The sequence below is a fragment of the Comamonas sp. MYb21 genome (assembly GCF_037479395.1).
In the GTDB taxonomy this organism is placed as follows: domain Bacteria; phylum Pseudomonadota; class Gammaproteobacteria; order Burkholderiales; family Burkholderiaceae_C; genus Comamonas.
Window position 1 is genome coordinate 56,146 of sequence record NZ_JBBGZC010000003.1, and the last position, 57,198, is coordinate 113,343.

At 63.9% G+C, this 57,198-nt stretch carries 50 protein-coding genes and 2 pseudogenes (2 of these 52 cut by a window edge); 18 read left to right on the forward strand and 34 right to left on the reverse strand.

From position 1 onward, the window contains the following. Together WH367_RS05280 and WH367_RS05285 are read left to right on the forward strand one after the other, a co-directional pair. Nucleotides 1–490, forward strand: the end of a protein-coding gene (locus WH367_RS05280) for a class I SAM-dependent methyltransferase (RefSeq protein WP_339534686.1). The gene continues 776 nt to the left of window position 1, outside the view; only the last 490 of its 1,266 coding nucleotides appear in the window; the start codon falls outside the window, past its left edge; it ends in the stop codon at nt 488–490. A gap of 10 nt (nt 491–500) precedes the next feature. Further along, nucleotides 501–836, forward strand: a complete 336-nt coding sequence (locus WH367_RS05285; protein ID WP_116926167.1) for a DUF1840 domain-containing protein — start codon at nt 501–503, stop codon at nt 834–836. Between the two features lie 75 nt (nt 837–911). Here the strand turns inward: WH367_RS05285 and WH367_RS05290 are convergent, their stop codons facing one another. From WH367_RS05290 to WH367_RS05300, 3 genes are all read right to left on the reverse strand, one after another. Continuing rightward, nucleotides 912–1,898: a tripartite tricarboxylate transporter substrate-binding protein gene (locus tag WH367_RS05290; protein ID WP_021028656.1), complete on the reverse strand. Its 987-nt coding sequence runs from the start codon at nt 1,896–1,898 to the stop codon at nt 912–914. Between the two features lie 336 nt (nt 1,899–2,234). Continuing rightward, a complete protein-coding gene (locus WH367_RS05295; RefSeq protein WP_312987378.1) occupies nt 2,235–3,119 on the reverse strand; it encodes a response regulator in 885 nt (294 codons plus the stop codon). A 2-nt stretch (nt 3,120–3,121) separates the two neighbouring features. Continuing rightward, nucleotides 3,122–6,523, reverse strand: a complete 3,402-nt coding sequence (locus WH367_RS05300; RefSeq protein ID WP_339534689.1) for a hybrid sensor histidine kinase/response regulator — start codon at nt 6,521–6,523, stop codon at nt 3,122–3,124. 259 nt (nt 6,524–6,782) lie between these two features. Here WH367_RS05300 and urtA point away from each other — a divergent pair, with 259 nt between their 5' ends. From urtA to WH367_RS05335, 7 genes are all read left to right on the forward strand, one after another. Continuing rightward, nucleotides 6,783–8,030 (forward strand): urea ABC transporter substrate-binding protein, encoded by a 1,248-nt coding sequence (urtA, locus tag WH367_RS05305; protein ID WP_021028658.1) that lies wholly within the window; start codon nt 6,783–6,785, stop codon nt 8,028–8,030. 80 nt (nt 8,031–8,110) lie between these two features. Beyond that, nucleotides 8,111–9,025, forward strand: coding sequence for an urea ABC transporter permease subunit UrtB (gene urtB, locus WH367_RS05310; RefSeq protein WP_182344788.1), 915 nt, complete (start codon nt 8,111–8,113; stop codon nt 9,023–9,025). A gap of 32 nt (nt 9,026–9,057) precedes the next feature. Continuing rightward, complete coding sequence (urtC, locus tag WH367_RS05315) at nt 9,058–10,242, forward strand: urea ABC transporter permease subunit UrtC (RefSeq protein ID WP_445228081.1); 1,185 nt, start codon at nt 9,058–9,060, stop codon at nt 10,240–10,242. A gap of 14 nt (nt 10,243–10,256) precedes the next feature. Beyond that, nucleotides 10,257–11,000 carry an urea ABC transporter ATP-binding protein UrtD gene (gene urtD / locus WH367_RS05320; protein WP_021028661.1) on the forward strand — a complete coding sequence of 248 codons (744 nt, stop codon included), beginning with the start codon at nt 10,257–10,259 and terminating at the stop codon, nt 10,998–11,000. Nucleotides 11,001–11,010: 10 nt separating this feature from the next. Next, complete coding sequence (gene urtE, locus WH367_RS05325; RefSeq protein ID WP_116926172.1) at nt 11,011–11,700, forward strand: urea ABC transporter ATP-binding subunit UrtE; 690 nt, start codon at nt 11,011–11,013, stop codon at nt 11,698–11,700. Nucleotides 11,701–11,762: 62 nt separating this feature from the next. After that, nucleotides 11,763–12,986, forward strand: a complete 1,224-nt coding sequence (gene fmdA, locus WH367_RS05330) for a formamidase (protein WP_312987371.1) — start codon at nt 11,763–11,765, stop codon at nt 12,984–12,986. 62 nt (nt 12,987–13,048) lie between these two features. Further along, nucleotides 13,049–13,417, forward strand: a complete 369-nt coding sequence (locus WH367_RS05335; RefSeq protein WP_339534691.1) for a zinc ribbon domain-containing protein — start codon at nt 13,049–13,051, stop codon at nt 13,415–13,417. Nucleotides 13,418–13,625: 208 nt separating this feature from the next. Here WH367_RS05335 and WH367_RS05340 read toward each other — a convergent pair whose 3' ends face one another. The 9 genes from WH367_RS05340 to WH367_RS05380 form a co-directional block, all read right to left on the reverse strand. Then, a complete protein-coding gene (locus tag WH367_RS05340; protein ID WP_339534693.1) occupies nt 13,626–14,906 on the reverse strand; it encodes a choice-of-anchor D domain-containing protein in 1,281 nt (426 codons plus the stop codon). A 1,202-nt stretch (nt 14,907–16,108) separates the two neighbouring features. Further along, nucleotides 16,109–17,368, reverse strand: coding sequence for a phenylacetate--CoA ligase family protein (locus tag WH367_RS05345; RefSeq protein WP_339534695.1), 1,260 nt, complete (start codon nt 17,366–17,368; stop codon nt 16,109–16,111). 104 nt (nt 17,369–17,472) lie between these two features. Then, complete coding sequence (locus tag WH367_RS05350) at nt 17,473–18,312, reverse strand: ABC transporter ATP-binding protein (RefSeq protein WP_021028666.1); 840 nt, start codon at nt 18,310–18,312, stop codon at nt 17,473–17,475. Between the two features lie 131 nt (nt 18,313–18,443). Then, nucleotides 18,444–19,757, reverse strand: a complete 1,314-nt coding sequence (locus tag WH367_RS05355) for an ABC transporter substrate-binding protein (protein WP_021028667.1) — start codon at nt 19,755–19,757, stop codon at nt 18,444–18,446. A 77-nt stretch (nt 19,758–19,834) separates the two neighbouring features. Next, complete coding sequence (locus WH367_RS05360) at nt 19,835–20,899, reverse strand: branched-chain amino acid ABC transporter permease (protein ID WP_021028668.1); 1,065 nt, start codon at nt 20,897–20,899, stop codon at nt 19,835–19,837. A 14-nt stretch (nt 20,900–20,913) separates the two neighbouring features. Further along, nucleotides 20,914–21,045, reverse strand: coding sequence for a hypothetical protein (locus tag WH367_RS05365; protein WP_021028669.1), 132 nt, complete (start codon nt 21,043–21,045; stop codon nt 20,914–20,916). After that, nucleotides 21,042–21,971, reverse strand: a complete 930-nt coding sequence (locus WH367_RS05370) for a branched-chain amino acid ABC transporter permease (protein ID WP_021028670.1) — start codon at nt 21,969–21,971, stop codon at nt 21,042–21,044. The genes WH367_RS05365 and WH367_RS05370 overlap by 4 nt, the downstream gene beginning before the upstream one ends. Before the next feature lie 22 nt (nt 21,972–21,993). Then, the gene (locus tag WH367_RS05375) at nt 21,994–22,776 is read right to left on the reverse strand and encodes an ABC transporter ATP-binding protein (RefSeq protein ID WP_021028671.1); all 783 of its coding nucleotides are present in this window, start codon (nt 22,774–22,776) and stop codon (nt 21,994–21,996) included. Between the two features lie 25 nt (nt 22,777–22,801). Further along, on the reverse strand, nt 22,802–24,748 hold the full coding sequence (locus WH367_RS05380; protein ID WP_339534698.1) for an AMP-dependent synthetase/ligase: 1,947 nt from the start codon (nt 24,746–24,748) through the stop codon (nt 22,802–22,804). A gap of 186 nt (nt 24,749–24,934) precedes the next feature. Between WH367_RS05380 and WH367_RS05385 the strand changes: the two genes are divergently transcribed. Further along, nucleotides 24,935–25,903, forward strand: a complete 969-nt coding sequence (locus tag WH367_RS05385; protein WP_339534700.1) for an alpha/beta hydrolase family protein — start codon at nt 24,935–24,937, stop codon at nt 25,901–25,903. A gap of 11 nt (nt 25,904–25,914) precedes the next feature. Here the strand turns inward: WH367_RS05385 and WH367_RS05390 are convergent, their stop codons facing one another. Further along, entirely contained in the window at nt 25,915–26,169 is a 255-nt protein-coding gene (locus WH367_RS05390) for an acyl-CoA-binding protein (RefSeq protein WP_021028674.1), read from the reverse strand. A gap of 200 nt (nt 26,170–26,369) precedes the next feature. Here WH367_RS05390 and WH367_RS05395 point away from each other — a divergent pair, with 200 nt between their 5' ends. Continuing rightward, nucleotides 26,370–27,110, forward strand: coding sequence for a Crp/Fnr family transcriptional regulator (locus tag WH367_RS05395; RefSeq protein ID WP_021028675.1), 741 nt, complete (start codon nt 26,370–26,372; stop codon nt 27,108–27,110). Nucleotides 27,111–27,124: 14 nt separating this feature from the next. On the opposite strand, the gene WH367_RS05400 is transcribed toward WH367_RS05395, so the two are convergent. Then, nucleotides 27,125–27,352 (reverse strand): hypothetical protein, encoded by a 228-nt coding sequence (locus WH367_RS05400; RefSeq protein WP_339516274.1) that lies wholly within the window; start codon nt 27,350–27,352, stop codon nt 27,125–27,127. A gap of 321 nt (nt 27,353–27,673) precedes the next feature. Here WH367_RS05400 and WH367_RS05405 point away from each other — a divergent pair, with 321 nt between their 5' ends. Further along, a complete protein-coding gene (locus WH367_RS05405) occupies nt 27,674–29,380 on the forward strand; it encodes a pseudouridine synthase (RefSeq protein WP_339534702.1) in 1,707 nt (568 codons plus the stop codon). 73 nt (nt 29,381–29,453) lie between these two features. Here the strand turns inward: WH367_RS05405 and WH367_RS05410 are convergent, their stop codons facing one another. The 8 genes from WH367_RS05410 to WH367_RS05445 all read right to left on the reverse strand — a co-directional run bounded on the left by WH367_RS05410 (nt 29,454) and on the right by WH367_RS05445 (nt 36,807). After that, nucleotides 29,454–29,912, reverse strand: a complete 459-nt coding sequence (locus tag WH367_RS05410; RefSeq protein WP_339534704.1) for a hypothetical protein — start codon at nt 29,910–29,912, stop codon at nt 29,454–29,456. A 9-nt stretch (nt 29,913–29,921) separates the two neighbouring features. Continuing rightward, nucleotides 29,922–31,226, reverse strand: a complete 1,305-nt coding sequence (locus tag WH367_RS05415) for an amidase (RefSeq protein ID WP_339534706.1) — start codon at nt 31,224–31,226, stop codon at nt 29,922–29,924. Nucleotides 31,227–31,312: 86 nt separating this feature from the next. Then, the gene (locus WH367_RS05420) at nt 31,313–31,978 is read right to left on the reverse strand and encodes a hypothetical protein (protein ID WP_339534708.1); all 666 of its coding nucleotides are present in this window, start codon (nt 31,976–31,978) and stop codon (nt 31,313–31,315) included. Then, on the reverse strand, nt 31,975–32,790 hold the full coding sequence (locus WH367_RS05425) for a hypothetical protein (protein ID WP_339534710.1): 816 nt from the start codon (nt 32,788–32,790) through the stop codon (nt 31,975–31,977). Before WH367_RS05425 ends, WH367_RS05420 begins: the two co-directional genes overlap by 4 nt. Then, entirely contained in the window at nt 32,787–33,275 is a 489-nt protein-coding gene (locus tag WH367_RS05430; RefSeq protein WP_339534712.1) for a hypothetical protein, read from the reverse strand. Before WH367_RS05430 ends, WH367_RS05425 begins: the two co-directional genes overlap by 4 nt. 12 nt (nt 33,276–33,287) lie before the next feature. Next, entirely contained in the window at nt 33,288–33,956 is a 669-nt protein-coding gene (locus WH367_RS05435; RefSeq protein ID WP_021024656.1) for a hypothetical protein, read from the reverse strand. After that, nucleotides 33,956–34,573, reverse strand: coding sequence for a hypothetical protein (locus WH367_RS05440; RefSeq protein ID WP_021024657.1), 618 nt, complete (start codon nt 34,571–34,573; stop codon nt 33,956–33,958). Before WH367_RS05440 ends, WH367_RS05435 begins: the two co-directional genes overlap by 1 nt. A gap of 95 nt (nt 34,574–34,668) precedes the next feature. Continuing rightward, a complete protein-coding gene (locus WH367_RS05445; RefSeq protein WP_339534714.1) occupies nt 34,669–36,807 on the reverse strand; it encodes a hypothetical protein in 2,139 nt (712 codons plus the stop codon). A 411-nt stretch (nt 36,808–37,218) separates the two neighbouring features. Here WH367_RS05445 and WH367_RS05450 point away from each other — a divergent pair. Then, a pseudogene (locus WH367_RS05450) lies at nt 37,219–37,707 on the forward strand (ATP-binding protein); the annotation flags it as partial. Nucleotide 37,708: 1 nt separating this feature from the next. On the opposite strand, the pseudogene WH367_RS05455 reads toward WH367_RS05450, so the two are convergent. From WH367_RS05455 to WH367_RS05485, 7 genes and pseudogenes are all read right to left on the reverse strand, one after another. Then, a pseudogene (locus WH367_RS05455) lies at nt 37,709–38,041 on the reverse strand (amidase family protein); the annotation flags it as partial. A gap of 38 nt (nt 38,042–38,079) precedes the next feature. Next, on the reverse strand, nt 38,080–38,745 hold the full coding sequence (locus WH367_RS05460; RefSeq protein ID WP_021024661.1) for a hypothetical protein: 666 nt from the start codon (nt 38,743–38,745) through the stop codon (nt 38,080–38,082). Continuing rightward, nucleotides 38,742–39,557, reverse strand: a complete 816-nt coding sequence (locus WH367_RS05465) for a hypothetical protein (protein WP_339534716.1) — start codon at nt 39,555–39,557, stop codon at nt 38,742–38,744. The genes WH367_RS05460 and WH367_RS05465 overlap by 4 nt, the downstream gene beginning before the upstream one ends. After that, entirely contained in the window at nt 39,554–40,045 is a 492-nt protein-coding gene (locus tag WH367_RS05470; RefSeq protein ID WP_339534718.1) for a hypothetical protein, read from the reverse strand. Before WH367_RS05470 ends, WH367_RS05465 begins: the two co-directional genes overlap by 4 nt. 12 nt (nt 40,046–40,057) lie before the next feature. Beyond that, the gene (locus WH367_RS05475) at nt 40,058–40,729 is read right to left on the reverse strand and encodes a hypothetical protein (protein ID WP_339534720.1); all 672 of its coding nucleotides are present in this window, start codon (nt 40,727–40,729) and stop codon (nt 40,058–40,060) included. Then, nucleotides 40,729–41,349, reverse strand: a complete 621-nt coding sequence (locus tag WH367_RS05480; protein ID WP_232539510.1) for a hypothetical protein — start codon at nt 41,347–41,349, stop codon at nt 40,729–40,731. The genes WH367_RS05475 and WH367_RS05480 overlap by 1 nt, the downstream gene beginning before the upstream one ends. A 97-nt stretch (nt 41,350–41,446) precedes the next feature. Beyond that, nucleotides 41,447–43,594, reverse strand: a complete 2,148-nt coding sequence (locus tag WH367_RS05485; protein WP_339534722.1) for a hypothetical protein — start codon at nt 43,592–43,594, stop codon at nt 41,447–41,449. 410 nt (nt 43,595–44,004) lie between these two features. Between WH367_RS05485 and htpG the strand changes: the two genes are divergently transcribed. The 4 genes from htpG (at nt 44,005) to WH367_RS05505 (ending at nt 52,688) form a co-directional block, all read left to right on the forward strand. Beyond that, the gene (htpG, locus tag WH367_RS05490; protein ID WP_339534724.1) at nt 44,005–45,954 is read left to right on the forward strand and encodes a molecular chaperone HtpG; all 1,950 of its coding nucleotides are present in this window, start codon (nt 44,005–44,007) and stop codon (nt 45,952–45,954) included. A 989-nt stretch (nt 45,955–46,943) separates the two neighbouring features. Beyond that, nucleotides 46,944–51,131 (forward strand): hypothetical protein, encoded by a 4,188-nt coding sequence (locus WH367_RS05495; protein ID WP_339534726.1) that lies wholly within the window; start codon nt 46,944–46,946, stop codon nt 51,129–51,131. A 180-nt stretch (nt 51,132–51,311) separates the two neighbouring features. Continuing rightward, a complete protein-coding gene (gene xrtH, locus WH367_RS05500; protein WP_339534728.1) occupies nt 51,312–51,863 on the forward strand; it encodes an exosortase H in 552 nt (183 codons plus the stop codon). Nucleotides 51,864–51,959: 96 nt separating this feature from the next. Next, nucleotides 51,960–52,688 (forward strand): exosortase H-associated membrane protein, encoded by a 729-nt coding sequence (locus tag WH367_RS05505; RefSeq protein ID WP_021024941.1) that lies wholly within the window; start codon nt 51,960–51,962, stop codon nt 52,686–52,688. Between the two features lie 2 nt (nt 52,689–52,690). Here WH367_RS05505 and WH367_RS05510 read toward each other — a convergent pair whose 3' ends face one another. Then, entirely contained in the window at nt 52,691–53,902 is a 1,212-nt protein-coding gene (locus WH367_RS05510; RefSeq protein WP_339534730.1) for an MFS transporter, read from the reverse strand. Nucleotides 53,903–54,107: 205 nt separating this feature from the next. Between WH367_RS05510 and WH367_RS05515 the strand changes: the two genes are divergently transcribed. After that, a complete protein-coding gene (locus tag WH367_RS05515; RefSeq protein ID WP_445228073.1) occupies nt 54,108–54,602 on the forward strand; it encodes a hypothetical protein in 495 nt (164 codons plus the stop codon). A gap of 167 nt (nt 54,603–54,769) precedes the next feature. Here the strand turns inward: WH367_RS05515 and WH367_RS05520 are convergent, their stop codons facing one another. From WH367_RS05520 to WH367_RS05535, 4 genes are all read right to left on the reverse strand, one after another. Further along, nucleotides 54,770–55,822 (reverse strand): serine/threonine protein kinase, encoded by a 1,053-nt coding sequence (locus tag WH367_RS05520; RefSeq protein ID WP_339534732.1) that lies wholly within the window; start codon nt 55,820–55,822, stop codon nt 54,770–54,772. A 117-nt stretch (nt 55,823–55,939) separates the two neighbouring features. Continuing rightward, nucleotides 55,940–56,359, reverse strand: coding sequence for an organic hydroperoxide resistance protein (locus WH367_RS05525; protein WP_027010425.1), 420 nt, complete (start codon nt 56,357–56,359; stop codon nt 55,940–55,942). A 42-nt stretch (nt 56,360–56,401) separates the two neighbouring features. Further along, a complete protein-coding gene (locus tag WH367_RS05530; RefSeq protein ID WP_021024946.1) occupies nt 56,402–56,872 on the reverse strand; it encodes a MarR family winged helix-turn-helix transcriptional regulator in 471 nt (156 codons plus the stop codon). A gap of 157 nt (nt 56,873–57,029) precedes the next feature. Further along, nucleotides 57,030–57,198, reverse strand: the final stretch of a protein-coding gene (locus WH367_RS05535; protein ID WP_021024947.1) for an HpcH/HpaI aldolase family protein. The gene runs 635 nt beyond the window's last position; 169 of the gene's 804 nt are visible here — the last part of the coding sequence; its start codon lies off the right edge, out of view; it ends in the stop codon at nt 57,030–57,032.

A 57,198-nucleotide genomic window follows, 5' to 3' on the forward strand; every position in this document is an offset into this window, starting at 1 on the left:
CAGCGTGCTCAAGCGCCTGATCAAGCCCGGCGGCTTGCTGATGAACCACGGCATCACCGCTGGCGGCACCGACAACGAACAGCTGGGCGCGGGCATGGGCGATTTCATCGAGAAATACATCTTCCCTGGCGGCGAGCTGATCCATGTCAGCGCCGTGCTCGAAGAGATGGCCCATGCCGGCTGGGAGATGGTGGACACCGACAACCTGCGCCCCCATTACGCCAAGACCTTGTGGGCCTGGTCCGATGCGCTGGAGGCGCAGCTGGGTGAGGCGCTGGCCATCCTCTCGCACAAGGGCAACCCCGCGCAGGCGGCCAAAACGCTGCGCGCCTACCGCCTCTACCTGGCCGGTTGCGCCACCGGTTTTGAGCATGGCTGGGTGGCGCTGCACCAGATGCTGGCTGTCATGCCCGATAGATCGATGACGACAGGGGCCATGCCTGGTGCACAATCACAATACCCGTTCACCCGGGACTATATGTATCGATAAGGAGCGCACCGTGCTATTCAAATTCAAATCGCAGGCCACTGCAGACATGATCATGCTCGAGCCCGATGCCCGCAAGGTGCTGCAGATCATCGGCAAGGACGCCTCGCCACGCGGCATCATCACCACCGACCAGATTCCGCAGGCCATTGCTGCGCTGCAGGCCGCCGTGGCCGCTGAGGACGAGCGCGCGCAGGCGGCCAAAACCCAGGATCTGGACCAGGACCCCGAAGACGCCGACGGCCAGGATGTGAAGGCCAGCGTCGGCCTCAAGCAGCGGGCGGTGCCCTTTATCGAGATGCTGCGCCGCAGTGCGGCCGAGCAGGCCGATGTGGTCTGGGGCGGTTGATACGCACAGTAGCAACGCACTGCATCCAACGAAAAAAAGACTGCCGAGGCAGTCTTTTTGCATGGGGGCTGAGGATCAATCGGCGAAGGTGCCTGCGGCCTTGATGATCGGCGTCCACTTGGCGATCTCGGCCTGCACAAAGGCCTTGTGGCCTTCGGGCGTGATGCGCTGGTCGGTGGCGACCACGGCGCTCAGGTTCTCGGACTTCTTGATGAACTCGGGGTCCTTCAAGGCCACCTTCAGCGCGTCGTTGACCTTTTTCAGGATGTCGGCCGGCGTGCCCTTGGGGGCGTACAGGCCGTGCCAGATCGTCACTTCAAAGCCGTTCAGGCCTTCTTCCTGCAGGGTTGGCAGGTCCTTGAGCGATGGCGTGGTCAGGCGCTTGTTGGTGGTCACCGCATAGGCCTTGACCTTCTTGCCCTCAATCTGGCCGGTGGTGTTGGTGGTCTGGTCGCACAGCACATCGACCTGGTTGCCCATCAGGTCGGCAATCGCCGGAGCGGCGCCCTTGTATGGCACGGCGGTCAGCGGGATCTTCAGGGTGCTTTGCAGCAGCAGGCCGCACAGGTGCGAGGCAGAACCGATACCGGCATTGGCCAGGTTGACCTTGTCCTTTTCCTTGTTCAGGTAGGCGGCCAGTTCCTTGTAGTTGTTCGGTGCCAGGGTGGGCTTGCCGATCAGGGTCATCGGCACGTCGTTGATGATGCCCAGGTATTCGAAGTCCTTGGTCACATCGAAGGACAGCTTGCGGTAGAGGATAGGGGCCGTGGCCACGCCGATGTGGTTGAGCAGCAGCGTGTAGCCGTCTGGCTTGGCACGTGCGGCCTTGGCCATGCCGATGGTGCTGCCTGCGCCGTCGGCATTGTCGATGACCACGGTCACGCCGTTGAGGGGCTTGCGCAGTGCTTCGGCCAGGTCGCGTGCCACGCGGTCGGTGGGGCCGCCTGCCGTGAACGGCACGACGATGGTGATGGGCTTGTTGGGGTAGGAGGCGTCGGCATAGGCGCCGGTGGCGGTAGCGGCCGCCAGGGCCAGTGCAGTCCATTGCATCATCTTGTTCATAACGGCTTGTCTCTCTTGAATGGGAAAAAGAGTGCCATCCTAACGAGAACAGACTGGGGTTTTTTCTAAGGTAAACCCTTGTTTTTCCTGAGTGTTTCGAGTTTTTGACAAAGGCTTTTTTCGCGAACTTAAAGCCAAATGGCCGCCCGGCTCAACCACGGTTTATCAGGGCTGCTATCAATATTGATAGTTGAAATGTCGTAAGCCTTGGGCGAAATGTCGTGCGCCCAGAGGCAGTGATGGACATTTATTTGCGCTGGCGCAAGCCGTTTGGCCCGCAACCAGGGGCTTTCAAGCCAAGCAATATCCGTAGCCTTCCTATGGCTTTCACTCAGCTTACGCCGCCAGCGACCCGCTGACGATGGCTGCCGCCGCAGCGCGGGTCTCCACGCCCAGCTTTTCAAACACATGCTCCAGGTGCTTGTTGACGGTGCGCGGGCTCATGCCCAGGATCTGCGCGATGTCGCGGTTGGTCTTGCCCTTGGCCAGCCAGCCCAGCACTTCCGTCTCGCGCGGGGTCAGCGCTGCATCCTGCAGGCGCTGGGTGCTGGCGCGCAGGCCCTCATGGCCCAGGCGCAGCACCAGCATGCGCTCGCCAATGCCCACTTCGCCCACCGACTGGGCCAGCAGGCTGCCGCTGCCCAGCGGGTGCTGGGCCGCCGTATCCCAGGCCGACTGCAGCCAGGCCGTTGCCGCTGCCGCACTGGCGCCAAAGGCCTGCTCCAGCCACAGCGCCGCTTGCGGTGAGCGCCAGGCCAGGCGCCCCTGGCGGTCGAGCACCACCACGCCCATGCCGGCCACATCGACCGCGGCCTGGGCCATGCGGCCCACATGGGCGTTGTGCATATGGCGGGCCAGGCGCGCCAGCACCTCGGGCAGCTTCAGCGGTTTGACGACATAGTCCACGCCGCCGCAGGCAAAGCCCTCGACGATATGGTCGGTCTCCGACAGCCCGGTCATGAAGATGACCGGCACATGGGCCCAGGCCGGGTGGGCCTTGATCTTGCGGCACAGCGAAAAGCCGCTCTCGCCGGGCATCACGCAGTCGAGCAGTACGGCGTCCGGCGTGGCGATCTCCAGGCGCTCCAGCGCCTCGGCCGCATTGCGGGCGACCAGCACGGTGTAGTCCTGCTGACTGAGCGCGTCGCAGAGAAATCCCAGGGTTTCGACGGCATCGTCCACGACGAGGACAACACCGGCATGGGGCGTGAAAGTGGGCATGGTCAGCGGTCCGCAGGCCCTGCAGGCCCGAGGCTCTCCAGAATGAGGGGGAAGTCAAAACGCTGGGCAGCGGCATCGAGGGCCTGCAGCGTGCCGCGCGATTGGGGGTGGCTGGCCTGGGCGGCCGCCAGCAATTTGCGCAGGCCGGCGCCATCGCCAAAGCGCGCCAGGCGCGTGATGTCCGACTGCAGATCCGGCGGCAGGGGCGGCTCCTGCGGCGCCGGTGGCGGCGCGGCGGGGGCCGTGGTCGCTGAGCTGGCCGAGCCAGTGGCCATGTCTTCTATCCATTCGAGCTTCAGCAGCCAAGCCAGCGTGTCCATCAGCTCGGACTCCAGCACCGGTTTGCCGACAAAGGCCTGGCAGCCGGCGCGCTCGAGCTGCTCGGGCTGGTTCTCGAACAGGTCGGCCGAGACGATGACGATGGGCAGGTGCACAGCGCTGTACTGCTGGCGCACCAGCGCAGCGGTCTGCCAGCCGCTCAGGTCATCCATGCTCAGGTCCAGCAAGATGGCATCGGGCGGCGTGTCGCGGATGACCTCCAGGCATTCCTGGCCGCTGGCCGCCTCCAGTACGGTAAAGCCCAGCGGGATCAGCACGCCGGCGATCAGCTGGCGGTGGATGGGCTGGTCATCGACCAGCAGCAGCGTTCTGCGCGGGCCCAGGTAGCCGCCGATAAAGGGCCGGGCCTGGGGCTGGCCGGCCAGTGCACGTGGCGGGTTGTGTACCTCGCTCAGGTACAGGCGCACCGAGAACGTGCTGCCCTGGCCGGGTGTGCTCTGCAGGCTCAGCTCCCCGCCCATCAGCAAGGTCAGCATGCGGGTGATGGTCAGGCCCAGGCCGGTGCCGGTGCTGGCGGCGCGGCGCCCGGCGCTGCCCCGCTCAAAGGGCATGAAGATGCGCTCATGGTCCTGCGGCGCGATGCCGATGCCGGTGTCGCGGATGTCAAAGCGCACCACATCGCTGTGGCAGTCCACCTGCAGGCGGATGCTGCCGCTGTCGGTAAAGCGGATGGCATTGCCCAGCAGGTTGATCAGAATCTGGCGCAGGCGCTTGGCATCCGCCCGCACCCAGGCTGGAATGCGGCCCTGCGTCTGCAGCTCGAACTGCAGGCCCTTGGCCTCGGCCTGCGGCCGCACCATGCGGTTAACGGCCTCCAGAAACTCGGGGAACTGCAGCGGCACCGGGTCCAGCCGCAGGCGCCCGGCCTCGATGCGTGCCAGGTCCAGCAGCTCGTCGATCAGCGAATGCATGTGCTGGCCGCTGTGCAGCATGGTGCTGATGTTCTCGTGCGCGGGGCCGGGCAGGTCGCTGCGGCGCAGCAGCAGCTGGGCATAGCCCAGGATGCTGGTCAGCGGCGTGCGCAGCTCATGGGCCATGCCGGCCACATAGCGTGACTTGGCCTGGTTGGCCGCCTCGGCATGCTCCTTGGCGGCCTGGAGCTGGGCATCGGTGCGCTGGTGGGCCTCGATCTCCTGCATCAGCATCTGCGTCTGGCGCTCCGATTCCTCACGCGCCATGCGCCGGCTGTCCTTGGCCAGCACCAGCCACCAGGCGTAGAGCGCGCACAGCAGCGCCAGCAGCGAGAACGCGCGCACAAAGGCCCAGCGCAGATCCGTCTGCCCGGGCGAGAGGCTTTGCTGCATATAGACCACGAACAGGGCCAGCGCCATGGGGCTGGTCAGCAGCAGCACCGTGCCCGCATAGGAGGCCAGCCGAAAGTTGATGCTGCGCTGGATGCGCTGGGGCAGCAGGCTTTCGTAGAGGCTGCGCCACTGCACCTGGGCGCGCGCCGTGCTGGGCTTGCAGCGGTCATGGCAGCGCGAATCGAGCGAGCAGCACAGCGAGCAGATCGGCGCGCCATAGGCGGGGCAGGCGGCCATGTCGGCGCGCTCGAACTGGTTCTGGCAGACGGCGCACTGCAGCTGCGCGGCCTCGAACTGCGCGGGCTGGCGGGCGATGTACCAGCGCCCGCCGGTGGCCCAGGCCAGCAGCGGCGATACCAAAAGCGCAATGGCCAGCGCGATATAGGGCGCAAAGGCGCTGGCCAGCTCGCCCAGCAGGCCGCTGTAGGCAATGCCGGCGGCCAGCGCGGCAATGCCCATGGCGCCCAGGCCGACGGGGTTGAGGTCGTGCAGGTAGGCCCGGCGGAACTCGGTGCCCGTCGGGCTCAGGCCCAGCGGCTTGTTGATGACCAGATCGGCCACCAGCGCGCCGACCCAGGCGACTGCGATATTGCTGTAGATGCCCAGCACCTTCTCCAGCGCGCTGAACACGCCCAGGGTCATGATCAGCATCGCAATCATCACGTTGAAGACCAGCCACACGACACGGCCGGGGTGGCTGCGGGTGAGGCGCGAGAACACATTCGACCAGGCCAGCGACCCGGCATAGGCATTGGTCACATTGATCTTGATCTGCGCCATGATGACGAAGACCAGCGTAATCCAGAGGGCAACGCCCGGGTCCTGCACGATCTTGCCAAAGGCGGTGAGGTAGAGGTGGGTGGGATCGGAGGCCTCGGCCACGGTCGAGCCAAACTGCAGCGCCACATAGGCCAGGTAGGCGCCGCCCAGCATGCGCGCCGCACCCACCAGGATCCAGCCGGGCCCACCCATCAGCACGCAAAACCACCAGCGGCCCCGGTTGGAGGCCGTCTTGCGCGGCATGAAGCGCAGGTAATCGACCTGCTCGCCAACCTGCACGATCAGTGCAAAGATCACCGTGCTGGCCGAGCCGAAATACAGCCAGTTGAAATCGGCGCTGCCCGAGGTCAGGCCCGACAGGCCCGGCAGCTCCTGCACAAACTGCGGCTGCTGGAAGGCCAGCCACAGGTAGGGGGCCAGCAGCATCACGGCCCACAGCGGCTGGGTCCAGGCCTGCAGCTTGGAGATGAAGGTGACGCCATAGAGCACCATCGGTATCACCACCAGCGCGCACAGCACATAGCAGACCACCAGAGGCCAGCCCAGCGCCATCTGCACCGCCAGCGCCATGATGGCCGCCTCCAGTGCAAAGAAGATAAAGGTGAAGGTGGCGTAGACCAGCGAGGTGATGGTCGAGCCCAGGTAGCCAAAGCCCGCGCCCCGGGTGAGCAGGTCCATGTCCAGCCCATAGCGAGCCGCGCAGACCGAGATGGGCCAGGCCGTCAGAAAAATGACGATGCCCATCACCGCAATGGCCCAGGCGGCGCTGCTAAAGCCATAGGCCAAGGTGATGGTCGCGCCAATCGCCTCCAGCGCCAGAAAGGACAGCCCGCCCATCGCCGTGTTCAGCAGCTGCCACTCGCTCCAGCGCCGGGCCTTTTGTGGCGTATAGCGCAGTGCGTAGTCCTCCATGGTCTCGTCGGCCACCCAGGCGTTGTATTCGCGGCGGATCGGGAAGATCTTTTGGGACGGCTTGGTCATCACAGGCAGCGCACAGGCGCTGGGGGCAAGGGATCCGCAGACTAAGCAATATTCAGGCCACGGCAAGGCTGGTGCGGCCGGCGAGGTGCGGCCGGCGAGGTGCACCCCAAGGCGCGTTGGGCGAGCAAGCTTAGCCCGCTGTGGCTACGCAGGGGCTACGTCAAATGACGTATGGGTGTTTGGCGGCCGCACTTTTAGAGTGGCTACAGGTTTCAACCCGTTACCAGTTCAGCCCGCTGAACCACTTGAGGAGAAAAGCATGTCTCAGGATTTCCATCAGTCGCTTCGCCGCCGCCGTCTCTTGCAAGGCCTGGGTGCCATCAGCGTGGCGGGTCTGCCCATGCTGGCCCGCGCCCAGACCCCGCCGACCGCCCAGGTCAACACTACCAAGCTGGCCGTCACCGATACCGAGGTGGTGGTCGGGCAGCTGCACTCGTCGACCGGCACCATGGCGATCTCGGAGACCGGCTCGATCCAGGCCGAGCAACTGGCCATTGACCAGATCAACGCGATGGGTGGTGTGCTGGGCCGCAAGATCCGCGTGATCAAGGAAGATGGCGCCTCCGACTGGCCCACCTTTGCCGAAAAGGCCAAGAAGCTGCTCATCAGCGACCATGTGGCCACCGTGTTTGGCTGCTGGACTTCGGCCTCGCGCAAGGCCGTGCTGCCGGTCTTCGAGAAGGAAAACGGCCTGCTCTACTACCCCACGTTCTACGAAGGCCTGGAGCAGAGCAAGAACGTCATCTACACCGGCCAGGAAGCGACCCAGCAGATTCTGTACAGCCTCGATTGGGCCAAGAAGGAAAAGAACGCCTCCAAGGTGTTCCTGGTGGGCTCGGACTACATCTGGCCACGTACCTCGATGAAGATTGCGCGCAAGCACATCGAGACCTTCCAGAAGGGCAAGGTCGTCGGCGAGGAGTACTACCCGCTCAGCAACACCAACTTCAACTCGCTGATCAACAAGATCAAGGTGGCCAAGCCCGATCTGATATTTGCGGCTGTCGTGGGCGGCTCCAACGTGGCCTTCTACAAGCAGCTCAAGGCCGCAGGCATCACCGGTGACAAGCAGTTCCTGGTGACCCTGTCGGTGACCGAGGACGAAATGCTGGGCATTGGCGGCGAGAACTTTGCCGGCTTCTATTCGAGCATGAAGTACTTCCAGACGCTGGACAACCCCAACAACAAGAAGTTTGTCGAGGCCTTCAAGGCCAAGTACGGCCCCAAGTCGGTCATCGGCGATGTGACCCAGGCCGGTTACCTGGGCCCCTGGTTGTGGAAGGCCGCTGTCGAGAAGGCCGGCAGCTTCGATGTCGACAAGGTCGTGGCCGCCTCGCCGGGCATTGAGCTGAACACGGCGCCCGAAGGCTACGTGAAGATCGACGCCAACCACCACCTCTGGAGCAAGTCGCGCATCGCGCAAGGCCTGCCGGACGGGACTTTCAAGGTGGTGTCCGAGTCGCCCGAGCTGATCAAGCCTGATCCCTTCCCCAAGGGCTACCAGTAAATCAAGACTCCGAGAGCGGGCCCCGGGGCATTCCCCCGAGGCCCGCATTTCCGCCGACCACCACCCGACAAGAGAGCGCCATGACTTTTTCTGAAATGATGAATATCGGGCTGATGCAGGGCTTTGCAGGCCTCAGCCTGTTTGCGGTATTGCTGCTGATGGGCCTGGGCCTGGCGATTATTTTTGGCCAGATGGGTGTCATCAACATGGCGCATGGCGAGTTCATGACCATCGGTGCCTACACCGTGTTCATGGCCTCCACCTTGGTGGAAGCCCATGCCCCGGCCTGGATGCCTTACTACTTCCCCTTGTCGATCGTGGCGGCCTTTGTGTTTGCGTTTGTGCTGGGCTGGCTGGCCGAATGGGCGTTGATACGGCATCTGTACAAGCGCCCGCTCGATACCCTGCTGGCCACCTGGGGCCTGAGCCTGGGGCTGCAGCAGGTGTTCCGCACGGTGATCGGCCCCAAAGAGGTGAGCCCCACCTTGCCTGACTGGCTGATGGGTTCCTGGTCGCCCAGTGAGGGGCTGGACATTCCGATCAACGGCATGTTTGTGCTGGCGCTGGCGCTGCTGGTGACGGCCGGCGTGCTGATTGCGCTCTACCGCAGCCGCTGGGGCCTGCGGGTGCGCGCCACGGTCAGCAACCGCGTGATGGCCAACGCCATCGGCATCAATACCAAGAAGACCGACCGCCTCACCTTTGCCATTGGCTGCGGGGTGGCGGGCATTGCCGGGGCGGCCTTCACCACCATCGGCTCGACCGGGCCCACCTCCGGCTCGCTCTACATCGTGGATTCGTTCCTGGTCGTCACCTTTGGCGGCGCCGCCAGCCTGCTGGGCACCGTGGCATCGGCCTTTGGCATTGCCCAGGTGCAGTCGATCACGGAGTTCTTCCTCAGTGGCTCCATGGCCAAGGTGCTGACCTTGTCCTTCATCGTCGTGGTCTTGATGCTGCGGCCCCAAGGTCTGTTTGCCAGCAAGGTGCGCCGCTAAAGCCGGTGCAAAGGATGACAACCATGAAAGATATGCGTGTGTGGCTGGAGCGAACCGGCCTGGGCCATGTGGCCATCCTGGCAGTCGTGCTGCTGGCACTGCTGCCGCTGGGGCTGGACATCTTCCGCCTGAACCTGGTGGGCAAGTACCTGTGCTATGCGTTTGTGGCCGTGGGCCTGGTGATGCTCTGGGGCTGGGGCGGTGTGCTGAGCCTGGGGCAGGGCGTGTTCTTTGGCCTGGGGGGCTACGCGATGGCCATGTTCCTCAAGCTCGAAGCCTCGGACAAGGTCAGCACCGCGATCCAGTCCACGCCGGGCATCCCCGACTTCATGGACTGGAACCAGCTCACCGCGCTGCCGCTGTGGTGGACGCCGTTCGAGTACCTGCCGTTTGCGTTGTTTGCGGTGGTGGCAGTGCCCGCGCTGCTGGCCTTCATCATTGGTTTTGCGATGTTCCGCCGCCGCGTGGGCGATGTCTACTTTGCCATCATCACCCAGGCGGTGGCGCTGATCCTGACGGTGCTGATCATCGGCCAGCAGGGCTACACCGGCGGCGTCAACGGCATGACCGATCTGCGCACGATGCTGGGCTGGGACATCCGCACCGACAGCGCCAAGTACATCCTCTACTACGTCTGCTGCGGCCTGCTGCTGCTGTCGGTCGTCGCCTGCCTCTGGATCCAGAAGAGCAAGCTGGGCACCTTGCTGCTGGCGATGCGCGACAAGGAAGACCGCGTGCGCTTCTCCGGCTACGACGTGTCGATGTTCAAGGTCTTTGTGTTCTGCCTGGCCGCTGCGATATCGGGCATTGGTGGCGCGATGTTTGCACTGCAGGTGGGCTTTATGTCGCCATCGATCGTCGGCATTGTGCCTTCCATCGAAATGGTGATCTTTGCCGCTGTTGGTGGCCGCATGAGCTTGGTGGGGGCCGTCTACGGCGCGCTGCTGGTCAACTTTGGCAAGACCTATTTCTCCGAGACCTTCCCTGATCTCTGGATGTTCTGCATGGCGGGCCTGTTCATCGTCGTGACCATGTTCTTCCCCAATGGCCTGGCGGGCCTGTATGCCAGCAAGGTCAAGCCGCTGCTGGCCCGGCGCGCAGCCAAACCGGTCAGCACACCCAGCCACGGCGCCGGCCCTGCCAGCACCAAGCCCGCAACCACCAGCAGCAAAGCGCAGGAGCCCGTCGCCGGCAAGCCCGCGGCCGAAGGCGTCTGAACCAGGAGCACGCAATGAGCAATACCGATTTCGCACTGGCGGTGGAGGGTTTGACGGTCTCCTTTGATGGCTTCAAGGCCATCGAGGACCTGACCCTCTATGTCGACAAGAACGAGCTGCGCGTGATCATCGGCCCCAACGGCGCGGGCAAGACCACCTTGCTCGACCTGATCTGCGGCAAGACCAAGGCCAGCAGCGGCAGCATCAAGTTCCAGAACCAGGAGCTGACGGGCATGGACGAGTACCTGCGCGTGCGCAAGGGCATAGGCCGCAAGTTCCAGACGCCTTCGATCTACGAGAACCTCTCGGTCTTCAAGAACCTGGAGGTGTCCTACCCCGAGGGGCGCTCGGTGTTTGGCGCGCTGCGCTTTCAGTGCACGCCGGCCGTGCAGCAGCGCGTGCAGGCGGTGGCACAGGAGATTGGCCTGGACCATGTGCTGGAGATGGAATCGGGCCTGCTGTCGCACGGGCAAAAGCAGTGGCTGGAGATTGGCATGCTGCTGATGCAGGAGCCCGAGCTGCTGATGCTGGACGAACCGATTGCCGGCATGAGCGCGCGCGAGCGCGAGCTGACGGCCGATCTGCTCAAGCGCATCTGCGTGGGCCGCTCGGTGATCGTGATCGAGCACGACATGGAGTTTGTGGCCCGCATTGCGCACAAGGTCACCGTCATGCACCAGGGCAAGATTCTGGCCGAGGGCTCGATGGAGGCCGTGCAGTCCGATCCCAAAGTCATCGATGTCTACCTGGGCCACTGAGGAGCCGCATATGCTGAAAGTCAACGATATCCACGTGGCCTACGGACAGAGCGAGGCGCTGCACGGCATCTCCTTCGAAGGCCGGCCCAACGAGACCCTGGCCATCATGGGCCGCAACGGCATGGGCAAGACCACCTTGTTCAAGGCGCTGATGGGCGTGCTGCCGCTCAAGAGCGGGGCGGTGCAGGTGGCGGGGCAGGATGTGTCGCGCGACGAGAGCTATCTGCGCGTGGCCAAGGGCATTGCCTATGTGCCCCAGGGCCGCATGATCTTCCCGACGCTGAGCGTCGAGGAGAACATCGAGACCGGTCTGGAAAATTCCCGTGACCGCAAGATTCCCGATGAGATCTACGCGCTGTTCCCGGTGCTGTGGGATATGCGCCGGCGCAAGGGCGGCAACCTCTCGGGCGGGCAGCAGCAGCAGCTGGCCATTGCCCGCGCGCTGGTCACCAACCCCAAGGTGCTGCTGCTCGATGAGCCCACCGAGGGCATCCAGCCGTCCATCATCAAGGACATCGCCAAGGCGCTCAACGAGATCCGCAAGATGCGCGAGATCACCATCGTCGTCTCCGAGCAGGTGCTGCATTTTGCGATGGATGTGGCCGACCGTCTCTTCGTGATCGAGGGCGGCCGCATCGTGCACGAGACCGACCGCGCCAACACCAACGAGGCCCATATCAAGTCGTACCTGTCGGTTTGACACCGCTTGCGCGGGCCGCCCGCGCGTTTCTTGTTCCATTGACTGCATCACAGGAGTTGCACATGCCCGAAACCCTGATCAAGGTTGATCTGTCCCAACCGGCCCCTTCCAACGAGAAGGTGCACAACCGCTGGCACCCCGATATTCCGATGGCCTGCTGGGTCAACCCCGGCGATGACTTTGTGCTGGAGACCTACGACTGGACGGGGGGCTTCATCCAAAACAACGACAGCGCCGACGATGTACGCGATGTGGACCTGACCACGGTGCACTACCTCTCGGGCCCGGTCGGCGTCAAAGGGGCAGAGCCCGGTGACCTCTTGGTCGTGGATCTGCTCGATATCGGTGCCAAGGACGAGAGCCAGTGGGGCTTCAACGGCTTTTTCTCGCAGAAGAATGGCGGCGGGTTCCTGACCGACCACTTTCCGTCCGCGCAAAAGTCGATCTGGGATTTCCAGGGCATGTTCACCACCTCGCGCCACATCCCTGGCGTGCGCTATGCCGGCCTGATCCACCCGGGCCTGATCGGCACCTTGCCCGATCCCAAGATGCTCGAGACCTGGAATGCGCGCGAGCAGGCGCTGATCGACACCAACCCGGACGGCAACCTGGCCAACCCGCCCTTTATGGCGACGGCGCACATGGGCCAGCTCAAGGGTGAGGCGCGCGACAAGGCCGCCGCCAGCGGCGCGCGCACCGTGCCCCCGCGCGAGCATGGCGGCAACTGCGACATCAAGGACCTCTCGCGCGGCTCCAAGATCTTCTTCCCGGTCTATGTCGATGGCGCCGGCCTGTCGGTGGGCGATCTGCACTTCAGCCAGGGCGATGGCGAAATCACCTTCTGCGGCGCCATCGAGATGGCCGGCTGGGTGCACATGAAGGTCTCCATCATCAAGGGCGGCATGGCCAAGTACGGCATCAAGAACCCGATCTTCAAGCCCAGCCCCATCGTGCCGACCTACAACGACTATGTGATCTTTGAAGGCATCAGCGTCGACGAATCGGGCAAGCAGTACTACCTGGATGTGAACGTGGCCTACAAGCAGGCCTGTCTCAACGCCATCGAGTACCTGAAGAAGTTTGGTTACTCGGGCGCCCAGGCCTATTCCATCCTCGGCACTGCCCCCGTGCAGGGCCATATCAGCGGCGTGGTGGATGTGCCCAATGCCTGCGCCACCCTGTGGCTGCCCACGCAGATCTTTGAGTTCGACATCAACCCCAATGCCGCCGGCCCGGTCAAGTACCTGGATGGCAGCATCGATATGCCGATCTCGTACGACAAGTAAGACGCTGGCTTGCGCGGGCCGCAGCGCCGGCCCGCTTTTATCTTTTTGTGCAGGAGACTTTGATGCCCACCTATGACTACGCCTGCCAGCGCTGCGGCGAATTCGATGCGCTGCGCCGCCTGTCCGACCGCAACCTGGCCTGTGCCTGCCCGCAGTGTGGCGCGGCCTCCGAGCGCGTCATCACCCAGGCCCCGCGCCTGGCCTGCACCTCTCCCCAGCAGCGCCGCGCCGCTGAGGTCAACGAACGCGCCCGCCATGCGCCGCGCATGTCGCGCGACAACGATCCTGGGGCTGGCAGCTATGGGCGGCTGCGGCATCCGAGTGGGTGCGGATGTTGCAGTGGGGGCGCCAAGACCGGTAGCGCTGCGGTTGCGGCGCAGCCAGCGCTGAAAAGCCAGGTGGGGAATCGGCCTTGGATGATTAGCCACTGAGGCGTGACTCCGCGACCTCCCGGCAACGGGATGCGGCGTTTATCCCCGCTATTCGCCGCAGTTTGTGCGGCGAATAGCGCTTGCCGTCCAACGCTTGCATGCGGCCCAAGAGAAAGCCTCCCTGGCACGTATAGACGCCAAGGAGGCTGAAAGGCTTTCAGGCGGCTCAAGGAATGACGGACCCCGCGCGCTGCGGAGCCCAGGCCGCTCAGGCGGCGTCTTTTTTGTTCCTGCGACGCAGGCCCAGCCAGGCGGCCAGGCCCAGTACGCCCAGCGAGGCTGCACCTGCGGCTCCTGCAATGGGCACGGGCACGGCGGCAGTGGGAATCACTGGTGGCGCAGTGACGCCAGCGCCTGTGATCGTGACCGATCGCGTCGTGGTCACGGGGGCGGTGAATGGGAAGGTCAGCGTGGCATTGGCCGCGCCAACCTGGGTAGGCGCGTATTGCAGCGTGACCGTGCATGCGCCCGCTGCAGGCAAGGTGGTGTTGGAGCAGGTGTCGGCTGTCAGGCTGAACTCTGCGCCCAGACTGTGGATCAGGCTGGCGACATCCAAAGGCAACGAGCCCACCCCATTGCTCAGGCTGATGGTTTGCTGCACCGTATTGCCCACGGTGACGTTGCCAAAATCCAGAGCCGTCGGGCTGATCGCAAAATCCATTGCTGCCACTTCCAGGCGCAGGCTGGCCTGGTTGGTCACGCCGCCTGCCGTGGCGCTCAGCACAATGTCTTGCACGTCTCCTGGGCTCGCGTCCTGGGCGACCGTGATGTTCACCACCACGGTTTGCGACGCCAATGGGCTCAGTGCTACGGGGGACGCAGGGCTGACTATGCTGGCGCTCCAGCCTGCTGGCAAGCTGTTGAGCGCCAATTCAGCGTTGACATCACTGCCGGCATTGAAGTTTTGAATGCTGAAGCTGCGTGTGATGGTTTGGCCAGGGACTACGGAGTCATTGGCCGGCGCAAAGACTTGCAAGGCGCCGGGGTCTGACCAGATTTCGGTGGCCTCAACGGCCCAGCGTGCGCCGGGTGCCAAGCTGGCTCTGTTCCACTGCAGGTAATAGCCTGCGTCTCGGTAGTTCGCATCGGCGGTACTGCTTAACTGGCCTGTTAAAGCTTGTTGGTTTCCTGCGCTATAGAAACCTGCGAAATACGCGGAAGCGGGCGTGGCTGGGTTGGCATAAAAGCCCATATAGCCGGTTGCTGCAAACGAGTCATTGCTGATGTAGACCATGCTGTTGTTGGCGTCATACCAACTGCGCGCCGAGTCAATGCCACCGAAGTAGCTGTCACCGCCATGGAAGAAACGCAGGTCGTTAAAAGTGTTGCTGCCCGTGTTCTCCAGTTCCCAGCGCTTGAGAATTTGTCTGTCACCATTCACATAGCTGAAGATTTGCGTGAATTGCACGCCACTGCTGCCGAGGGTGGTGACGGTGGTGATCGTGTAAGGGTCTCCAGCGGTGCCGCTGCCAGTGCGCACGTTGCTCACGGGAGCGACGGTTGGGCTCCCTCCGTAGCCAGTGGAATAGCGCGCCAGGGCATTGACGCCATCCAGGAAAATAACTGAACCCCAATCACTTTGACCGAAATACTGCCAGGCGCGATTGCCTGCCTGGTCAAGCCACACAGAAGGCCTACCGGTATCGGTCACACAGGCCTCCAAAGGATTCGGGGCTGAGGCATTAAAGCATTGCGTTTCTGCATAGCTGGCGGCACTCCCTGCCGTCAGACCAGCCAGCACCAGGGTTTGGGTAAAAGATCGGGAAACAGACATGAACGGAACTTCTCCATATTAAAAAAGCAATGCGCCTGTAGCGCAGATTCGCGTTGGCGAAGTGGCGACAGGCGAGGCATCAAGGCTTTGACCTTCAAGGCCATGGGCATTTACAACAATGCGATGTCCTTTTTTAACATTCTGTTAACTGTTTATCTATCCCTAGATTCAGGTAATTTGCAGCTTCATTTCTTCTCTTTGCAGCCATTCCAATACTCAAAAACTGCCATTGAATCCGTGGAGTTCGCATTCGCTTGGCGTGGTCGTTTGCGAGTCCAATGGATTCCCCTTGTTTTAATAGACAGTCTTTAGCTTCAAGCTCGAAGTTCTTCATAGTCTATGGCGCAGAGTCATCGTGGCCTTACGCCTCAACGCTCCTCAGTCATATTCGCCCTGGTACCTGTATCTTTTGGAACTGGTGGCAGCAATGTCAATGCCCGACATACTTCCCAAAAAGAACTAGTGCAGGGAGGGCGCGATTGCTTCTTTTAGTGGGCCCAGTGAGAAGCGGGCTCTGGCGGATTGATGTTTTCATTTCTCGGGAATGTGGCAAGAGGACAGATAGCCACACTGCACGACGTCAGTGGCTGATTTGACCATCCGCTGAAAATCTCTAATGAGGGAAATTCTGTTTTGGCCATTCTTCGGTATTTAAAATAAAATTCGCACGAGCAGCATTGGTGGTTCACTTCATCGGCCTGCCGCAGCAACGGAGATAGATCAGAATATTTGCAACGACCCAGCCTATGCCTGCGGTGATTACAAACGCTATTTGCCGCAAATCTTGCGGTTAATAAACCAGACAAATCACTGAAGCGACTTGGCGCAGGCATGGCGCCGCGCCCAAACAAAACGGCCACATCGCCTTGGGCGATGTGGCCGTTTTGCGTAGTCAATTTGCTGGATCGCAACCGCGCTCAGTCGTAACTCCGCGCATCCTCAATCACCTTGCCATCATTGGGCAGCTCGCCCGGGCGCAGCAGCGCGATGTCGGCGCGCAGCTTGGTGACTTCGCGCACGGCGTCGGCGATCTGTTCGGCCAGGCCCGCGCCCAGCTCGGTGGTTTCCACCTGCAGGCTCATCTGGTCCTGGGCCATGGCGCCGCTGACGACCAGGCGGGCCTTTTGCACCTGCGGGAAGCGTTTGACGACCTCGGCGATCTGGCCGGGGTGCACAAACATGCCGCGCACCTTGGTGGTTTGGTCGGCGCGGCCCATCCAGCCCTTGATGCGGGTGTTGGTGCGGCCGCTGGGGCATTGGCCGGGGAGGATGGCCGAGAGGTCGCCGGTGCCAAAGCGGATCAGCGGGTAGTCGGTGTTGAGCGTGGTGACGACCAGCTCGCCGACCTCGCCTTCGGCCACCGGGTCGCCGGTGCCGGGGCGCACGATTTCGACAATCACGTTCTCGTCCAGCACCAGGCCTTCGCGGGCCTCGGTCTCGTAGGCGATCAGGCCCAGGTCGGCGGTGGCATAGCACTGGTAGGCGGCGACACCCCGGGCGCTGAACCAGTCGCGCAGCGAAGGCGGGCAGGCCTCGCCGGAGACGAGCGCCTTGGTCAGCGATGCAATGCGCTGGCCCTGGGCTTCGGCCTTTTCCAGGATGATCTTCAAAAAGCTGGGCGTGCCGATGTAGCCATGGGGGTGCAGATCGGCCATGGCCTGCACCTGCTGCTCGGTCTGGCCGGTGCCGGCGGGGAACACGGTGGCGCCCAGCGCCTGGGCGCCCGATTCCATCATCGAGCCGGCGGGCACAAAGTGGTAGCTGAAGCTGTTGTGCACCAGCTCACCGGCGCGAAAGCCGGCCGCATAGATGGCGCGGGCCATGCGCCAGTAGTCACTGCGCTGGCCTTCGGGTTCATAGATGGGGCCGGGGCTGGCAAACATGCGCGGCATGGCGCTGCCAAAGGGCGCGGTGTTGAAGCCGCCAAAGATGGCGCGGCCCGGGTGCTGGGCGCGCTCGGCCTTCTGGCGCTCGAGCAGCTCATGCTTGCGGGTGACGGGCAGCTGCGCCAGCGCGGCGCGGCTGTTGATGCTGGCGGCATCGACGCCTTGCAGGATGCTGGCAAAGGCGAGGGAGTGTTGCTGGGCGTGCCGAATCTGGGCGGGCAGGCGGGCCATCAGATCGGCTTCGCGGGCAGCGGGGGCGCGGGACTCCAGATCGTCGTAGTGCGGGCTCATGCGGTTTCTCCGGGACGGGTAATCGGTATTTTTTGGGGGCGAATCTGCCGCAGACGCCGGCATCTGGGCATCGGCCGGCGCGGTAATCGGATCGTTGCAGGGGCTTAGGCCAGCCAGCGCTTTCTGCGCTTGTAGCTCTTGACGTCCTTGAAGCTCTTGCGCTCGCCGCCGCCCATGCCCAGGTAGAACTCCTTGACGTCCTCGTTGTTGGCGAGGTCCTTGGCGGCGCCGTCCATCATGATGCGGCCGCTCTCCATGATGTAGCCGTAGTCGGCGTACTTCAGCGCCATGTTGGTGTTCTGCTCGGCCAGCACGAAGGTGACCTTTTCCTTCTGGTTCAGGTCCTGCACGATGTTGAAGACCTCTTCGACGATCTGCGGCGCCAGGCCCATCGAGGGCTCATCGAGCAGCACCAGGCGCGGGTTGCTCATCAGCGCGCGGCCAATGGCGCACATCTGCTGCTCGCCGCCCGAGGTGTAGGCCGCCTGGCTGGTGCGGCGCGTCTTGAGGCGGGGGAAATAGTTGTAGACCTTGTCCAAGTTGGCGGCAATCTCGCCCTTGCTGGTGCGGGTGTAGCTGCCGGTGAGCAGGTTTTCTTCAATGGTCAGGTGGGCAAAGCAGTGCCGGCCTTCCATGACCTGCACGACGCCGCGCTTGACCAGGTCCGACGGGGTCAGCGCTTCGATGCGTTCGCCTTCGAGCTCGATGCTACCCTTGGTGACTTCGCCGCGCTCGCCCTTGAGCAGGTTGGAGATGGCGCGCAAGGTGGTGGTCTTGCCGGCGCCATTGCCGCCCAGGATGGCCACGATCGATTCGCGCGGCACCGACAGCGAGACGCCTTTGAGCACCAGGATCACATGGTTGTAGATCACCTCGATGCCGTTGACGACCAAAAGCGGCGCTGCTGCGGATGGGGTGGAAGCTGTTTGCGGGGAATCGGTCATGCCGTCACCTGATCTCTCAACAAAATGGAGGGCGGGCGGCCCCGGGGAAGCGGGCGCCTTCCGCAGTGGAAGGGCGCCAGGGGCCAGCCACGAGAGGCCCCGGGCCCATCAGGCCCAGGGACCACGCAGCCTTAGCTGCAGGAACGCGGCGTCACGTTCTTTTCCTTGGCGTACTTGTCGGCGTATTCCTTGACCAGCGGGTCGATCAAGGTCTTGTCCGATTGGTACCAGTCCGAGGTCACGTTGAACTTGCTGCCGTCCCAGGTGGCGATACGGGCCCAGTCGGCACCCAGGTGGTTGTCACAGCTGGTCTTGAAGGGGCGGATGATCTTGCCAAAGCCCAGCTCGTTCAAGCGCTCCTGGGTCATGTTCATGTTTTCCAGGCCCCAGCGCACCTGCTCGGAGGTCATGACCTTGCCCTTGCCGTACTTCTCTTGGGCGGTGCGGATGGCTTCGACCTGCAGCATCGCGATCACCATGCCGCGCGTGTGTGCCAGCTGGCCCAGCTCCTTGGGATCGGACGCGGTGCCCTGGCCCTTGTCGTACAGCGAGGCCTTGACGTCGTCATGCACTTTGTCGCGCTCGGCGGTGTTGTGGATGGTGACGGTGTTGTAGCCCTTGGCGCCGGCACCGATGTCCTTGACGTCATGGTCGGAGCCGCCCCACCAGATGGCGTACATCTTCTCGCGCGGGTAGCCGGTGGCCTGGGCTTCGCGCACGGCAGTTGGCGTCATCACGCCGGCCGACCACAGCAGCACATAGTCAGGGCGGTTCTGGCGGATCTGCAGCCAGGTGGATTTCTGCTCTACGCCGGGGGCGGTGACGGGCAGCAGCATCAGGTCAAAGCCTTCCTTGGCGGCGCGCTTTTGCAGCAGCGGGATGGGTTCCTTGCCATAAGGCGAGTCATGGTAGACCAGCGCGATCTTCTTGCCCTTGAGGCTGCCCTTTTCCTTCTTCAGGATGTCCTGCACGATGGAATCGGCAGCGGTCCAGTAGTTGCCCAGCAGCGGGAAGTTCCACTCGAACACCTTGCCATCGGCCGATTGCGACAGGCCGTAACCAGGGGTGATGACGGGCATCTTGTCGCCCGCGGCCTTGTCGGTCACGGCAAAGGTGATGCCGGTCGATTGCGTGTCAAAGCCGGAAGCGCCGCCGTCGCGGCCCTTGAGGCGCTCATAGCATTCCACGCCCTTGGCGGTGTCGTAGGCGGTTTCGCACTCTTCGAACTTGATCTTCACGCCGTTGATGCCGCCCTTGGCATTGACGAGCTTGAGGTAGTCCTGCTTGCCGTCACCCCATGGGATGCCCAGCGGTGCGAACTGGCCGGTGCGGTAGACCAGCAGCGGAACGAATTGCTCCTGGGCTTGCGCGGCCGGGGCAGCCATCATGGCCCCCATACCCAGGGCTGCCGTAGCAGCGGCGATCACAGCTTTCTTGAAAGACATGGTTCTATCTCCTTAGGGTTGTTGGGGCGGGTGACCCCCACTTGCGAACACTCTGCGTTGCTCTCGGTAAAAAACACTCAATGCGGGAACGGCCACAGACGCAGCTTCTGGCGGGCCGTGGCCCACAGCTTGGCCAATCCATGGGGTTCGACAATCAGGAAAAACACGATCAGCGCGCCAAACACCATGTGCTCCAGGTAGGTGGCGGTCGCCGTCGAGATCGGTAGGCCCAGCCAGTGCGGCACCTGGGTCAGAAAGATCGGCAGCAGCACAAAGAAGGCCGCGCCAAAGATGCTGCCCACGATGGAGCCCAGGCCGCCGATGATGATCATGAACAGCAGCTGGAAGGAACGGTCCAGGCTGAAGGCGGCGGGCTCCCAGGCGCCCAGGTGGACAAAGCCCCAGAGCGCGCCAGCAATGCCGACGATAAAGCTGCTGACGGCAAAGGCCGAGAGCTTGGCGTACATGGGGCGGATGCCGATCACGCTGGCGGCCACATCCATGTCGCGCATGGCCATCCACTCGCGGCCGATGGCGCTGCGCACCAGGTTCTTGGCCATCAGGCCCAGCACGCAGAGGATGACCAGGCAGAACAGGTACTTCTGCACCGGCGTCTCGATCGGCATGCCGAACACCTGCAGCTTGCCGGCGCTGACCGAGCCGGACGAGGAGTAGTTGCTGACCCAGGCGGCGCGGCTGGTGAGCCAGTCCATGAAGAACTGGGCCGCCAGGGTGGCCACGGCCAGGTACAGACCACGAATGCGCAGGCTGGGCAGGCCAAACAGTACGCCGACCAGCATGGACACCAGGCCGCCACCGATCAGCGACAGGATCAATGGCATGCCTTCAAAGCGCACATGGAAGTTGTAGGCCGCATAGGCGCCGGCTGCCATGAAGGCGCCAGTGCCCAGCGAGATCTGGCCGCAGTAGCCCACCAGGATGTTGAGCCCGATGGCGCCCAGCGACATGATCAGAAAGGGGATCAGCACCGCCTTGAAGGTGTAGTCGCTAAAGCCCAGGGGCACCAGCACAAAGGCCACCAGCAGCAGGGCGAGCATGGCCCACTTGTCCTGCAGCACCGGGAAGATCTGCTGATCGGCCGCGTAGCTGGTCTTGAACTGGCCATTTTCACGATAAAACATAGGTCAGTCTCCAGTTACACGCGGTCAATGATCTTGTACACATGGGCGCAGCCTGCGGCTGCCTGCTGCAGCAGCTTGCTGCAGCCACCGCATTCGCACTGCGAATGCGGTGCCGATTTCGCAAAATTCTTGTAGATGTATTTCATACACGGTCAATAATTTTGTCGCCGAACAGTCCTTGCGGACGGAACAGCAGGAAGCACAGCGCCAGGCCGTAGGCAAACCAGGTCTCGATACCGCCGCCTACATAGGGGCCCAGGTAGACCTCGGAGAGCTTCTCGCCCACGCCGATGATCAGGCCGCCGACGATGGCGCCGGGCACCGAGGTGAGGCCGCCCAGGATCACGACCGGCAAGGCCTTCAGGGCGACCAGCGACAGGGAATACTGCACGCCCAGCTTGGAGCCCCAGATGATGCCGACCACCAGCGCCACACAGCCAGCCACCGACCAGACAATGACCCAGATGCGCGAGAGCGGAATGCCGATGGACTGGGCGGCCTGGTGGTCATCGGCCACGGCGCGCAGCGCGCGGCCGGTCTTGGTCTTTTGGAAGAAGACGCTCAGCACCAGCACCAGCACGGCGGCAATGCCGGCGGCATACAGGTCTTCCTGGCTGATCAGCACGCCGCCCTGGAACATGTTTTCCAGGACGAACATGGGGTCCTTGGGCATGCCCACATTGATGCTGTAGACGGCCGAACCAAAGATCATCGGGCCCAGGCCGTCGAGGAAGTAGGCGATGCCCAGGGTGGCCATCAGCAGCGCGATGGGCTCCTGGTTGACGAGGTAGCGCAGCGCAAAGCGCTCGATCGCCCAGGCCACGCCGACCATGATGACCATCGCGACTACAAGCGCCAGCGCGATGCTGAGCACGCCGGGCTCCATGCCCAGCCACTTCGGAATCCATTCGGAAAAGCGGGCCATCGCCAGCGCGGCAAACAGCACCATCGCCCCCATGGCGAAGTTGAAGACGCCCGAGGCCTTGAAGATCAGCACAAAGCCCAGCGCGATGAGCGCGTAGAGCATGCCCACCATCAGGCCACCAAACAAAGTTTCAAGAAAAAATGCCATTGCGGTCCCCTGGGGTCTGTGCTCAGTGGCCCGCGCCCAGATAGGCGCGGATCACATCTTCGTTATTGCGGACTTCTTCGGGCGTGCCGTCGCCAATCTTCTTGCCGTAATCCAGCACCACCACCCGGTCGGAGATATCCATCACCACGCCCATGTCGTGCTCGATCAGCACGATGGTGGTGCCGAACTCGTCGTTCACATCGAGGATGAAGCGGCACATGTCCTGCTTTTCCTCGACGTTCATGCCGGCCATGGGCTCGTCGAGCAGCAGCACTTTGGGCTCCATCGCCAGCGCGCGGCCCAGATCGACCCGTTTTTGCAGGCCGTAGGGCAGCTGGCCCACGGGCGTCTTGCGGAAAGCCTGGATCTCCAGAAAGTCGATGATGTGCTCGACAAACTCGCGCTGCTGGATCTCTTCGCGCTGGGCCGGACCCAGGCGCAGCGCCTGCAGCAGCAGGTTGCTTTTGATCTGCAGGTTGCGGCCGGTCATGATGTTGTCGATCACACTCATGCCCTTGAACAGCGCCAGGTTCTGGAAGGTGCGGGCCACGCCCATCTCGGCGACCTGGCGGCTGTTCATGTGCGCAAAGGTCTGGCCGCGAAAGCTGATGGCGCCTTCCGAAGGCGTGTAGACGCCGTTGATGCAGTTGAGCATGGAGCTCTTGCCGGCGCCGTTGGGGCCGATGATGGAGCGGATCTCATGCTCCTTGACGTTGAAGGAGATATCCGTCAGCGCCTTGACGCCGCCAAAGCGCAGGCTGATGTTCTTGATGTCAAGAATGACGTCACCGATTTTTTTGCTCATGGGTGGCTTTCTCTTGGCTGGGCGCTCAGGCAACCGACTTCAGCGGCGCGAAGGTCTTGCTGTCGGCGATCTTCAAGGTGGCGCTGACGCTGCCGCTGCGGCCGTCTTCAAACTTCACCTGGGTCTCGATGAACTGCTCGCTGCGCCCGGCGTAGAGCGCATCGACCAGCACGCCGTACTTGTCGGCGATAAAGCCACGGCGCACCTTGTTGGTACGGGTCAGCTCGCCGTCGTCGGCATCGAGCTCCTTGTGCAGGATCAAAAAGCGCGTCACCTGGCTGCCGGCCAGCATGGCATCGGTGGCCAGGTCGGCATTGACCTTCTCGACGCAGTTCTGGATCAAGGTGTAGACCTGCGGCTTTTGTGCCAGGTCGGTGTAGCCGGCGTAGGGCAGGTTCTGGCGTTCGGCCCAGTTGCCCACGGCCTCGAAGTCGATGTTGATCATCGCGCAGACCTTCTCGCGCCCATCCCCCAGGGCCACGGCCTCCTTGATGAAGGGGAAGAACTTGAGCTTGTTCTCGACATACTTGGGCGCAAACATCGCGCCGTCGTTGCTGCCGCCTTTGAGGCGGCCCACGTCCTTGACGCGGTCGATGATCTTGAGCTGGCCGCTCTTGTCCAGAAAGCCGGCATCGCTGGTGTGGTACCAGCCGTCTTCGCTCAGCACCTCGGCCGTTGCCTTGGGGTTCTTGTAGTACTCCTTCAAGAGGCCGGGGGACTTGACCAGGATCTCGCCGTTGTCGGCCATCTTGATCTCGACGCCGCGAATCGGGTTGCCCACGGTATCGGCAAACACCTGGTTGTCCGGCTGGATGCAGACGAACACAGCGGTCTCGGTCGAGCCGTAGAGCTGCTTCAAGTTGATGCCGATGGAGCGGAAAAAGCTGAACAGGTCGGGGCCAATCGCCTCGCCGGCCGTATAGGCCACGCGCACGCGGCTAAAGCCCATGTTGTTGCGCAGCGGGCCAAACACCATCAGGTCGCCCAGCTTGTAGCTGATCTTGTCCAAGAGGCTCACCGGTTGGCCATCGCGCAGCGCCGGGCCCACACGCTTGGCCACCGCCATGAAGTGCTGGAACATCTTGCGCTTGATGAGGCCGGCGTCTTCCATGCGGATCATCACGCTGGTCAGAATGCCTTCGAACACGCGCGGAGGTGCAAAGTAGTAGGTGGGGCCGACTTCCTTGAGGTCGATCTGCACGGTGGCATTGGATTCGGGGCAGTTCACCACATAGCCGCAGGCCAGCCATTGCGAGTAGCTGAAGATGTTCTGGCCGATCCAGGCCGGGGGCAGGTAGGCCAGCACTTCCTCGCCATGGCCGAGCTTTTCAAACTCGGCGCCGGCCGAGGCGCTCTCCAGCAGCGAGCGGTGGGTGTGCACTACGCCCTTGGGGTTGCCGGTGGTGCCCGAGGTGAAGAACATCGCCGCCACATCGCCGTTTTGGGTGGCCTCGACCTGCTGCTGGAACCAGCCGGGGTTGGCCGCCACAAAGGTCTCGCCGCTGGCGATCAGGCTGTCGAGCGAGGCCAGGCCGGGCTCTTCGTAGTTGCGCAGGCCGCGCGGGTCGTCGTAGTAGACATGGCTGATCTGCGGGCATTGCTCGCGCAGCTCCAGCAGCTTGTCGACCTGCTCCTGGTCTTCGACCAGGCAAAAGCGCACCTCGGCATTGTTCAGCGGGAACACGCATTCGGCCGCCACCGCGTCCTGGTAGAGCGGCACAGGGATGGCGCCAATCGACTGGGCGGCCAGCATGCTGGCATACAGGCGCGGGCGGTTGGCCCCCATCAGCACCAGGTGCTCGCCGCGCGCCAGGCCCGCTTGCGACAGACCGGCCGCTATCTTTGCCACCATCACGGCCAGCTCGGACCAGCTATAGCTTTGCCAAATGCCGTATTCCTTTTCACGCAATGCTGCGGCCCCGGGCCGCTGGGCCGCGTGCTGCAGCAATAGCTTGGGAAATGTCGTTGACATGGTTGTCTCCTATGCCGTTTTTTGTAGATCACAAGTGCCATGCCTTGCGTCCTGTTGAAACCGAATGTAGATTCAGCTTTGACGTTGTTTTGTCTTTATGACGACAATCTGCGGGAAAACGCTGTAGGTACTTTCCTGCGGCTGGCAAATATTCCGGCGCTTGGGCCGAAGAAGGGGAGATATCGGATGGGACGTTGTCGATCTGCGCTGCTGGCAGCGCTGTTGGCGGGTAGCGCTTGGGCGGCACACAGCGCGGGCCTGCAGCGGTTCACGGTCGCGGGCGAGCCGCCGCTGCAGGCCATGCTCTGGACGCCTTGCGCCCAGCCGCCAGAGCCCATCAAGCGCGGGCCTTTTGAGCTGATGGCGACGGACAATTGCCCGGTGGCTGCCAGCGGCAAGCTGCCCTGGGTGGTCCTCTCGCATGGCTATGCAGGCAGTGCGCTCAGCCACTGGAATCTGGCCGCTGCGCTGGCCGATGGCGGCATCGCCGTGCTGAGCCTGAACCACAGCCTGGATTCGGCGCTGAACCTGGCGCAAGGCGGCAGTTTTGCGGCGCTGGAGGCGCGGCCCGCCGATGTGCGCCGCGCGATCGATGGCGTGCTGGCAGACAGCCGCTGGAGCGCCGTGCTCGATGCGCAGCGCATCGGTTTTCTGGGTTTTTCACGCGGGGCCTATACCGGCCTGGTACTCGCCGGTGCCAGGCCAGATTTTGCGCAACTGGCGGGCCATTGCCCCGAGCCGCAATCGCCCCTGTGCCAGGCGATCGCGCAGGGACAGGCGCCTGCGCTGAAGCCCCAGCCGGAGCCACGCATCAAAGCCATGGTGCTGGCCGATCCGCTGGCGGCTTTTGGTGCCAGCAGTGGTTTGGAAAAGCTGAAGCTGCCGCTGCAGCTGTGGGCGTCAGAACAAGGTGGGGAGGGCGTGCCTGCAGGCTCGGTGCAGGCGCTGGCCCAATGGCTGCCTGCCGGTAAGACTGCCAAGACGCCTGTGCATGGGGTGGCAGGTGCCGCGCACTTTGCGTTTTTGGCGCCCTGCAGTGCGCAGCTGGCGGCCGCCGCGTCGCAGATCTGCAGCGACCCGGCGGGCTTTGACCGCCGCGCTTTCCAACAGCGCTGGGCGGCTGAGGTGCTGGCGTTTTTCCGCCTGCAACTATAGAGAAGTTTTGCTTACAGCAGCTCTTGGATCATGTCGATGTACTGCTGCTTCGCATCATCCTGCGCCATGCCCTTGCACTGGTTCCAGGCGTTCCACTTGGCCGAGGCGACAAAGTCGGTAAAGCCGGGCTTGGGCTCGTTGTTGTCGCCATGCGCGCCTTGCTTGTACAGGCCATAGAGCTTGAGCAGGGTCTGGTTGTCGGGGCGCTCGCTCATGTTCAGGGCGGCTTCCTTGGCGGCTTCAAAGGCGGTGTTCAGATCGGACATGGGGACCTCATGGTGTGGGGATGATGGAGCAGGGCTGCCAGTGTAGCTTGCAGCAGCGCGCGCAAGCCCGGGCATTTTGCTGATGTCTCACGGCTGCGGCTGCCCGCAGCGCCGGCTTGCTGCGCAGGTGACAAATGCAGGACTGGCCTTGGTAACCACCCCCTTTGCAGCCGCATCAAGCTGGTGCATTCTTGGCCGCCATGAGCCCGCATGCCTCTCTCTACCAACGCCGCCGTGCCCCGCATGCTGCGGAAGTGGCCGACATCCCCTGGATCCCCGTTCTGCAGCCTGCCGAGCGCGACTATGCCGTGCGCCAGCTGATGGTGACCGAGGCCGAGCCGGGCGAGTATGTCTGCCGCGTCGGCAAGCCGGTGACCTACTGGTTTGGCGTGATCGAGGGCCTCTTGAAGATGAGCGCCGAAGACAGCGAGGGCCGCACGATGACCTTTGCCGGGCTGCCACGCACCGGCTGGTTTGGCGAGGGCACGGCGCTCAAACGCGAGATCTACCGCTACGACATCCAGGCGCTGCGCAAAAGCTCCGTCTGCGGTATCCCCGTCGATGCCTTCCATTGGCTGTTGGACCATTCGCTGGGCTTTAACCGCTTTGTGATGCACCAGCTCAATGAGCGGCTGGCGCAGTTCATCAGTGCCCGCGAGATCGACCGTTTGAACCGCCCCGAGGAGCGGGTGGCGCGCACACTCGCTGCGCTGTTCAACCCCGTGCTCTGCCCCGGAGTCAGCGACGTGCTGCGCATCACCCAGCAGGAGCTGGCCTACCTGGTGGGCCTGTCGCGCCAGCGGGTGAACGAAGCCCTGGCTGCCTTGCAGCACCAGGGCTTTATCCGCATCGAATACGGCGGCCTGCGTGTGCTCGATTTGCAGGCCCTGCGCGGACAGGGCTGGCTGGTCAAGCCGCAGCGCGCCGATTTCGACTTGTAGCGCTTGGCTAGCGCTTATGGCTTGGTGGCCGGGGCGGCGGGCGTCTCGGGCGTCGCGCCTGCCGGTGGTGGTGCGGGCATCGAGCCTCCGGGCGTGGTGTTGTCCGGCGTAGCGCGTGGCATTGGCGCGGTCGAGGCGCCCTTGTCGCAGCCGCTCAGTGCCGCTGCGCCCAGCACCAGGGCCAGCGCGGGCAGCCAGCGCAGCGCCGGTTGCGATGAGAGAAAGGACGGTGCTTGTGCCATGGGAATCTCCTAAAAGTAGATAAGCCCATGCTACGCCTCAATAATTGAAGCATTTCAGGCTGGTTTGCAGTGCTCACATCTGTATGCATTCCGATGCATATCGGCTGCGCCCTCGCAGGCCGGGGCTGCGGCGTCCACAGATGCAGGGCTGGGCGGTATTGATCGGGCCCCAGGGCGGGGTTTGGCGTAAAAACCGGCGCAAGTTGTAAACGCACCGGCCGGGGCCAAGGCCGCGCGCTGGCAGTTCTGCACAGACTTGTCCACAGGCTTCATAGCCGTGCGCCCTGCTTGGAATGGCAAGACACGCGACAATGGCGGGCTATGTCAAATCCCCGCTCTCCTGCTGATACGCCTGCCGCCGACGATGGCGAAGGCCGCAAAAAACTCACCCTGACCCGCAAACCCGCGCCCGCTCCCGTCGCGCGTGGCCGTGACGGAGGGCCGGGTGCGGACCGTCCGCGTTCAGCTGGTGGCCCACGCCCCACAGGGCCCCGTCCTGGCGGCGACAGCCGATTCAGCGACAACCGAGGCGGTCGTGATGGCCGTGATAGCCGCGATGGTCGTGACGTGCGCGACAACCGGGGTGAGCGTGGCAGCCGGGATAGCTGGCCGGGCCGCGATAGGCCGGGCCGCGACAGCCGCGACGGCGGTTTTGGCCGTGGCGAGGCACGCGGTGGTGGCTACGGCCAGGAACGCCGTTTTGGCGACCGCCCCGAAGCTGGCCGCCGTGACGATGCGCGCCCTTATGCAGGTCGCCCGGATGCTGGCCGCCCTGGCGAAGGTCGCCCCTACGCCGGGCGCCCCTATGCCGGGCGCGGTGACTTTGTCTCCGTAGGTGCTGGATCGCGCGACCCGCGCCAGGATGGCCGCCGCCCCGCAGGCCCCCGCCAGGACGACCGCCGTAACGAGGGCCCACGTAGCTTTGGCCCCCGCCAGGATGACCGCCGCAACGACGGCCCACGTGGCTTTGGCCCACGCCAGGATGACCGTCGCAACGAAGGCCCTCGTGGCTTTGGCCCCCGCTCGGACGGCCCCCGGGAGGGCGGCCCACGTGAGGGCGGTCCGCGCGAGGGCGCCCCCCGCATGGGCGGCCCCCGTTCCTTTGGCGCCGGCCCACGCCAGGATGGCTTCCGCTCGGAGCGTCCACGCGACGAAGCACCACGCGGGGCTTCCCCGCGCCGCGAGATGCCGTCCAACGTCTGGCGTGCCGATGCGCCCCAGCGCACGATGCAGACCGCCAAGGCCCAGGCCCAGAATGAGCAGTTGAAGGCCGAAGGCCAGGTGCGCGTGAACAAGCGCCTGTCCGACCTGGGCCTGTGCTCGCGCCGCGAGGGCGATGCCTGGATCGAGAACGGCTGGGTGCTGGTCAATGGCGTGGTCGCGACGATGGGCCAGCTGGTGGAGCTGACCGACAAGATCGAGATCCAGCGCGAGGCGCAGGACTTGCAGGCCCAGCAGGTGACGATTCTGATCAACAAGCCCATGGGCTATGTCAGCGGCCAGGCCGAAGATGGCCATGAGCCGGCGGTGGTGCTGGTCAACCCGCCCAACCACTGGCGCGAGGACCATAGCAAGACCCGCTTCAACTTCAGCCAGCTCAAGGGCCTGGCCCCTTGCGGCCGTCTGGATATCGACTCGATTGGCCTCTTGGTGATGACTCAGGACGGCCGCATTGCCAAGCACATCATTGGCGAGGACTCCGAGGTCGAGAAGGAATACCTGGTGCGCGTGACCTATGGCGCCGTTGAGCAGGATGTGCAGCAGCACTTCCCTGGCGACAAGCTGGCGCTGCTGCGCCATGGCCTGTCTTTGGATGGCGAAGCGCTGCTTCCCGCTGGCGTGGAATGGCAAAACCCCGAGCAGCTGCGCTTTGTGCTGCGCGAAGGCAAGAAGCGCCAGATCCGCCGCATGTGCGAGGCCGTGGGCCTGTTTGTCGTGGGCTTGAAGCGCATCCGCATCGGCAAGGTGGTGCTGGGCAATCTGCCGGTGGGGCAGTGGCGCTATCTGGGCGAGAACGAGCAGTTCTAAGCTGACTGCGCATCCGCTCTCCTTGAGGGCGGTGGCTTGAAAGCCCTCTCCGGCCTGACGGGTCTGGGAGGGCTTAGTTTTTGGCGATAGGCGGTTTGTGCGGGCGCGCCGCTGCAATGCCGCGGGCCATGCGCGCATTGCGCACTGCGGCGAGGCTCAGGCCCAACTGCGCAGCCACATCGGCGTCGGATGCGGTGCCCAGCAGCATCACCTCGTTAGGTTGCCAGCTGTGCTGGCTGTGCTTGCCCCGGCTGCTATCCTGCGGCGCAATACCTAGGGATCCACGCTTGGCCACCACGCTGGCCTTGCTGATGCCCCAGCGGGTAGCCAGGCTGGCATCGCTGTCCTGGCCCAGCGCGGCGAGCATCTCCGGCGTCCAGTCCACATGGCCAAAGGCGGCAATGCCCAGGCTGTTGCGCTTGAGGTTCACGGTCTTGGCGCTGGTGCCCCAGCGCTCGGCCAGCACCGCATCCTTGTCCGTCCCCAAGGCGGCCAGCATCTCGTCGGTCCATTGCAGGCTTGCGCGTCCCATGCGGCGTCCTTATGCCTGGGCCAGCGCCTGCTCGGCGGCAGCGGCCAGGGCCAGCAAGCTGGCGTCCTGCATGCGCGCAGCCACCAGCATCAGGCCGACGGGCAGGCTGCCCGCAGAGCGCGGCAGCGGCAGCGAGATGGCCGGCAGGTCGTAGAAGTTGAAGATCGAGGTGTTGCGCAAAATCAGTGCATTGGCGGCGAAGAAGGCGCTGTCGTCCTCCAGCAGCGGTGCAATGGCTGGCGCGGTGATGGCGATAGTGGGCAGCAGCAGCAGGTCCACCTCCTGCATGGCGGCATCCATCTGGGCCATCCATTGCTGGCGCTGCTGCAGCAGCTGGATGTAGTAGGGCGCCGTCAAGGCGCGGCCCTTGTCCATGCGCGAGAGCACGCGTGGGTCAAAGGCATCGCGCTCCTGCACCAGCGCCTGTTGGTGAATGGCGGCGGCCTCGGCTGCAATCAAGGTGCCCTCGCTTTGCAGCTGCGCGGGCGCGGCCATCAGCGCTTGCCAGGGCAGCTTGCGGATGCTGGCGCCTTGCGCCTGCAATGTGGCGATGGCCTGCTCGGTCTGGGCCAGCACCTCGTCGCTGCAATCGGTCCAGGGCAGGCCCTGGGGCAGGCCAATGCGCAGGCCTTGCAGGCTGCGCTGGGGCAGAGCCTGGGGGATGGCGCCGGCCATGGTGGCGTCGGCGGCCGCGCAATCGGCCACCGTGCGGGCCAGCGGGCCCAGCGCATCGAGGGTGTAGGACAGCGCAAATGCCCCGTCGCGCGAGACCCGCGCCTGCGTGGGCTTGAAGCCGATAACGCCATTGAAGGCGGCGGGGATGCGTACCGAGCCGCCGGTGTCCGAGCCAATGGCGATATCGACCAGGCCCCGGCCGACGCTGACCCCGGCACCGGAGGACGAACCGCCGGGGATGTGCAGCGCATTGGCCGCATTGCCCGGCGTGCCGAAATGGGGGTTGATGCCCACGCCCGAGAACGCGAACTCCGTCATATTCGTCTTGCCGACGATCACCGCGCCGGCAGCGCGCAGGCGCTGCACCACCGGCGCATCTTGTGCGGCCGGGGCGCTTTGGCGGCGCATTTTTGCGCCGGCGGTGGTCACCTGGCCTGCGACATCGAGCAGGTCCTTGATGGACACCAGCTTGCCATCGAGCGGGCCCAGCGACAGGCCGCGCGCTGCGCGCTGGTCTGCGGCCTGCGCGGCCTCTTGGGCGGACTCGGGGTAGAGCTGGGTGAAGATGCGCTGCGCCTCGTCGCCCAGCGAGTTCAGGGTCTGCAGGCTCTGGGCAAGGCGTTCGGCGCTGGTGGGCATGGCGAAATCGTTCAAAAATCTGATGGGAATGCCATCGTAACCAATAACCAGGGGCTGCAGCGCCTGGCGCAGGATCTGTTGTCGCCTCAGGGCACCGCGGCGGTAAAGCTCAGCTGCCCGCTGTAGTTGCCGGCCGTGCGGCTGATGGTGCTGTTGTAGCCAAAGGTCCAGTTGGCATTGCGGATGGTGACCAGGCTGTTGACCGTGCCGGTGCCACCGCCTGTGACATTGACACTGGTGCCGGTACCGCTGGCGGGAACGGTGGGCGCCGGCAGGGCCGCGTCGCTGCTGGTGATGCTGACCATGTTCATCGGAATAGTGTTGGCGCCACTGGTCAGCGCGGTGGTGACGGTGGCGAAAACGCTGACCTGGCCGCCATTGCTGCGCACCTCCACGGGCAGCACATTGCCGCTGGCGGCAACCGCAAACGTGGGCGCCGTGCCATTCCAGTTGACGGCCGTGTTGTTGCCCGTGGTCGGCGTGGTGGGCACCGCAGGAATGGATGGGCTCAGATTAAAGCTGACCTGCGAGGTGGTGCCGCCCGGTGTGGGCCAGGCACCATCGCCGATGCGAAAGAACAGGAACTTGTCCACCTGGATGGAAAAGTTCAGTGCTACCGCAGGCGTGTTACGGGGCAGGTTGCCGGTGCCCGAGGTCGCACTGGCTGCTTGCGCACTGCTGGCGGCAGCGGCGAGTGCCAGCAGCAGAAGCGCCTGGCGCATCAGCATCAGCGGGCAGCGCGGCGTGCTCATTGGAAATCCGCATTCAGCTTGAAGCTGCCCTTGTCCCAGTCCAGCAGGCCACTGGCCTTGATGGGGTAGCTGGGCTGCAGGGCCGCCTGGCCATCGTCGGCCTTGGGGACGAGGGCCAGGTGCCGGGTCTGGCCGGGCATGATCGGCGTGCCTTCGACGGCGAGCAAAAAGCTGCGGCCTTGTGCATCCTTGGCGTCGACGGTGCCGTCGAGCCGGCCATGGGCATCGCCCGTGTTGCGCACGGTGATGGCAGGAACACGCTTGCCGGCGATGTCACGCATGCCGATCTGCTGGACTTCGAGCTTGGGCTCGGCGCCACCCAGCATCACATAGACGGCCACGGCAATCCGGCCGGTGACTGGCAGGCTCAGGTTGGCGCCACCGCTTTGGATGATGGTCTGCTGCGCCGGCTCCACGCCTTCGATGGCAATCATGAAGCGGCATTCGCCGCGCGCTGCATCGGCCGGTGGCGTGATCTGGAAGCGAAAGGCCTGCTTGGTCTGCGCGGGCACTTTGACGGTGCGGCGCTCCAGCGCCACCCATGGGCGGCAGCTGCCGGGCAAGAGCTCATCGTGGTAGGTGATCTGGCCATCGGCCGAGTAGCTCCAGTCCAAGGTGCGTACCGACAGGGCGGTGGCGGCCGAGCCCAGGTTGTGCAGATCGATGGATTGGCCCAGGCGCTCGCCGCTCTTGGCGCTCAGCTCAAAGCGCGACGGGGAGACCGCCATCTCGAACGGTGCTGCCTGTGCCAGGCAAGCGACAAGTGGCAGGGCCAGAGCCAGAGAGCGGCGCACAACGGAGAGAAAACTCATGGCTGGGTCTCGATTTCAAAATAGGATTCAAAGCGCAGGTTGCCGCCTTGGCCGATTTGCAGCTCGCGGTGGTCAATGCGCAGTTGCAGGTCAAAACTCTCGGTGATCCAGGGCGCGCGCACCACACCGGACCAGACCAGCACCCGGTCGCCAGGTCGGCCCATTCCCCCCTGGAACAGTCCGCTGCTGCGCCACTGCAGCTGCATGCCTGCTGGCGAGCGCAGGCCGGCGATGGCCAGCGGAATCACGTAGTAAATGCGTGCCTGCTTGCCTACATAGGCGGCGGTGGCCAGGCGGTATTCGATATGGCCAAAAGGCAGGCTGATGGTCTGGTTGTCCAGCATCTGCGCATTGCGGAAATCGGCGCCCACCTGGGCGCGGGGCGAGGTCGAGTCGTCCAGCCGGGTTGCCTGGGCGTGCGCACTCTGGCCCAGGACGCAGGCGGCGAATAACGCAGCGAAACAGCGAAAGCGAAAACCCGGCATGCACCAGCCTCCTTATTCCATCGACGCGGTGAAATACACCGTGCCCAGGTATGTTCCTGCTGGATAGATCGTGTCGTTGGCATAGCTGAATGTCAAGCGCGTGGCGACCATGGTGTTGGACTGGTAGGTCCAGCCCAAGCAAAAAATAATAAGCGGGAACGAACAGTAGGTGGCATTGGCGTTGAAGCTGGCCAGCTGCTGGTTGGCGGCCCCTGTGAACTGGCCGCTCTGGATATCGCCAGCGCCGGCGCCGCTGGTGTTGCTGGCTGTCCAGCTGATCTTGCTGAACGGGATGATGGTGGCGCCACAGCCACTGCTTTGGCAGCTCAGGCCGGTGCTGGAATCCACCCGCAGGGTGACCGGCCGGGCGGTGGACGAGGTGGTGGCGGGACGAATCGGCGTCACCGAGATGTCGATGGCGGGCGAGCCCGTTACCGGCGTGGGTGTGAGGCCCACGTTGTTGCCGGTGACATTGAACTGCACCGTATCCACACCGGCAGCTGACCCCACCTGCAGCGACAGCGCATAGTTGCTGGTGCTGGCGCTGTCGCTGACCGTGATGATGACGGCCTTGGCAGGCAGGCTGATGCCGCAGGCGAGCAGCACCAGCCCCGCGCTCAGCGGTGCGCGCACTGCCTGCAAGGCGGCGCGCGTGGTGGTGGTTGCGTCGCGCTTGCGCATCAGATGCCCGTGGCCGTGTAGGTGACGGCGTTGGTGTAGGTGCCTGCCGTCCAGCTGCTGGCCGTGCCGGTCAGCGCATAGGTCCAGGTGCCGCTCATCAAGGTGTTGGTCGAGATGGTGGTGGAAGCACAGGAGCCCAGGTTGGCGCCGGGGTGCGGCAGGGGCGTGGTGCCGCCGGCCGTGACGGTGAAGCTGGTACTGGCCGGGCCGCCGGTGGCGCTCCAGGTGCCCATCGCGCAGTTGATGGTGGCCGAGCCGGCATTGGTCCAGGCGGCCACATTCAGCACATTGCCCGTGGGGGTCGTCGTCACTGTCGGGGCAGTGCCATCCCAGGGTACCTGGACATTGTTGGCCGTGGCCGTGGGCGTGGTCGTCGGTGTGCCAGGTATGGTCAGCGATGCGGCCCAGGAGACGGTGTCCTGCGTGGCATTGGTGGTGCCGACCTTGAGCAGGATCAGCTTGGGGATGACCACGCTCAGGTTGACCTTGGCGGTGGCGGTCACGGTGCCGCTACCGGTGGCGGCGAAGCCGTACTGGCTTTCAGCCAGGGCATGGCCGGTGCTGGCCAGGGCCAGGGCGGTGCCCAGGGCCAGCGCATTCAATTTTGGGTGTTTCATGGTGAGAGTCCTTGGAGAGAGCAATGTGCGGGAGCGCACGGTGGGGCCCACGCAGCGCATGGGATGCAAGGCGGGCCCTGGGTTCTGCAGCATGGTTATTCCTCCACCTTGGTAATGGGGATCTCGGCGTTGGCTTCGCCACGCAGCGGAACATCGACGCCCAGCACTGCGCCATCGGCCGTGCCCCAGGGCAGGGGCACGCTGTCGAGCGTGATGCTGAGCTGATGGCGGCCTACGCCAACCATCGGGAATAAGAAACGCCCTTCGGCATCGGTGGTGCTGCGGTAGCGTCCATCCAGTACCACCTCAATGCCTTGTGCGCCGGTTTCGTCGGGCTGGATGCGGCCATCCTTGTTGGCGTCGTAGAACACGCGGCCGCTGATACTGCCGCTGCCATTGCCGGGCATGCCACCGGCGACGGCAAAGGGCCGGCCGGTGCCGCCCTCCCAGCGCAGGTAGATATAGGCGGTCTTGTCGTTGCTGCGGTAGATTTGCGGGCTGGTCCAGCTGAGCACCTGGGTGGTGGCCAGGCGCGCCTGGTTGAGCAGCACGCCCAGGCCCGTGCTCCAGCCATTGCCCCACTGCTTTTCGGCCGAAAAGTTGCCCGACAGGCCCCGGCTGGTGAAAAGCCCGCCGCTTTGCGAGGTGTAGCGCAGGTTACCGAAAAAGCTCAGGTTGCTGCTGGCCCAGTAGCGGCCCTGTACCCCGGCCGTGGGGTAGCGCTGGTGGCTGCCGTTGCTGCGGTCATCGGCCCAACCCAGCGTGGTGACCAACTCAGGACGCATGGTCTCGCGCTGGGCACTGATCCAGTCCTGCTCCCACTGCAGCTCGCGCCCGGTAGCAGTGCCATCGCCCAGCACAATCTGCTCATTGCTGCGCAGGCTCAGGCTGAAGCGCGAGCGCGGCAGCTCGCCAACGCGGGTTTGGTAGAAACCATAGGCATAGAGGCTGCGCATCTTGCCATCCAGGCCACCGCCCTGGCCGTCGCCCGCATAGCGGGTCTGGTACAGGTTGAGGTTGCCGCCCAGCGTGGTGCGGCGGTCCAGCTGGTAGTGCAGATTTCCGCTCAGCCCCACGCGGGTCTGGCCTTGCTGGGCCGGCCAACTGCTGGCGCGCATGCGCTCCACATCTACCCCCGTGCCCCAGCTCATGCGGCTGGTGCTATGGTCCATGCGCCAGTAAGCGCCTTGCGTGCCCGAGGGCAGCAGGTAGTCGCCAAAGTACAGATTGGGCCGGGTCACATAGGCGCCCCAGGAATGGCGATAGCGGCCCAGCTTGGTGTCGGCCTCCAGGTACAGGCCCTGCGCGCTGCCGCCCGGAGACTGCGCCGAGTCGCTGCTCACCATGCTGCCCAGCGCGGTGAGCCGGCCGCGCAGCGCACCATCTTGCTGCGTGGGTGAGCCATAGCCCAGCGCCGCCGCCCAGCTGCTGACCCGTTTGCTGCCACTGTCCTGGTCGCTCCAGAGGCCATAGTCCACCGCTGCAACGTTATTGGCCTGGTTCAGTTGGCCGGCGGCATACCAGGCGCCACCCAGGCGCTGGGTGGCGCCTACCCAGGCGACTGTGCCCTGGCTCTTCTCGAAGCCGGGATAGGGGCCGCCCAGCAAATCGCCCCGCTGGCCCATGCCGGCGCTGATGTCAAAGTCCACGCCATAGATGCGGGTGGACAGGCCCCGCACGGTGCTGGTGCCCAGCATCAGGCGGTAGTTCTGGCCCAGGCCCCGGGTCAGCTCGCTGTAGCCGTCGCCGATGGTGGTATCCATGCGGATGCCCGGTGTCAGGGGCATAGCCAGGTTCTGCACGGTGATGCGCTGGCTGCTGGATTGGCGGGCATAGCCCAGGGCGCCAATGCCATTGAAGGCGTCTTGGCCGCCATGCATGCTGCGCACATCGGCCTGCAGCAGCCACTCGCCATAGTTCAGGGTTTGCTGGCGGTACTGGATGCGCTGGCCCAGCTCGGTGCCCCGCTGCCGGCCCAGCTCGCCATTGTCGGATTGGGCGACGCCCAGGCGGCTTTCCAGCACCCAGCTGCGCAGCCCCGGCGGCAAGGTGCTGGGGTCCACGTCTTCGGCTTCACCGGCCCGCAGGGCCGTCAGTTCATCGGCGCTCATGAAGTTGTCCTCATAGGCGGCGGGCGCCGCCTCGATGATGGCGCGCAGCCGGGCTTGTTCGGCTTGGGCGGGGCTCAGTGACTCCACCTTGGCGCTGGCTGCTGCCTCGCTCTGCGCTTTCATCGGGAGGGCATACAAACACAGGCCCAGGGCCAAGCTTTCCCACACGGCATCCTTTGAAAGCGTCTGGAAGAGACCAGTACCGCAGTGAAAGAATGGCCGTTGGAAAACACTCATTTGTAATCAGAAGTTAGCTTTCATGGCCTGGTCTTTTGACTAAAAACACAAGCAATCAATCATAAAAGTTCGATACTTTACGTTAAGTGTGTCAGAGAACATAACAAATGGATACATGTCATCGTGTAAAGAAATTTGAAGAAATTCATGAAAGTATTTAGCTTGGTTTCGTGGTGGTTTTATGTCGAAAAACTATTCTTGTTATATGTTTTTTGGATAAACAATTAATAGATAGCAAGACGGCTTTAGGCGGCAAGCCTTGCACCCATATAGACCCTTGATCTGTGTTGATGAAGACTGAGCTCCCATGACCAAAAAACCCATTCTTTCCAGGCCAAAGTGGCTCAACTGCTTCACTTGGTGACGCATTCGCTGTATTCGAACCAAGAGATCTTCTTGCGCGAGCTGATCTCCAATGCGTCTGATGCATGCGACAAACTGCGCTTTGAAGCGCTCAATGACAGCGGTTTGTACGGCGACCAGCCTGAGCTGGAAGTGCGCGTGTCCTATGACAGCAAGGCCAAGACCTTGACCATCACCGACACCGGCATTGGCATGACCACGCAAGAGGCCATCGACAACCTGGGCACGATTGCCAAGAGCGGCACCAAGGCCTTCATGGACAAGCCGAGCGGCGACCAGAAGGCCGATTCGCAGCTGATCGGCCAGTTCGGCGTGGGCTTTTACTCCGGCTTTATCGTGGCCGACAAGATCACCGTCGAATCGCGCCGCGCGGGTGCGGAGGCGTCGGAAGGCGTGCGCTGGACCAGCGGCGGCATGGGCGACTTAAGGCGGCGGGAATGCGCACCGAGCCGCCGGTGTCCGAGCCAATGGCGATATCGACCAGGCCCCGGCCGACGCTGACCCCGGCACCCGAGGAGGAGTCGCCAGGGATGTGCAGCACATCGGCGGCATTGCCCGGTGTGCCGAAATGGGGGTTGATGCCCACGCCCGAGAACGCGAACTCCGTCATATTCGTCTTGCCGACGATCACCGCGCCGGCAGCGCGCAGGCGCTGCACCACCGGCGCATCGTGCGCGGCCGGGGCGCTTTGGCGGCGCATTTTTGCGCCGGCGGTGGTCACCTGGCCAGCCACATCGAGCAGGTCCTTGACCGACACCAGGGCTTGCAGCGTCTATCGCAGGCGCTGCAGTAGTCTCAAGGCACGGACGCGGTAAAGCTCAGCTGCCCACTGTAATTGCCGGCTGTGCGACTGATGGCGCTGTTGTAGCCAAAGGTCCAGTTGGCCGTCCGGATGGTGACCAGGCTGTTGACGGTGCCGGTGCCGCCCCCGGTGACATTGACGCTGGTGCCGGTGCCGCTGGCCGGAAGGGTGGGAGCCGGCAGGGCCGCGTCGCTGCTGGTGATGCTGACCATGTTCATCGGAATGGTGTTGCTGCCGCTGGTCAGCGGGGTGGTGACCGTGGCATAGACGCTGACCTGGCCGCCATTGCTGCGCACCTCCACGGGCAGCACATTGCCGCTGGCGGTGACGGCAAATGCGGGCGCTGCGCCGTTCCAGTTGACGGCGGTGTTGTTGCCATTGATGGGCGTGATGGGTACCGCAGGAATGGTGGGGCTTAGGTTAAAACCCACCTGTGAGGTGGTGCCGCCGGGTGTGGGCCAGGCGCCATCGCCGATGCGGAAAAACACATACTTGTCGATCTGGATGGAAAAGTTCAGCGCCACAGCCGGGGTGTTGCGTGGCAGGTTGCCGGTGCCAGAGGTGGCACTGCCTGCCTGCGCCGCTGGGCATAGGGCAGTCAGCACCAGTGGCAGCAGCGCATGGCGCAACAGCTTCAGCGGGCAGCGCTGCGTGCTCATTGGAAATCCGCATTCAGCTTGAAGCTGCCCTTGTCCCAGTCCAGCAGGCCACTGGCCTTGATGGGGTAGCTGGGCTGAATGGCAGGCTGTCCATCTTCGCCCTTGGGGACCAGGGCCAGGTGGCGGGTCTGGCCGGGCATGATGGGGGTGCCTTCCACGGCCAGCATAAAGTCGCGACCCTTGGCATCCTTGGCGTCCACCGTGCCTTCGAGGCGGCCATGGGCATCACCGCTGTTGCGCACGGTGATGGCCGGGCTGCGCGTGCCGGCAATGTCGCGCATGCCGATCTGCTGCACTTCAAGCTTGGGCTCGGCGCCGCCCAGCATCACATAGACGGCCACGGCGATGCGTCCGGTGACCGGCAGGCTCAGGCTGGCGCCCCCGCTCTGGATGATGGTCTGCTGGGCGGGCTCCACGCCTTCGATGGCGATCATGAAGCGGCATTCACCACGCGGCGCATCGGCCGGGGGGGTGATCTGGAAGCGAAAGGCCTGCTTGGTCTGCGCCGGTACCTTGACGGTGCGGCGCTCCAGTGCCACCCAGGGGCGGCAGCTGCCGGGCAAGAGCTCATCGTGGTAGCTGATCTGGCCTTCGGCCGAGTAGCTCCAGTCCAGGGTCCGTACCGACAAGGCGGTGGCGGCCGAGCCCAGGTTGTGCAGGTCAATGGACTGGCCAATGCGCTCGCCGTTTTTGGCACTCAGCTCAAAGCGCGACGGGGCGATCGCCATCTCGAACGGGGCGGCATGGGTCAGGCAACTGACCAGGGGCAAGGCCAGGGACAGCGAGTGGTGGAAAAAGCGGAAAACGGTCATGGCTGGGTCTCTATCTCAAAATAGGATTCAAAGCGCAGGCTGCCGCCCTGGCCCATCTGCAACTGGCGTTGGTCCAGGCGCAGCTGCAAGTCAAAACTCTCGGTGATCCAGGGCGCACGCACCACGCCGCTCCAGACCAGCACGCGGTCGCCGGGCCGGCCCATGCCGCCCTGGAACAGCCCGCTGCTGCGCCATTGCACCTGCATGCCCATGGGCGAGCGCAGGCCGGCTACCGCCAACGGGATGACGTAGTAAATGCGGGCCTGCTTGCCCACATAGGCGGCGGTGGCCAAGCGGTATTCCACATGTCCGAAAGGCAGGCTGATGGTGTTCGGATCCAGCATCTGCGCATTGCGAAAATCCGAGTTGATCTGGGGACGTGGGGAGCTGGAGTCGTCCAGCCGGGTGGCCTGGGCATGGGCGCCTTGGCCGCAGGCGCCGGCCATGGCCAATAGAGCAGCACAACAGCGAAGGCGAAAGCTGGGCATGGACCCGTCTCCTTATTCCATCGACGCGGTGAAATACACCGTGCCCCGGTAGATCCCTGCCGGGTAGAACGTGTCGTTGGCATAGCTGAATGTCATGCGCGTGGCATTCATGTTGCGCGTCTGGTACGTCCAGGTGCCCAGACAAAGAATGATGATCGGAATCGAGCAGATGTTGGCATTGGCGTTGAAGCTGGCGATCTGTTGGTTGGTCGCACCGTTGAACTGACCGCTCTGAATATCTCCGGCTGCCGAGCCACTGCTGTTGCTGACTGTCCAGCTGATCTTGCTGAACGGGATGACGGTGCTGCCACAGGCGCCGCTTTGGCAGACCAGGCCGGCGCTGGAGTCCACCCGCAAGGTGACGGGTCGGGCGACTTCCGAAGCAATGATCGGGCGCACCGGGGTGACCGAGATATCAATGGCGGGTGAGCCGGTGACAGCGGTGGGTGTAAGGCCCGCATTGTTGCCTGAGACATTGAACTGCACCGTATCGGTACCGGCAGCAGATCCCACCTGCAGCGACAGTGCGTAGTTGGCGGTGCTTGCGCTGTCGCTGACCGTGATGATGACGGCGTTGGCGGGCACCGTGATGCCGCAGGCGAGCAGTACCAGCCCCGCACTCAGCGGTACGCGTGCTGCCCGCAGGGCGGCACGCGCGGCGGTGGTTGCATCGCGCTTGCGCATCAGACGCCTGTCGCCGTATAGGTGACGGAGCCGGTGTAGGTGCCGGCGCTCCAGGCGGTGGCCGTGCCGGTCAGCGCATAGGTCCAGGTGCCACTCAACAAGGTGTTGGGGGTGAGCGTGGTGGATGCGCATGCGCCCAGGTTGGCGCCGGGATGGGGGACCGGCGTTGCACCTGCTGCTGTCACGGTGAAGTTGGCATTGGGTGGGCCGCCAGCGGCCGGGCTCCAGGCACCCACGGCGCAATTGATGTTGGCAGTGCCGGCATTGGTCCAGGCAGCCACCGACAGCACGTTGCCTGTAGGGGTGACGGCCACGGTGGGCGCGGTGCCATCCCAGGGCACCTGGACGTTGTTGGCGGTGGCCGTGGGCGTGGTGCCGGGGGTGGGCGGAATGGTCAGCGTTGCGTTCCAGGTGACGGTGTCCTGGACGGCATTGCTGGAACCCACCTTGAGCAGGATCAGCTTGGGGATGACCACACTCAGGTTGACCTTGGCGGTGGCGGTCACGGTGCCCGTACCGGCCGAGGAGAAGCCGTATTGGCTTTCCGCCAAGGCATGGCCGGCGTAGGCCAGCGCCAGGGCAGATCCCAGCGCCAATGCTTTCAATTTTGGGTGTTTCATGGTTCGAGTCTTTCAAGAGAGCAAGCGCCTGGGCGCCGGGGTTCGGCCCACAGCGTGCACGGGGTGCGCAAGCGGGGGCCTGGGTTCTGCTGCATGGCTAGTCCTCCACCTTGGTGATGGGGATCTCGGCGTTGGCTTCGCCACGCAACGGAACATCAACGCCCAGCACTGCGCCATCGGCTGCGCCCCAGGGCAGGGGCACGCTGTCGAGCGTGATGCTGAGCTGATGGCGGCCTACGCCAACCATCGGGAAAAAGAAGCGCCCGTTGGCATCAGTGGTGCTGCGGTAGCGGCCGTCCAGTACCACCTCAATGCCTTGTGCGCCGGTTTCGTCGGGCTGGATGCGGCCATCCTTGTTGGCGTCGTAGAACACGCGGCCGCTGACACTGCCGCTGCCATTGCCGGGCATGCCGCCTGCAACGGCAAAGGGCCGGCCGGTGCCGCCTTCCCAGCGCAGGTAGATATAGGCGGTCTTGTCGTTGCTGCGGTAGATTTGCGGGCTGGTCCAGCTGAGTACCTGGGTGGTGGCCAGGCGCGCCTGGTTGAGCAGCACGCCCAGGCCCGTGCTCCAGCCATTGCCCCACTGCTTTTCGGCCAGCAGATTGCCCGACAGGCCCCGGCTGGTCGAGAGCCCGCCGCTTTGTGAGGTGTAGCGCAGGTTGCCGGAAATGCTCAGCGTACTGCTAGGCCAGTAGCGGCCTTGGACCCCTAGCGTGGGGTAGTGCTGGGTGGTGCCGTTGCTGCGGTCGTCCGCCCAGCCTAGGGTGGTGACCAACTCAGGACGCATGGTCTCGCGCTGGGCACTGATCCAGTCCTGCTCCCACTGCAGCTCGCGCCCGGTAGCAGTGCCATCGCCCAGCACAATCTGCTCATTGCTGCGCAGGCTCAGGCTGAAGCGCGAGCGCGGCAGCTCGCCAACGCGGGTTTGGTAGAAACCATAGGCATAGAGGCTGCGCATCTTGCCATCCAGACCCCCGCCCTGGCCGTCGCCCGCATAGCGGGTTTGGTACAGGTTGAGGTTGCCGCCCAGCGTGGTGCGGCGGTCCAGCTGGTAGTGCAGATTTCCGCTCAGCCCCACGCGGGTCTGGCCTTGCTGGGCCGGCCAACTGCTGGCGCGCATGCGCTCCACATCCACTCCCGTGCCCCAGCTCATGCGGCTGGTGCTATGGTCCATGCGCCAGTAAGCGCCTTGCGTGCCCGAGGGCAGCAGGTAGTCACCAAAATGCAGATTGGGGCGGGTGACATAGGCACCCCAGGTATGGCGGTAGCGGCCCAGCTTGGTGTCTGCCTCCAGGTACAGGCCTTGTGCGCTGCCAGAAGGGGTTTGTGCCGAATCGCTGCTTGTGCTGCTGCCCAGCGCGGTCAGTCGGCCGCGCAATGCGCCGTCCTGCTGCGTGGGCGATCCATAGCCCAGTGCTGCAGCCCAGCTGCTGACCCGCTTGCTGCCACTGTCCTGGTCGCTCCAGAGGCCATAGTCCACCGCTGCAACGTTATTGGCCTGGTTCAGTTGGCCGGCGGCATACCAGGCGCCACCCAGGCGCTGGGTGGCGCCTACCCAGGCGACTGTGCCCTGGCTCTTCTCGAAGCCGGGATAGGGGCCGCCCAGCAAATCGCCCCGCTGGCCCATGCCGGCGCTGATGTCAAAGTCCACGCCATAGATGCGGGTGGACAGGCCCCGCACGGTGCTGGTGCCCAGCATCAGGCGGTAGTTCTGGCCCAGGCCCCGGGTCAGCTCGCTGTAGCCGTCGCCGATGGTGGTATCCATGCGGATGCCCGGTGTCAGGGGCATAGCCAGGTTCTGCACGGTGATGCGCTGGCTGCTGGATTGGCGGGCATAGCCCAGGGCGCCAATGCCATTGAAGGCGTCTTGGCCGCCATGCATGCTGCGCACATCGGCCTGCAGCAGCCACTCGCCATAGTTCAGGGTTTGCTGGCGGTACTGGATGCGCTGGCCCAGCTCGGTGCCGCTTTGGCTGCCCAACGGGCCGTTGTCGGAACGGGCGATGCCCAGGCGGCTCTCCAGCACCCAGCTGCGCAGCCCCAGCGGCAAGGTGCTGGGGTCGACTTCTTCGGCTTCACCGGCCCGCAGGGCCGTCAGTTCATCGGCGCTCATGAAGTTGTCCTCGTAGGCGGCGGGCGCCGCCTCGATGGTGGCGCGCAGCCGGGCCTGCTCTGTCTGGGCAGCGCTCAGTGACTCCACCTGGGCACTGACTGCCTGATCGTTCTGTGCTTGGGCTAGGGACACATGCCCACCAAGCACCAGCACCCACATCCCCCAAGCGGCAAGCCCAGTAAACGCCTGGAAGAAACCAGTGCCGCTGTACAAGGGATGCCGCTCAACAACATTCATTTGTAATTAAAAGTTAACTAACGTTGAGTTTATTTTGCGCGGATGCCACCAATCAAATGTCAAAATTTGATACACAACGTTAAGTGCGTCAGGGGAGATAACAGTGAAGTGGGATGGCGCGTAGAAAGAAAATTAAAAATCTCCTTTACGGGTGATCATGATCATTTATCAGCGATCTATGTCATAAATCTTTGCTTGATATAGATTGTTTGGATAAGCAATTCCTAAAATGACGGTATACCTTGAAGCGGCGCGGTCTGCACCCATATAGACCCTTGATCTGTGTTGATGAAGACTGAGCTCCCATGACCAAAAAAACCCATTCCTTCCAGGCCGAAGTGGCCCAACTGCTTCACCTGGTGACGCATTCGCTGTATTCGAACCAAGAGATCTTCTTGCGCGAGCTGATCTCCAATGCGTCGGATGCATGCGACAAACTGCGCTTTGAAGCACTCAATGACAGTGGTTTGTACGGCGACCAGCCTGAGCTGGAAGTGCGCGTGTCCTTCGACGACAAGGCCAAGACCTTGACCATCACCGACACCGGCATCGGCATGACCACGCAAGAGGCCATCGACAACCTGGGCACGATTGCCAAGAGCGGCACCAAGGCCTTCATGGACAAGCTCAGTGGCGACCAGAAGGCCGATTCGCAGCTGATCGGCCAGTTCGGCGTGGGCTTTTACTCGGGCTTCATCGTGGCCGACAAGATCACCGTCGAGTCGCGCCGCGCTGGGGCCCAGGCTTCGGAAGGCGTGCGCTGGACCAGCGGCGGCATGGGCGACTTTGAGGTCGAGCAGATCGACCGTGCCCAGCGCGGCACCAGCATCACCCTGCACCTGCGCGAGGACGCGCAGGACTTCTTGAACGGCTACAAGCTCAAGGAAGTGATCGCCAAGTACTCCGACCACATCAGCCTGCCCATCCTGATGGAAAAGGAAGAGTGGAAAGAGGGCGAGAACGACCAGCCCGGCGAGATGGCCAAGACCGGCGAGTGGGAAACCGTGAACAAGGCCAGCGCCTTGTGGACCCGCGCCAAGAAGGACATCACGCCCGAGCAGTACCAGGACTTCTACAAGGCCATCAGCCATGACTACGAAGACCCGCTGACCTGGAGCCACAATCGCGTCGAAGGCAATACCGAGTACACGCAGCTGCTCTACATCCCCGCCAAGGCGCCGTTTGACCTGTACCAGCAGGGCAAGCACGCGGGCATCAAGCTCTACGTCAAGCGCGTCTTCATCATGGACGATGCCCAGGCGCTGATGCCGCAGTACCTGCGCTTTGTCAAAGGCGTGATCGACTCGGCCGACCTGCCGCTGAACGTGAGCCGCGAGCTGCTGCAGGAAAGCCGCGATGTGCGCCTGATCCGCGATGGCTCGGTCAAGCGCGTGCTGTCCATGCTCGAGGACCTGGCCCGCCATGACAAGCCCCAGCCAGCGGCCGAGGGCAGCGATGGCGTGGTGGATGTGGTGAGCGAAGACGACAAGGCCAAGGAGGGCAAGTACAGCCGCTTCTACGGCGAGTTTGGCGCCGTGCTCAAGGAAGGCCTGGGCGAGGACATGGGCAACAAGGAGCGCATCGCCAAGCTGCTGCGCTTTGCATCGACCACGCAGGAAGGCCTGAACACCTCGTTTGCCGACTACAAGGCGCGCATGAAAGAGGGCCAGGACGCCATCTACTACATCACCGCCGACACCTTGGCCGCGGCCAAGAGCAGCCCGCAGCTCGAAGTGTTCAAGAAAAAGGGCATCGAGGTGCTGCTGATGACCGACCGGGTCGACGAGTGGGCGCTGAACTTCCTGCAGGACTTTGATGGCACCTCGCTGCAATCGGTGGCCAAGGGCGCTGTCGATCTGGGCAAGCTGCAAAACGACGAAGAGAAGAAAGCCGCCGAAGAAGCCGCCGAAGCCTTCAAACCGGTGCTGGCCCAGCTCAAGGAAGCCTTGAAGGACCGTGCTGATGACGTGCGTGCCACCAGCCGCCTGGTGGACTCGCCCGCTTGCCTCGTGGTCTCGGACAGCGGCATGAGCCTGCAACTGGCGCGCCTGCTCAAGCAGGCCGGCCAGCCAGCGCCCGAATCCAAGCCGGTGCTGGAGGTCAATCCGGAGCACCCGCTGGTCAAGAAGCTGGACGGCTCTGTGCACTTCCACGACCTCGCCCAGATCCTGTTTGACCAGGCGGTGCTGGCCGAAGGCGGTTTGCCCGACGACCCTGCCGCCTACGTCAAACGAGTGAATGCACTGCTGGCATAAAGCAGCAGTACACCGCATAAAAATCCCCGCCGGTTGAAAAACCGGGCGGGGATTTTTTTATCTGTCGCCTGGCAGTTGCATGGTATGTGCTGCAGATGGATATTTCTCTGATGCCGCAGCGCTGGCCATCTGCTTGGTTTTTTAAAATCCCGATTGATTATTTTCTTTTGTCGCCCAAGGGGAGTACTTACTTTCACCTGTAAATATTTTCCCAATACCCGACAAAATAAAAGTTAAGAATTGTTGACATATGAGGAGGCAGAACTTCTCAGCGGACCATGGGCCGTCTCTGGATTTCTCAACACTGTATCTAATTGTTTTATTCACTCGGCGCCAGCCTGCCGAGAGGACGCCAAAGACGCTGCAGCACGAAGGTGCTGGTCTGCTTTCCAGCCATGGGCAGCAAGTGCCTTTGTCTCGGCGCTGGCCACGCCTTCAAACAGTGCCTGCTTGTCGTAAATCTGTTATTTGCTAGGTAAATCAAGTTATTGCGAAGTGATCCCCAGGAGACTGCGGAATGCGCTGCCGCGCCACCGGTGCAGCGCTTGGCGGCCCCTGCCTTCACCCTGCACCGCTTGCCGACGCTGGCGCACAGAGCCCAGCGCATGGCAGAGCCCTCGCGCGGCCATCGGAAATGCTATGGCCGGTGCTGCATCGTTTTGCTGCATCATTTTTATATAGTCAATAAATTTATTAAAAGTTTATTGCATATATAGCTTGAATCCCGGTGCTACATTCGCAGCCCTTGTTGTCAGGTGCAGCAGGCCTCTAAGGTTTCGTGACTACCGCTGGGCTTTATCTCTGTGATGGCCCGGAAAATATTTGGTATGTAGCGAAAACCTTTTATTTCACTGAACACGCAAGCCGTTATCTCTGTTTTTTCAGGAGAGGGCGGAGCTTTGCCTTTTTTAAGCAGGACGTTGAAAGTGTTACTCCCGTATCGATCGCCGCCGCAACGCAGCCCCCTGCGATGCAGCGTTGCCCTTGCCTTGGTCTCTGGTCTGCTTCCGGCGGTGGCCGCTGCGCAGTCGACCCGCTACGACATCTTTGTGAACCATGACGCCTTTGTGGCCCAGACCGGGGCCGTGGCGGAGAGCGGGTCGGTCGACGGCCCGGTGGGCGCCGACTTTGTCTACCGCGCCAAGGTCAAGCTCAATGGCGGCAGCGGCGAGGTCGCCAATGTGTCGCTGCTGCAGCAGCTGCCAGCGGGCGCTATTTTTCAGGAAATCGTCGCGCCCGCCGGGGTGCAGTGTGCCGATCCGCTGCCCAAGGCCGGCGACACCATCGAGGCAGGCGCTGCGCTGGCATGCAATCTTGCGTTGGTGACGGCGACCGATTTTGTCGCGGTGGACTTTCGCGTCAAGCTGCCCAGCGCAGGGACGGACTGGACGGCGCAGGCGTCTGCCTCCAGCCCCGACAACGCGGATCCGGATGCGGGCGAGGCGGCCCCCAACCACAGCCGCATCGAGCGCACGATCACCACCTATGAGCGCGCCGATCTGGCCGTGCAGATCCTCGCGCCAGTGAATGGCGCAAGCCATACCCAGGGCGACAAGGTCGACTACCAGCTGCAGGTGCGCAATGCCGACTCGCCCTATGCCTTTGCGCTCAAGGCGGGTGAAAAGGCCCAGCTGCGTTTTCCGCAGCCCGAGGGCACCGAGTTCCAGGGCAGTCCGGGCGGCGATGGCTGGGTGTGCAAGCTGGCCGAAGACACGAGCGCCAACCAGCCCGTGCCGGTATGGAGCTGCAGCTACACCGTGCCTGATGGCCAGTCCGTTGGCCGTGGCCAGGACTTGCCGCTGCTGAGCGTGCCCTTGCTGGTCAAGACCAGCGGCGGCCAGGTGGCCAGCGCGGTGTCGGTGTCGGGCGAGACCGCCACCGGTCAGCTGTTTCTGGATGCCGACCCTGACAACAACACCGATGATGTGCAGATCCAGGTCCAGCCCAATGTGAACCTGGACATGGCGCTCACCAAGGTCGTCAATCCCAAGGTGCTGGACAAGCAGGCCAGCGCGCCTGTGCCGGTCACCTACACGCTGAGCGCCAAGCGGGTCGCCGGTGAATTGGTGCCGCAGGACATTGTCGTCACCGACACCCTGCCGGCTGGTGTCAGCTTTGCGTCTGCTGCTGGAGTGGACTGGATCTGCAGCAACAACGCGCAAGTGGTCCGCTGCCAGTACAGCGGTGCCTTTACCCCGAACCTGCCGCAGATCACGGTCAAGGCCTTGGTGGATGTGTCTTCGGTGGCGGCAGAGAGCGTCATCAACAACGCGGCCGAGGTCTCGGCCAGCAATGAGCCGCCCGCCAATGTGGGCGCCAACAACCAGGCGCAGGCGAGCGTGCTGGTCAGCAACAAGGTCAATCTGGCGCTGAGCAAAAGCACGACGGCGTCGGTGATTGCCTCCGGCCAGGAGTACCAGTACGCGATCAAGATCAAGAACAATGGGCCGCTGGATGTGCTGCCCGGCCAGACCATGACGGTGACCGACCAGCTCGACGGCCAACTGCAGTTTCTGGGTGTGGCCGCCGGGTCGCCCTGGGTCTGCAGCCCCGCAAGCGGCACGGCCACTGACCTGGGGAAATTGCTGACCTGCACCTTCAGCGGCGGCATTGCCGCTGGTAGCAGCTCGGAGCTCTTGCTCAATGTGGTGGCCCACATCGATGCGGCAAACGGCCAGTTTGCCTCCATCGCCAACGGCGCTGCACTGGTGGGTATGCAGGGACGTGACGGTGCGCCGCTGGGCCAGATCGTGAGCAGCAACAAAGTCAACATATCCGAGCGCCAGGCCGACCTGTCGATCAGCAAGTCTGCGGTGATCACAGATGGCGCGAAGGCCTCGGGTGCCGAGGTGGTCTACACCCTGCGCGTGAAAAACGATGTGCCTGAGAATGGGCGCAATCTAGACCTGCAGGCTGCGCAAACCGTCACGGTGACCGATGTCATCGGCAACCTGCTGACCGACGCCAGCGCAGGCGTACTGGGTGTGAAAGCCTATGACAACAGCCGCTATCTGACGGCCGAGGTGCAAATGCCTGAGGTGCCGCAGGCCCAGATGCTGGGTTTGAAGGCGGGCAGCACTGCCGCCTCCGATGGCTGCAGCATTTCGGGTGACAACCACCAGAAGTCTGCGACCGTCAGCTGCACCTTGCGCAACCTGCCCGCCGACCCGGATGTTGCGTATCTGGTCGTCATCAAGGCGCGCCAGTATGTGGACCCCCAGGAAGATGCCACGCAGACCAACACCATTGTCAATGTGGCCGATGTGAGCTCGCCCGACACGGCGGAGTTCAACACCGCCAACAACCGTGCGCAGGCCTCGGTAGTGCTCGAAGCACTGACCGATCTGACCGTGACCAAGCAGGCTGCACCCGAGAGCGCTGCCGCTGGCCAGGCGATCACCTACACCTTGACGGCCAAGAACAGCGGCCCCTCGCAGGCGCGCCAGGTCCGCGTGACCGATCGCCTGCCGCTGAACACCATCTTGGTGGGCTCTGCGCCCAGCATCAGCGGTGGCAGCTGCAGCTTGAGCGGCGGCGCCAGGTTTGCCGCCGGCCTGGAGATCACCGAAGCCAACCGCACAATGACCTGCGTCTGGACCGATGCGGTCGCCGAGAACGCGCAAAAGACCGTCAGCTACCAGCTGCGCTCGCCTGCCAAGGACTACCCGCCTCAGCTGGACAACAGCGTCGTCGTGGCCTCGGTCACGCCGGAGACGGACCTGGGCAACAACAGCGCCAACGAAACCGTGCCGCTGGGCAAGCCCCAGGTCGATGTGCTGGTGAACATGCGCCACACCAACGACGGCATCCCGCTGGACACCGGCAAGACCCAGTACACGATCACGGTGACCAACAGCGGTGCATCGCAGTCCTATGCGACGGGGGTGCAGATGGTGGACCAGTTCCCGGCAGCGGGATCGACGGCCGACTTCCGCTTTGTCTCTCTCGACAGCGTGCAGCTGGCCAATGGGGATATCCGCATGGGTCTGGACAGCTGCACCGTGCCGGCCGCTGGCGCGCTGGCGGGCAGCCTGGTCTGTGATTTCCCCTGGTTGGCGCCCAATGAATCGGTGGCGATCAAGTTCACGATGGAGCCCGCTGCACTGCTCGATGGCCGTGCCGTAGGCACCGTCAACCACAGCGCAACCGTGAAGGCCGATGTGGAAGTGCTCGACGGCATGGATGTCAGCAAGAACAACCAGACCACGGACCGCACCTCCACCTATGACCCGGCGCAAATCTCGCCCGATGAGCTGGACAAGCTGCGCTATGTGGACCTGTCGCTGACCAAGACCAGCTCGGCCACCAGCGCCGTCGATGTGGGCGATCTGATCGCCTATACCTTGACGGTGAAGAACGAGGAAGACCCGGCAGCCAGCCCGCGCAATGACCTGGTGAACGGCCAGGCGGTCGTCAGCGATGTGCTGCCCGAAGGCCTGGCGCTGGAAGGCGCGGCCCCTGCCGGCTGCAGCTATGACGAGGCCACGCGCGCCTTGCGCTGCGAGATCAGCTCGCTCAATGCCGGTGAAGTGCGGGATTTCAGCTTCAGCGCCAAGCTGCTCTCGCGTACCGAAGGACAGACCCTGGTGGTCAACAGCGCCCGCCTGACGAGCCCCGGCGATACCGACGAGTCCAACAACGACAGCCACACCGAGACGCCGCTGGCGCTGGTGGACCTGGCGTTGACCAAATCGGTGGACAAAGCCCAGGCCGCCGCAGGCGATGCGCTGACCTACACCTTGACCGTTGTGAACAACGGCCCGGCCGACAGCCGCGAGGCCAGCGTGACCGATGTCTTGCCCGAAGGCCTGGTCTTTGTGCAAGCCTCGCCGGCCTGCCGTTTTGACGCAGGCAGCCGCACGCTGGACTGTGCGCTGGAGCCGCTGGCCGTGGGTGCGTCTGTGAGCTTGACGGTGGAGACCACCGTGGATGCCGCGCTGCAAGGCCCGGCCAGCCTGGTCAATACCGCCGTGGTGGACCTGCCCGGCGATAGCGACCCGAGCAACAACGAAAGCTCGGCGACCACGACCATTGCTGGCAAGGACAATGGCGGCGGCGAAGGCCGGCCCGGCGACCAGACGGCGGTGCCGGTGCCTGCCTTGGCCCCCGGCGCGCTGCTGCTGATGGCGCTGGCCATGGCTGGCCTGGCCGCACTGCGACTGGGACGCCGCAGCTGATAAGGCTATGCCATAGGATTTGCCTCCAGCACCCCAGCCGCGCATAGCCATGCGCGGCTTTTTTGCGCGTGGGGGATTTGCCGCACGAACACCAGTTGTTGACAGAGGCATTTCCCCCGGCCAGAACTTTAACGGCTATATTTGCTCCTACGTCCACTTCGACGACAGCAGGCACGTACCATGGTTCGCTTCTTTTTTGTATTTCTGGGGCTGCAGCTCACTTTGTTTGGCCTCAATATGCTCAGCTGGGTGCAAAAGCACCTGGTGGAGCCCTGGACGGCAATGTTGGCGCAGATCTGCGCCTTTTTGGTGACCTGGTTTGACAAGTCTGCCGTCGCCGAAGGCAAGGTGCTGTGGAACCATGCCACCAATTTTGGCGTGTCGATCGAGGCCGGCTGCAATGGCATCGAGGCCTGCATTGTGTTGTTTGCCGCCATCATGGCTTTTCCGTCGAGCTGGCGCCACAAGCTCATCGGCCTGGTGCTGGGCTTTATCGCGGTGCAAGCGGTCAATATTGTGCGCGTGATCAGCCTGTTCTACCTGGGCCAGTGGAACATGGCGGCCTTCAACTTTGCCCACGAGTACCTGTGGCAGGCGCTGATCATGCTGGACGTGCTGGTCGTCTGGCTCGTCTGGGTGCGTGCCGGCCAGCGCGCCAAGCGGGCCGAGGATGGCTCGGACCAACCGCCTCCCTCGGGCTCGGGGGCCGAGCCCACGCTGGCAGCCGCCTGATTTGAACCGGCCAGCAGTGCAAGCACTGCTGGCTTTTTTCCATAGGCACGAGAAGAAGCACAGAGCCCCCAGGAGGGCGGATACAGAGGAAGAGGGATGAAGCGCTTGAACCCGATACAGCGATTTGCGCTGCTGGCCTTTGCCGGCATCATCGTGCTGACCACCTTGTGGGTGCAGCTGTCGCCGTGGATGAGCTACCCGGTGGCGGTGATCTCCAAGGAAGGCATGCTGGACCTGGCTGCGGGCTGGGTCAAGCAGGTGCATATTGCGCCCGGCAAGATCGAGGTCGACACCTCGGTGGGTGTCGCCAATGCCAACACCGGTGGCCGCTGGGCCGAGATCTCGGTCGATGGCGACCCGGGCCGCTATGCCTACGGCTTTCCTATCTTCTTGGCGCTGCTGCTGGCTGCCTGGCGCAAGGGCCGCATCTGGCGCGCGGTGCTGGGCTATGTGATCTTGCTGCCGTTCCAGGCGTTCAGCATCTCGACCAGCTTGCTGATGCAGATGGTGCTGGCCACCAACCTGGACCTGCGCCTGCTCAAGATCTCGCAGACCCAGCTGGACTTGCTCGCCTATGGCTACCAGCTGGGCAGCCTGGTGCTGCCCACCCTGGTGCCGTTTTTGCTGTGGCTGTGGCTGGACCGCCAGTTTGTCAACGAGGTGCTGGTCGAGGCCTGGAAGAAAAACATCCAGCCCAAGCTGGCGCCGCGCCCCACCGTGCTGCGGCCGCCACCCCCACCGCCCCCCGAGCAGGTGATCCGCCCGGCCGAGAGCGGCCCAGAGATCTCGCACGAGATCAGCATCACCTTGCCGCCGCGCAAATAAGGCTAGTGCTTGGCAGCGGGCGCCGGCACTGGGGTGCGCCAGGTGGCCAGCGCCAGCGCGGTGGACAGCAGCGCAAACACCGCGCAAAACACGAGCAGCGCGCGCGACAGGCCCACCTGGTCCGACAGCCAGCCAATCCCCAGAATCGGCAAGATCGTGCCCACATAGCCAATGACCAGGTAGGTGGCCAGCAGGCCGGCCCGGTTGTCAGCCCGCGCCACGCGGTTGACCACCGAGATACCGCCCAGGTTGCACAGGCCATGGCCGAGCGCGGCGCTCAGCACGCAGAGCAGAAAAACCGCCGCCGAGCTGGCAAACACATTGGCGATCAGCAGCAGATTGCACAGCGCCAGCGCGCCATAGCCGGTGATCAGCACCTTGCGGGTGACAAAGCCCTTGGCGGCATACTGCGAGGCGGCCGACAGCAGCAAGATAAGGCCGATCGACGGCCCGCTGATGGCCGGCCCGTGCCAGGGCAGCATGCTTTGCATAAAGCTGGGCGCGAGCGAGGCAAACAGGCTGAACATGCCAAAGGCACAGAAGGCGCCCATCGACGCCAGGCCGTAGCGGCGCAGCGCTGCGCGCTCGGGAAAGGTGAGGCGCGGCATCAGCTGGCGCAGGCCAAAGCTGGTGCTGGAGGGCACCGGCTGCAGGTGGGCCGGCAGCTGCACCTGGAACAGCGAATAAATCGCCAAGGCGCTCAGCAGCAGGGACGGCAGATAGGCGCTGCGCAGCGGAAAAGGCGCCCATTGCGCGACCAGGCCACCGACAATGGGCCCCAGGCCAAAGCCAAAGGCAATCGTCAAGCTGGTGGTGGCAGCGGCCCGCTGCGTGTCGCCGCTGGTGTTGAGCTGGGTCAGGCCCAGCGAGGCCGAGGTGGTGATCATCCCCGAGGCCAGGCCAATGATGATGCGGCTCAAGCCAAACACCTGCATGTTCCAGGCCAGTGCCGACAGCAGCACGCCTGCGCTCATCAGCATCACCCCCGCGCGCAGCACCTTGAAAAAACCATAGCGGGTGGTGATCGCGCCCAGCAGCATCAGGCTGGTGAGCGCTGCGGCCATATAGAGCACAAACACCTGGGTGATCGCGCTGGGCGGCAGCTGCCACTGGACCTGGTAGAGCGGGTAGAGCGGGCTGGCCAGCGCCGTGCCCATGACGCCGACGCACATCGAGAAGCACACCCAGAAATAGGGCGGCCATTGGTATTTCATGATCAGAACTTGGAGCGGGGCTGCGGTGGCAGCAGCAGGCCAGCGGCGGGTAGCGGCTGGCCCGGAAAGGACGGTGGCCTGGATTGTAGGGAGTCGGGCCCGGCATGTCCCCGCGCTGTCGGGGTGCCCATCGCTGGGCGTAGGACATCGGAATGCAATGTCCTTGCGCCAGAGGCTGGTGTGGCAATCGCTGTTAAAAATAGCCATGATCCGAATGCCTGCCATGCGCTTTTTCCTCTCCCACCCCTGCCGTGCGGCCGCTGCCGCCTTGTCCGTGGCTGCGCTGTCCGCCTGCTCGCCCTATGTGGGCGTGGGTGTGCCGGTGGGGCCGTTCTCGGTCGGCGTGGGGCTGGGCAGTGGCGGGATCAGCGCCGGGGTGGGCACGGGCCTGGGCCCTGTCGGCGTGGGCGTGGGGGTCAACCAGCGCGGCCAGGTGACGGGCAATGCCGGTGTCGGGGTCGGCACCTCCGTCGGGGGCGCCCAGGTGGGTGTGGGGGTGGGCACCGGCACGGTGCTGTATGACCCGGCAGCGCCCGCGTCTGCCCCCGCTGCTGCACCGAACCATACCCAGGCCGCACAGCCCGGCGTGGTCGTGCCTGGGGTGGTCAACCCACCCAGGGGTGAGCATGACGCCCAGCTGCAGTGGCGCGGTGCTGATGGGCAACTGCTGCCCGACTGCCGCTTGAACAACCGCTGTTAGAGCCGCGAACACAACCCTTGATACGTCGTTGCCTCGCCGGCCGCGCCAAGCCTTGTCGTACTACTGTGCTGCCTGCGGCTTGACGCCTAGTCGGGGACGCCTAGTCTCAATCGCAAACCTTTGGTTTGCTGGGCCATGTTAGCGGCTCTTTAAAAAACGGGTGGCGCTTAAACGTACAGCGGCGGCTCATCCATCGCGATGAGCTGCGCCTGCAGCATCTGGGTTTGCTCCTGCCAGTAGGCCTCGCTGCCAAACCAGGGAAAGTGGATCGGAAAGATCGGGTCGTCAAAGCGCCGCGCCAGCCAGGCGCTGTAGTGGATCAGGCGCAGCGTGCGTAGCGGCTCGATCAGTGCCAGCTCGCGCCGGTCAAAGGGGCGGAACTGTTCATAGCCCTCGACCAGCGTCGACAGCTGCGCGCTTTGCTGCTGGCGGTCGCCCGACAGCAGCATCCACAGGTCCTGCACGGCCGGGCCGCTGCGCGTGTCATCGAGGTCGACAAAATGCGGGCCGCCGCCCTGGTGCTCGGGCGGCACCCACAGCACATTGCCCGGGTGGCAGTCGCCATGCAGGCGCAGGCTGCGGTAGCTGCCCGCAGCAAAATGGCCGCTGGCATTGCCCGGGTCGATGATCTCGCAGATCTTGTCGGTGGCGCGGCGGCAGGCATCGCTCCAGGCGCTGCGCTGGCCGGGCGGGATGGCGCCATGGGCCATCAGCCAGTCATGGGGCTCGCGGGCAAAGTCCTGGGCGTTGATGCTGGGGCGGTGCACAAAGGGCCGGGCCTCACCCACGGTGTGGATGCGGGCCAGAAAGCGCCCCACCCATTCGAGCACCTCCCAGTCGTCCAGATCGGGCTGGCGCCCGCCCCGCCAGGGTGATACGGAAAAGCGAAAGCCGCCATGCTGCAGCAGGCTGTGGCCGCCCAGCTGCAGGGGCGCAACCACGGGCACTTCAGCGTCAGCCAGCTGCTGGGAGAACTGGTGCTCCTCGGCAATGGCCGCATCGCTCCAGCGGCCCGGGCGGTAGAACTTGCAGACCACCTTGCTGCCGTCTTCCAGCCAGACCTGGTAGACGCGGTTTTCGTAGGAAGACAGCGGGTTCAGGCGGCCATCGCCCCACAGGCCCACCGACGCCAGCGCGTCGAGCACCACATCGGGGGTCAGCGCGGCATAGGCATGTTCCTGCGCGGGGCTGCTGGGCGGGTAGTCATCGGTATCGTGCATACCGCCATTGTGCGCCCTTCTTGTGACGGCCATTTTGACCACAGGGACGCAAAAAAGCCGGGCATGCAAGGCATGCACCGGCTGTACTGGAGGGTGTCAATCGTTGAACTGCGCGACTTAGACCACCACGGTCAGGGTCTTGTCGATATTGCCGCGGGTGGCGTTCGAGTAAGGGCAGACCAGGTCGGCGTCATGCACCAGCTTTTCGGCCACAGCCTTGTCCATGCCGGGCAGGTTCACCGTCAGGCGGGCGGCGATGCCGTAGGCATTGGGGATGGGGCCCAGGTCCACTTCGGCGTCGATCGACAGGCCATCGGGCAGGGCGAGCTTTTGCTTGCCGGCCACGGCCTTCATCGCGCCGATAAAGCAGGCGGAGTAGCCGGCGGCAAACAGCTGCTCGGGGTTGGTGCCCTGGCCGCTGGTGCCGGGCGAGGACAGCTGCACATCCAGGCGGCCATCATTGGTGCGCGATGCGCCGTCGCGGCCGCCGGTGGTGTGTGCGTGGGCGGTGTACAGAACTTTTTCGAGAGTAGCCATGGTGAACTCCTGGTCAAGGGTGGAACGAAAAAACATGCTTCATCAAGAAGCGGCGGGCAGCGGCGCGGCCAGTCGGCTGCGCAGCTGTTGGATCTGTTGTGTCAATGCCTGCAGCTCCTGCACCGTGCATTGGCTGTGCGCGAGCACACAGGCAGGGATGGCCGCGGCTTGCTCGCGCAGCTGGCGGCCGGCCTCCGTCAGATACACGCGCACACGGCGCTCATCGTCGCTGTCACGCTGGCGCTGCAGCCAACCTGCGGTCTGCATGCGCTTGAGCAGCGGCGTCAAAGTACCCGAATCCAGGTACAGACGCTCGCCCAGCTCGGAGACCATGCAGCCATCGCCCTCCCACAGTACCAAGAGCACCAGGTACTGCGGGTAGGTCAAACCCAATGGTTCGAGCAAGGGCTTGTACAGCTTGGTCATCGCCAGCGAGCTGGAGTACAGCGCAAAACACAGCTGCTGGTCGAGCAGCAGCGCGTTGTGGGCAGTGGCAGGGGTGGCGTTGGGCATGGGTTGAATTATCGTGCTCAATTAAATTGCGTGCAACTTAATTGGGGAATCACCTGCCGGGAGCAGGGTGTTTGGCAAGGGCCGGTGCAGGGCCCCTGGATTCGTCTTAGGAAGAGGCAACCCGCGTCTCAGACGGAAGCTGGGTCGCCTAGCGTTCTCAGTAAGCCGTCTGCACCACCTGGCCGCTGCTGTCCTTGAACTTGGCCGCCACCGCATCGGCAGCGGTGCGCAGCAGGATCAGGTCCATCGAGACGGCGACAAACTGCGCGCCCAGCGCCAGGCATTCGCGGGCGCGGGCCTCGTCCACCATCAGGATGCCGGGGGCC

Bases quoted from the DNA above. Each gene is read 5' to 3' on its own strand.
- WH367_RS05300 (WP_339534689.1), bottom strand. From the start codon at position 6,523: ATGACCAAGCCGTCCCAAAAGATCTTCCCGATCCGCCGCGAATACAAC.
- urtA (WP_021028658.1), top strand. From the start codon at position 6,783: ATGTCTCAGGATTTCCATCAGTCGCTTCGCCGCCGCCGTCTCTTGCAA.
- WH367_RS05355 (WP_021028667.1), bottom strand. From the start codon at position 19,757: ATGTCTTTCAAGAAAGCTGTGATCGCCGCTGCTACGGCAGCCCTGGGT.
- WH367_RS05410 (WP_339534704.1), bottom strand. From the start codon at position 29,912: ATGGGACGCGCAAGCCTGCAATGGACCGACGAGATGCTGGCCGCCTTG.
- WH367_RS05380 (WP_339534698.1), bottom strand. From the start codon at position 24,748: ATGTCAACGACATTTCCCAAGCTATTGCTGCAGCACGCGGCCCAGCGG.
- WH367_RS05295 (WP_312987378.1), bottom strand. From the start codon at position 3,119: ATGCCCACTTTCACGCCCCATGCCGGTGTTGTCCTCGTCGTGGACGAT.
- WH367_RS05350 (WP_021028666.1), bottom strand. From the start codon at position 18,312: ATGACCGATTCCCCGCAAACAGCTTCCACCCCATCCGCAGCAGCGCCG.
- WH367_RS05515 (WP_445228073.1), top strand. From the start codon at position 54,108: ATGATCCGAATGCCTGCCATGCGCTTTTTCCTCTCCCACCCCTGCCGT.
- WH367_RS05525 (WP_027010425.1), bottom strand. From the start codon at position 56,359: ATGGCTACTCTCGAAAAAGTTCTGTACACCGCCCACGCACACACCACC.
- WH367_RS05375 (WP_021028671.1), bottom strand. From the start codon at position 22,776: ATGAGCAAAAAAATCGGTGACGTCATTCTTGACATCAAGAACATCAGC.
- WH367_RS05505 (WP_021024941.1), top strand. From the start codon at position 51,960: ATGAAGCGCTTGAACCCGATACAGCGATTTGCGCTGCTGGCCTTTGCC.
- WH367_RS05530 (WP_021024946.1), bottom strand. From the start codon at position 56,872: ATGCCCAACGCCACCCCTGCCACTGCCCACAACGCGCTGCTGCTCGAC.
- fmdA (WP_312987371.1), top strand. From the start codon at position 11,763: ATGCCCGAAACCCTGATCAAGGTTGATCTGTCCCAACCGGCCCCTTCC.
- xrtH (WP_339534728.1), top strand. From the start codon at position 51,312: ATGGTTCGCTTCTTTTTTGTATTTCTGGGGCTGCAGCTCACTTTGTTT.
- WH367_RS05445 (WP_339534714.1), bottom strand. From the start codon at position 36,807: ATGAAAGCGCAGAGCGAGGCAGCAGCCAGCGCCAAGGTGGAGTCACTG.
- WH367_RS05470 (WP_339534718.1), bottom strand. From the start codon at position 40,045: ATGCCCAGCTTTCGCCTTCGCTGTTGTGCTGCTCTATTGGCCATGGCC.
- WH367_RS05395 (WP_021028675.1), top strand. From the start codon at position 26,370: ATGAGCCCGCATGCCTCTCTCTACCAACGCCGCCGTGCCCCGCATGCT.
- WH367_RS05405 (WP_339534702.1), top strand. From the start codon at position 27,674: ATGTCAAATCCCCGCTCTCCTGCTGATACGCCTGCCGCCGACGATGGC.
- WH367_RS05370 (WP_021028670.1), bottom strand. From the start codon at position 21,971: ATGGCATTTTTTCTTGAAACTTTGTTTGGTGGCCTGATGGTGGGCATG.
- WH367_RS05420 (WP_339534708.1), bottom strand. From the start codon at position 31,978: ATGAGCACGCCGCGCTGCCCGCTGATGCTGATGCGCCAGGCGCTTCTG.
- WH367_RS05435 (WP_021024656.1), bottom strand. From the start codon at position 33,956: ATGCGCAAGCGCGACGCAACCACCACCACGCGCGCCGCCTTGCAGGCA.
- WH367_RS05365 (WP_021028669.1), bottom strand. From the start codon at position 21,045: ATGAAATACATCTACAAGAATTTTGCGAAATCGGCACCGCATTCGCAG.
- WH367_RS05360 (WP_021028668.1), bottom strand. From the start codon at position 20,899: ATGTTTTATCGTGAAAATGGCCAGTTCAAGACCAGCTACGCGGCCGAT.
- WH367_RS05415 (WP_339534706.1), bottom strand. From the start codon at position 31,226: ATGCCCACCAGCGCCGAACGCCTTGCCCAGAGCCTGCAGACCCTGAAC.
- WH367_RS05475 (WP_339534720.1), bottom strand. From the start codon at position 40,729: ATGCGCAAGCGCGATGCAACCACCGCCGCGCGTGCCGCCCTGCGGGCA.
- WH367_RS05390 (WP_021028674.1), bottom strand. From the start codon at position 26,169: ATGTCCGATCTGAACACCGCCTTTGAAGCCGCCAAGGAAGCCGCCCTG.
- urtE (WP_116926172.1), top strand. From the start codon at position 11,011: ATGCTGAAAGTCAACGATATCCACGTGGCCTACGGACAGAGCGAGGCG.
- WH367_RS05465 (WP_339534716.1), bottom strand. From the start codon at position 39,557: ATGACCGTTTTCCGCTTTTTCCACCACTCGCTGTCCCTGGCCTTGCCC.
- WH367_RS05425 (WP_339534710.1), bottom strand. From the start codon at position 32,790: ATGAGTTTTCTCTCCGTTGTGCGCCGCTCTCTGGCTCTGGCCCTGCCA.
- urtB (WP_182344788.1), top strand. From the start codon at position 8,111: ATGACTTTTTCTGAAATGATGAATATCGGGCTGATGCAGGGCTTTGCA.
- WH367_RS05400 (WP_339516274.1), bottom strand. From the start codon at position 27,352: ATGGCACAAGCACCGTCCTTTCTCTCATCGCAACCGGCGCTGCGCTGG.
- WH367_RS05440 (WP_021024657.1), bottom strand. From the start codon at position 34,573: ATGAAACACCCAAAATTGAATGCGCTGGCCCTGGGCACCGCCCTGGCC.
- WH367_RS05460 (WP_021024661.1), bottom strand. From the start codon at position 38,745: ATGAGCACGCAGCGCTGCCCGCTGAAGCTGTTGCGCCATGCGCTGCTG.
- WH367_RS05385 (WP_339534700.1), top strand. From the start codon at position 24,935: ATGGGACGTTGTCGATCTGCGCTGCTGGCAGCGCTGTTGGCGGGTAGC.
- WH367_RS05480 (WP_232539510.1), bottom strand. From the start codon at position 41,349: ATGAAACACCCAAAATTGAAAGCATTGGCGCTGGGATCTGCCCTGGCG.
- WH367_RS05335 (WP_339534691.1), top strand. From the start codon at position 13,049: ATGCCCACCTATGACTACGCCTGCCAGCGCTGCGGCGAATTCGATGCG.
- WH367_RS05290 (WP_021028656.1), bottom strand. From the start codon at position 1,898: ATGAACAAGATGATGCAATGGACTGCACTGGCCCTGGCGGCCGCTACC.
- WH367_RS05510 (WP_339534730.1), bottom strand. From the start codon at position 53,902: ATGAAATACCAATGGCCGCCCTATTTCTGGGTGTGCTTCTCGATGTGC.
- htpG (WP_339534724.1), top strand. From the start codon at position 44,005: ATGACCAAAAAAACCCATTCCTTCCAGGCCGAAGTGGCCCAACTGCTT.
- WH367_RS05345 (WP_339534695.1), bottom strand. From the start codon at position 17,368: ATGAGCCCGCACTACGACGATCTGGAGTCCCGCGCCCCCGCTGCCCGC.
- WH367_RS05520 (WP_339534732.1), bottom strand. From the start codon at position 55,822: ATGCACGATACCGATGACTACCCGCCCAGCAGCCCCGCGCAGGAACAT.
- urtD (WP_021028661.1), top strand. From the start codon at position 10,257: ATGAGCAATACCGATTTCGCACTGGCGGTGGAGGGTTTGACGGTCTCC.
- WH367_RS05430 (WP_339534712.1), bottom strand. From the start codon at position 33,275: ATGCCGGGTTTTCGCTTTCGCTGTTTCGCTGCGTTATTCGCCGCCTGC.
- urtC (WP_445228081.1), top strand. From the start codon at position 9,058: ATGCGTGTGTGGCTGGAGCGAACCGGCCTGGGCCATGTGGCCATCCTG.